Annotated in this window: 64 protein-coding genes, 1 tRNA gene, 2 riboswitches and 1 other annotated feature; of the genes, 43 read left to right on the top strand and 22 right to left on the bottom strand. The window is 40.1% G+C overall.

Going from position 1 to position 56,186, the window contains the following annotated elements; genetic code table 11:
- Positions 1-92 precede the first annotated feature (92 nt).
- The 6 genes from FBF75_RS03840 to FBF75_RS03815 all read left to right on the top strand — a co-directional run bounded on the left by FBF75_RS03840 (position 93) and on the right by FBF75_RS03815 (position 6,691).
- Entirely contained in the window at positions 93-1,073 is a 981-nt protein-coding gene (locus tag FBF75_RS03840) for an ABC transporter ATP-binding protein (protein ID WP_035392443.1), read from the top strand.
- Between the two features lie 23 nt (positions 1,074-1,096).
- On the top strand, positions 1,097-2,092 hold the full coding sequence (locus FBF75_RS03835) for an ABC transporter ATP-binding protein (RefSeq protein ID WP_136944499.1): 996 nt from the start codon (positions 1,097-1,099) through the stop codon (positions 2,090-2,092).
- An 85-nt stretch (positions 2,093-2,177) separates the two neighbouring features.
- Positions 2,178-3,812 carry a peptide-binding protein gene (locus FBF75_RS03830; protein WP_008348494.1) on the top strand — a complete coding sequence of 545 codons (1,635 nt, stop codon included), beginning with the start codon at positions 2,178-2,180 and terminating at the stop codon, positions 3,810-3,812.
- A 77-nt stretch (positions 3,813-3,889) separates the two neighbouring features.
- Positions 3,890-4,840 carry an ABC transporter permease gene (locus tag FBF75_RS03825; RefSeq protein WP_007499031.1) on the top strand — a complete coding sequence of 317 codons (951 nt, stop codon included), beginning with the start codon at positions 3,890-3,892 and terminating at the stop codon, positions 4,838-4,840.
- A gap of 33 nt (positions 4,841-4,873) precedes the next feature.
- Positions 4,874-5,773, top strand: a complete 900-nt coding sequence (gene opp4C / locus FBF75_RS03820; RefSeq protein ID WP_081114822.1) for an oligopeptide ABC transporter permease — start codon at positions 4,874-4,876, stop codon at positions 5,771-5,773.
- A 165-nt stretch (positions 5,774-5,938) separates the two neighbouring features.
- Entirely contained in the window at positions 5,939-6,691 is a 753-nt protein-coding gene (locus FBF75_RS03815) for a YjbA family protein (protein WP_008348490.1), read from the top strand.
- Positions 6,692-6,726: 35 nt separating this feature from the next.
- Here the strand turns inward: FBF75_RS03815 and trpS are convergent, their stop codons facing one another.
- Positions 6,727-7,722, bottom strand: a complete 996-nt coding sequence (trpS, locus tag FBF75_RS03810) for a tryptophan--tRNA ligase (RefSeq protein WP_136944449.1) — start codon at positions 7,720-7,722, stop codon at positions 6,727-6,729.
- A gap of 53 nt (positions 7,723-7,775) precedes the next feature.
- Positions 7,776-7,995, bottom strand: a binding site (T-box leader).
- A 44-nt stretch (positions 7,996-8,039) separates the two neighbouring features.
- The gene (locus tag FBF75_RS03805) at positions 8,040-8,303 is read right to left on the bottom strand and encodes a DUF3899 domain-containing protein (RefSeq protein ID WP_223255625.1); all 264 of its coding nucleotides are present in this window, start codon (positions 8,301-8,303) and stop codon (positions 8,040-8,042) included.
- A gap of 449 nt (positions 8,304-8,752) precedes the next feature.
- On the opposite strand from FBF75_RS03805, the gene FBF75_RS03800 reads away from it, so the two are divergent.
- The 8 genes from FBF75_RS03800 to spxA all read left to right on the top strand — a co-directional run bounded on the left by FBF75_RS03800 (position 8,753) and on the right by spxA (position 16,175).
- Positions 8,753-10,411: a peptide ABC transporter substrate-binding protein gene (locus FBF75_RS03800; RefSeq protein WP_035392439.1), complete on the top strand. Its 1,659-nt coding sequence runs from the start codon at positions 8,753-8,755 to the stop codon at positions 10,409-10,411.
- A gap of 109 nt (positions 10,412-10,520) precedes the next feature.
- Complete coding sequence (gene opp3b / locus FBF75_RS03795; protein WP_035392438.1) at positions 10,521-11,450, top strand: oligopeptide ABC transporter permease; 930 nt, start codon at positions 10,521-10,523, stop codon at positions 11,448-11,450.
- A complete protein-coding gene (gene opp3C, locus FBF75_RS03790; protein WP_035392435.1) occupies positions 11,450-12,478 on the top strand; it encodes an oligopeptide ABC transporter permease in 1,029 nt (342 codons plus the stop codon). The genes opp3b and opp3C overlap by 1 nt, the downstream gene beginning before the upstream one ends.
- An 18-nt stretch (positions 12,479-12,496) precedes the next feature.
- Complete coding sequence (locus FBF75_RS03785; RefSeq protein WP_035392433.1) at positions 12,497-13,558, top strand: ABC transporter ATP-binding protein; 1,062 nt, start codon at positions 12,497-12,499, stop codon at positions 13,556-13,558.
- A complete protein-coding gene (locus FBF75_RS03780; RefSeq protein ID WP_370648313.1) occupies positions 13,527-14,477 on the top strand; it encodes an ABC transporter ATP-binding protein in 951 nt (316 codons plus the stop codon). Before FBF75_RS03785 ends, FBF75_RS03780 begins: the two co-directional genes overlap by 32 nt.
- 105 nt (positions 14,478-14,582) lie before the next feature.
- Entirely contained in the window at positions 14,583-14,870 is a 288-nt protein-coding gene (locus FBF75_RS03775) for a hypothetical protein (protein ID WP_017359673.1), read from the top strand.
- 137 nt (positions 14,871-15,007) lie between these two features.
- Complete coding sequence (locus FBF75_RS03770) at positions 15,008-15,586, top strand: GNAT family N-acetyltransferase (RefSeq protein ID WP_024720065.1); 579 nt, start codon at positions 15,008-15,010, stop codon at positions 15,584-15,586.
- 193 nt (positions 15,587-15,779) lie between these two features.
- Complete coding sequence (gene spxA, locus FBF75_RS03765) at positions 15,780-16,175, top strand: transcriptional regulator SpxA (protein ID WP_136944447.1); 396 nt, start codon at positions 15,780-15,782, stop codon at positions 16,173-16,175.
- A gap of 40 nt (positions 16,176-16,215) precedes the next feature.
- Here the strand turns inward: spxA and FBF75_RS03760 are convergent, their stop codons facing one another.
- Positions 16,216-16,881, bottom strand: a complete 666-nt coding sequence (locus FBF75_RS03760) for a TerC family protein (RefSeq protein WP_007499010.1) — start codon at positions 16,879-16,881, stop codon at positions 16,216-16,218.
- A 264-nt stretch (positions 16,882-17,145) separates the two neighbouring features.
- Between FBF75_RS03760 and mecA the strand changes: the two genes are divergently transcribed.
- The 4 genes from mecA to pepF all read left to right on the top strand — a co-directional run bounded on the left by mecA (position 17,146) and on the right by pepF (position 22,781).
- Entirely contained in the window at positions 17,146-17,811 is a 666-nt protein-coding gene (mecA, locus tag FBF75_RS03755) for an adaptor protein MecA (protein ID WP_008348474.1), read from the top strand.
- Between the two features lie 85 nt (positions 17,812-17,896).
- On the top strand, positions 17,897-19,417 hold the full coding sequence (gene cls / locus FBF75_RS03750; protein WP_136944446.1) for a cardiolipin synthase: 1,521 nt from the start codon (positions 17,897-17,899) through the stop codon (positions 19,415-19,417).
- Positions 19,418-19,579: 162 nt separating this feature from the next.
- Positions 19,580-20,740 carry a competence protein CoiA gene (locus tag FBF75_RS03745; RefSeq protein WP_048003234.1) on the top strand — a complete coding sequence of 387 codons (1,161 nt, stop codon included), beginning with the start codon at positions 19,580-19,582 and terminating at the stop codon, positions 20,738-20,740.
- 214 nt (positions 20,741-20,954) lie between these two features.
- A complete protein-coding gene (gene pepF, locus FBF75_RS03740) occupies positions 20,955-22,781 on the top strand; it encodes an oligoendopeptidase F (RefSeq protein ID WP_285891535.1) in 1,827 nt (608 codons plus the stop codon).
- 287 nt (positions 22,782-23,068) lie between these two features.
- Here the strand turns inward: pepF and FBF75_RS19620 are convergent, their stop codons facing one another.
- The 5 genes from FBF75_RS19620 to FBF75_RS03715 all read right to left on the bottom strand — a co-directional run bounded on the left by FBF75_RS19620 (position 23,069) and on the right by FBF75_RS03715 (position 26,487).
- A complete protein-coding gene (locus tag FBF75_RS19620) occupies positions 23,069-23,242 on the bottom strand; it encodes a hypothetical protein (protein WP_167403911.1) in 174 nt (57 codons plus the stop codon).
- A 295-nt stretch (positions 23,243-23,537) separates the two neighbouring features.
- Positions 23,538-24,449: a ClpXP adapter SpxH family protein gene (locus FBF75_RS03730; RefSeq protein WP_007499002.1), complete on the bottom strand. Its 912-nt coding sequence runs from the start codon at positions 24,447-24,449 to the stop codon at positions 23,538-23,540.
- On the bottom strand, positions 24,446-24,844 hold the full coding sequence (locus FBF75_RS03725) for a globin domain-containing protein (RefSeq protein WP_007499001.1): 399 nt from the start codon (positions 24,842-24,844) through the stop codon (positions 24,446-24,448). The genes FBF75_RS03730 and FBF75_RS03725 overlap by 4 nt, the downstream gene beginning before the upstream one ends.
- A gap of 277 nt (positions 24,845-25,121) precedes the next feature.
- On the bottom strand, positions 25,122-25,886 hold the full coding sequence (locus FBF75_RS03720) for a lytic transglycosylase domain-containing protein (protein WP_008348461.1): 765 nt from the start codon (positions 25,884-25,886) through the stop codon (positions 25,122-25,124).
- Positions 25,887-25,911: 25 nt separating this feature from the next.
- Positions 25,912-26,487: a CYTH domain-containing protein gene (locus FBF75_RS03715; protein WP_050827158.1), complete on the bottom strand. Its 576-nt coding sequence runs from the start codon at positions 26,485-26,487 to the stop codon at positions 25,912-25,914.
- A 217-nt stretch (positions 26,488-26,704) separates the two neighbouring features.
- Here FBF75_RS03715 and FBF75_RS03710 point away from each other — a divergent pair, with 217 nt between their 5' ends.
- The 4 genes from FBF75_RS03710 to FBF75_RS03695 all read left to right on the top strand — a co-directional run bounded on the left by FBF75_RS03710 (position 26,705) and on the right by FBF75_RS03695 (position 29,510).
- On the top strand, positions 26,705-27,070 hold the full coding sequence (locus FBF75_RS03710; RefSeq protein WP_008348459.1) for a UPF0738 family protein: 366 nt from the start codon (positions 26,705-26,707) through the stop codon (positions 27,068-27,070).
- 33 nt (positions 27,071-27,103) lie between these two features.
- On the top strand, positions 27,104-27,733 hold the full coding sequence (gene yjbM / locus FBF75_RS03705) for a GTP diphosphokinase (RefSeq protein ID WP_008348457.1): 630 nt from the start codon (positions 27,104-27,106) through the stop codon (positions 27,731-27,733).
- Between the two features lie 65 nt (positions 27,734-27,798).
- Entirely contained in the window at positions 27,799-28,599 is an 801-nt protein-coding gene (locus FBF75_RS03700) for an NAD kinase (protein ID WP_008355343.1), read from the top strand.
- Positions 28,600-28,616: 17 nt separating this feature from the next.
- Positions 28,617-29,510, top strand: a complete 894-nt coding sequence (locus FBF75_RS03695) for an RluA family pseudouridine synthase (RefSeq protein WP_057079819.1) — start codon at positions 28,617-28,619, stop codon at positions 29,508-29,510.
- A gap of 40 nt (positions 29,511-29,550) precedes the next feature.
- Here FBF75_RS03695 and prpE read toward each other — a convergent pair whose 3' ends face one another.
- The gene (gene prpE / locus FBF75_RS03690) at positions 29,551-30,294 is read right to left on the bottom strand and encodes a bis(5'-nucleosyl)-tetraphosphatase PrpE (RefSeq protein ID WP_017359667.1); all 744 of its coding nucleotides are present in this window, start codon (positions 30,292-30,294) and stop codon (positions 29,551-29,553) included.
- Positions 30,295-30,454: 160 nt separating this feature from the next.
- On the opposite strand from prpE, the gene FBF75_RS03685 reads away from it, so the two are divergent.
- The 10 genes from FBF75_RS03685 to FBF75_RS03640 all read left to right on the top strand — a co-directional run bounded on the left by FBF75_RS03685 (position 30,455) and on the right by FBF75_RS03640 (position 39,363).
- Positions 30,455-32,302, top strand: a complete 1,848-nt coding sequence (locus FBF75_RS03685; RefSeq protein WP_046527497.1) for a monovalent cation:proton antiporter family protein — start codon at positions 30,455-30,457, stop codon at positions 32,300-32,302.
- Positions 32,303-32,355: 53 nt separating this feature from the next.
- Positions 32,356-32,465, top strand: a riboswitch (TPP riboswitch).
- A 78-nt stretch (positions 32,466-32,543) separates the two neighbouring features.
- Entirely contained in the window at positions 32,544-33,254 is a 711-nt protein-coding gene (gene tenA, locus FBF75_RS03680; protein WP_017367022.1) for a thiaminase II, read from the top strand.
- On the top strand, positions 33,229-33,846 hold the full coding sequence (gene tenI, locus FBF75_RS03675; protein WP_035392414.1) for a thiazole tautomerase TenI: 618 nt from the start codon (positions 33,229-33,231) through the stop codon (positions 33,844-33,846). The genes tenA and tenI overlap by 26 nt, the downstream gene beginning before the upstream one ends.
- Positions 33,830-34,942 (top strand): glycine oxidase ThiO, encoded by a 1,113-nt coding sequence (gene thiO / locus FBF75_RS03670; protein WP_136944445.1) that lies wholly within the window; start codon positions 33,830-33,832, stop codon positions 34,940-34,942. Before tenI ends, thiO begins: the two co-directional genes overlap by 17 nt.
- On the top strand, positions 34,939-35,142 hold the full coding sequence (gene thiS / locus FBF75_RS03665; protein ID WP_017367025.1) for a sulfur carrier protein ThiS: 204 nt from the start codon (positions 34,939-34,941) through the stop codon (positions 35,140-35,142). Before thiO ends, thiS begins: the two co-directional genes overlap by 4 nt.
- Before the next feature lie 4 nt (positions 35,143-35,146).
- Positions 35,147-35,914 carry a thiazole synthase gene (locus FBF75_RS03660; protein ID WP_074042098.1) on the top strand — a complete coding sequence of 256 codons (768 nt, stop codon included), beginning with the start codon at positions 35,147-35,149 and terminating at the stop codon, positions 35,912-35,914.
- The gene (locus FBF75_RS03655) at positions 35,911-36,924 is read left to right on the top strand and encodes a thiazole biosynthesis adenylyltransferase ThiF (RefSeq protein ID WP_074042097.1); all 1,014 of its coding nucleotides are present in this window, start codon (positions 35,911-35,913) and stop codon (positions 36,922-36,924) included. Before FBF75_RS03660 ends, FBF75_RS03655 begins: the two co-directional genes overlap by 4 nt.
- Positions 36,925-36,941: 17 nt before the next feature.
- Positions 36,942-37,748 carry a bifunctional hydroxymethylpyrimidine kinase/phosphomethylpyrimidine kinase gene (thiD, locus tag FBF75_RS03650; RefSeq protein ID WP_136944444.1) on the top strand — a complete coding sequence of 269 codons (807 nt, stop codon included), beginning with the start codon at positions 36,942-36,944 and terminating at the stop codon, positions 37,746-37,748.
- Between the two features lie 149 nt (positions 37,749-37,897).
- Positions 37,898-38,674: an enoyl-ACP reductase FabI gene (gene fabI / locus FBF75_RS03645; RefSeq protein ID WP_003211867.1), complete on the top strand. Its 777-nt coding sequence runs from the start codon at positions 37,898-37,900 to the stop codon at positions 38,672-38,674.
- Positions 38,675-38,787: 113 nt separating this feature from the next.
- Positions 38,788-39,363, top strand: a complete 576-nt coding sequence (locus FBF75_RS03640) for a CotO family spore coat protein (RefSeq protein ID WP_079919100.1) — start codon at positions 38,788-38,790, stop codon at positions 39,361-39,363.
- A gap of 37 nt (positions 39,364-39,400) precedes the next feature.
- Here the strand turns inward: FBF75_RS03640 and FBF75_RS03635 are convergent, their stop codons facing one another.
- From FBF75_RS03635 to FBF75_RS03615, 5 genes are all read right to left on the bottom strand, one after another.
- A complete protein-coding gene (locus FBF75_RS03635) occupies positions 39,401-39,844 on the bottom strand; it encodes a CotY/CotZ family spore coat protein (RefSeq protein ID WP_008348434.1) in 444 nt (147 codons plus the stop codon).
- 212 nt (positions 39,845-40,056) lie between these two features.
- Positions 40,057-40,548, bottom strand: coding sequence for a CotY/CotZ family spore coat protein (locus tag FBF75_RS03630; RefSeq protein WP_008348432.1), 492 nt, complete (start codon positions 40,546-40,548; stop codon positions 40,057-40,059).
- A 147-nt stretch (positions 40,549-40,695) separates the two neighbouring features.
- Positions 40,696-41,181 (bottom strand): spore coat protein, encoded by a 486-nt coding sequence (locus tag FBF75_RS03625; protein WP_008348431.1) that lies wholly within the window; start codon positions 41,179-41,181, stop codon positions 40,696-40,698.
- 88 nt (positions 41,182-41,269) lie between these two features.
- On the bottom strand, positions 41,270-41,605 hold the full coding sequence (locus tag FBF75_RS03620; RefSeq protein ID WP_008355377.1) for a hypothetical protein: 336 nt from the start codon (positions 41,603-41,605) through the stop codon (positions 41,270-41,272).
- Positions 41,606-41,649: 44 nt separating this feature from the next.
- Positions 41,650-42,036, bottom strand: a complete 387-nt coding sequence (locus FBF75_RS03615; protein WP_007498962.1) for a spore coat protein — start codon at positions 42,034-42,036, stop codon at positions 41,650-41,652.
- A 177-nt stretch (positions 42,037-42,213) separates the two neighbouring features.
- Between FBF75_RS03615 and FBF75_RS03610 the strand changes: the two genes are divergently transcribed.
- The 5 genes from FBF75_RS03610 (at position 42,214) to spoVIF (ending at position 43,685) form a co-directional block, all read left to right on the top strand.
- The gene (locus FBF75_RS03610) at positions 42,214-42,564 is read left to right on the top strand and encodes a DUF1360 domain-containing protein (protein WP_019743061.1); all 351 of its coding nucleotides are present in this window, start codon (positions 42,214-42,216) and stop codon (positions 42,562-42,564) included.
- Positions 42,565-42,635: 71 nt separating this feature from the next.
- Complete coding sequence (locus FBF75_RS19915) at positions 42,636-42,764, top strand: hypothetical protein (RefSeq protein ID WP_265786067.1); 129 nt, start codon at positions 42,636-42,638, stop codon at positions 42,762-42,764.
- Positions 42,765-42,847: 83 nt separating this feature from the next.
- Complete coding sequence (locus FBF75_RS03605) at positions 42,848-43,069, top strand: hypothetical protein (protein WP_008348420.1); 222 nt, start codon at positions 42,848-42,850, stop codon at positions 43,067-43,069.
- A gap of 84 nt (positions 43,070-43,153) precedes the next feature.
- Positions 43,154-43,291, top strand: coding sequence for a YjcZ family sporulation protein (locus FBF75_RS03600; RefSeq protein ID WP_008348419.1), 138 nt, complete (start codon positions 43,154-43,156; stop codon positions 43,289-43,291).
- A 136-nt stretch (positions 43,292-43,427) separates the two neighbouring features.
- Positions 43,428-43,685 (top strand): sporulation-specific transcription regulator SpoVIF, encoded by a 258-nt coding sequence (gene spoVIF, locus FBF75_RS03595; protein ID WP_008348417.1) that lies wholly within the window; start codon positions 43,428-43,430, stop codon positions 43,683-43,685.
- 16 nt (positions 43,686-43,701) lie between these two features.
- Here spoVIF and FBF75_RS03590 read toward each other — a convergent pair whose 3' ends face one another.
- Positions 43,702-46,011, bottom strand: coding sequence for an ATP-dependent helicase (locus FBF75_RS03590; protein WP_136944443.1), 2,310 nt, complete (start codon positions 46,009-46,011; stop codon positions 43,702-43,704).
- A gap of 126 nt (positions 46,012-46,137) precedes the next feature.
- Here FBF75_RS03590 and FBF75_RS03585 point away from each other — a divergent pair, with 126 nt between their 5' ends.
- A complete protein-coding gene (locus FBF75_RS03585; RefSeq protein WP_008348414.1) occupies positions 46,138-46,395 on the top strand; it encodes a hypothetical protein in 258 nt (85 codons plus the stop codon).
- 83 nt (positions 46,396-46,478) lie between these two features.
- On the opposite strand, the gene FBF75_RS03580 is transcribed toward FBF75_RS03585, so the two are convergent.
- Genes FBF75_RS03580 through FBF75_RS03570 form a run of 3 tightly spaced genes read right to left on the bottom strand, consistent with a single transcriptional unit; the run spans position 46,479 to position 48,228 of the window.
- Complete coding sequence (locus tag FBF75_RS03580; protein ID WP_008348412.1) at positions 46,479-46,913, bottom strand: GNAT family N-acetyltransferase; 435 nt, start codon at positions 46,911-46,913, stop codon at positions 46,479-46,481.
- 6 nt (positions 46,914-46,919) lie between these two features.
- Positions 46,920-47,435, bottom strand: coding sequence for a YjcG family protein (locus FBF75_RS03575; protein ID WP_017359656.1), 516 nt, complete (start codon positions 47,433-47,435; stop codon positions 46,920-46,922).
- Between the two features lie 52 nt (positions 47,436-47,487).
- Complete coding sequence (locus tag FBF75_RS03570) at positions 47,488-48,228, bottom strand: esterase family protein (RefSeq protein ID WP_019743058.1); 741 nt, start codon at positions 48,226-48,228, stop codon at positions 47,488-47,490.
- 220 nt (positions 48,229-48,448) lie between these two features.
- Positions 48,449-48,570: riboswitch (SAM riboswitch) on the top strand.
- A gap of 79 nt (positions 48,571-48,649) precedes the next feature.
- Between FBF75_RS03570 and FBF75_RS03565 the strand changes: the two genes are divergently transcribed.
- The 3 genes from FBF75_RS03565 (at position 48,650) to FBF75_RS03555 (ending at position 51,144) form a co-directional block, all read left to right on the top strand.
- Positions 48,650-49,768, top strand: coding sequence for a methionine biosynthesis PLP-dependent protein (locus tag FBF75_RS03565; RefSeq protein WP_136944442.1), 1,119 nt, complete (start codon positions 48,650-48,652; stop codon positions 49,766-49,768).
- Positions 49,765-50,943, top strand: coding sequence for a cystathionine beta-lyase (gene metC, locus FBF75_RS03560; RefSeq protein WP_056705033.1), 1,179 nt, complete (start codon positions 49,765-49,767; stop codon positions 50,941-50,943). The genes FBF75_RS03565 and metC overlap by 4 nt, the downstream gene beginning before the upstream one ends.
- A gap of 128 nt (positions 50,944-51,071) precedes the next feature.
- Positions 51,072-51,144, top strand: a tRNA-Val gene (locus FBF75_RS03555).
- Between the two features lie 452 nt (positions 51,145-51,596).
- Here the strand turns inward: FBF75_RS03555 and FBF75_RS03550 are convergent.
- Both FBF75_RS03550 and FBF75_RS03545 read right to left on the bottom strand, forming a co-directional pair.
- Positions 51,597-51,920 carry a hypothetical protein gene (locus FBF75_RS03550; RefSeq protein WP_045035237.1) on the bottom strand — a complete coding sequence of 108 codons (324 nt, stop codon included), beginning with the start codon at positions 51,918-51,920 and terminating at the stop codon, positions 51,597-51,599.
- 21 nt (positions 51,921-51,941) lie between these two features.
- Positions 51,942-52,487: a hypothetical protein gene (locus FBF75_RS03545; RefSeq protein ID WP_076821855.1), complete on the bottom strand. Its 546-nt coding sequence runs from the start codon at positions 52,485-52,487 to the stop codon at positions 51,942-51,944.
- 1,004 nt (positions 52,488-53,491) lie between these two features.
- On the opposite strand from FBF75_RS03545, the gene FBF75_RS03540 reads away from it, so the two are divergent.
- Together FBF75_RS03540 and FBF75_RS03535 are read left to right on the top strand one after the other, a co-directional pair.
- A complete protein-coding gene (locus FBF75_RS03540; RefSeq protein WP_039168840.1) occupies positions 53,492-53,713 on the top strand; it encodes a hypothetical protein in 222 nt (73 codons plus the stop codon).
- Between the two features lie 136 nt (positions 53,714-53,849).
- Positions 53,850-54,074, top strand: coding sequence for a hypothetical protein (locus FBF75_RS03535; protein WP_136944441.1), 225 nt, complete (start codon positions 53,850-53,852; stop codon positions 54,072-54,074).
- Between the two features lie 453 nt (positions 54,075-54,527).
- On the opposite strand, the gene FBF75_RS03530 is transcribed toward FBF75_RS03535, so the two are convergent.
- Together FBF75_RS03530 and FBF75_RS03525 are read right to left on the bottom strand one after the other, a co-directional pair.
- On the bottom strand, positions 54,528-55,472 hold the full coding sequence (locus FBF75_RS03530; protein WP_048003226.1) for an acetyl-CoA carboxylase carboxyltransferase subunit alpha: 945 nt from the start codon (positions 55,470-55,472) through the stop codon (positions 54,528-54,530).
- A 32-nt stretch (positions 55,473-55,504) separates the two neighbouring features.
- On the bottom strand, positions 55,505-55,951 hold the full coding sequence (locus FBF75_RS03525) for a MarR family winged helix-turn-helix transcriptional regulator (protein ID WP_008348375.1): 447 nt from the start codon (positions 55,949-55,951) through the stop codon (positions 55,505-55,507).
- Between the last annotated feature and the right edge of the window lie 235 nt (positions 55,952-56,186).

Genomic DNA, 56,186 nt, shown 5'->3' with positions numbered 1-56,186 from the left:
ATACAAATATAAATTTTGATAATTCTTTTTATTCTAAAAAGACGGAATTTTTCGATTCGGTTCATTTGATCTATGGAGAAAGGGGCGAATGCATGAGCACACTGCTTGAAGTGCAAAACTTAAAAACCTATTTTTTTCGAAAAAAGGAACCAATACCTGCTGTTGATGGCGTTGATTTTAGTATCAAAAAAGGGGAAACAGTCGCATTAGTCGGTGAGTCTGGGTCTGGTAAAAGTATTACGTCTTTATCCATCATGGGTCTGATTAATGGGACTGGTGGGAAGATTATGGATGGTTCCATTAAGCTTGATGGAAAAGACCTTGTTACATATAGTGAAAAGGAATTGTGCAATATTCGTGGTAATGATGTATCCATGATCTTTCAGGAACCCATGACCTCACTTAATCCCGTCTTAACCATCGGGGAACAAATAACAGAAATCCTCATTTACCACAAAAAACTTTCAAAAAAAGAAGCGACCAAAAAAGCGATTGACTTGCTAAAGCTTGTAGGCTTTTCCAGGCCAGAACAAATCATCAAAGATTACCCGCACCGTTTATCCGGCGGTATGCGTCAACGAGTCATGATCGCCATTGCGCTAAGCTGTGATCCGAAGCTCCTCATTGCGGATGAGCCGACTACTGCGCTCGATGTGACCATACAAGCCCAGGTGCTGACCTTAATGAAAGATTTATGTTCGACCTTTGGTACATCTATACTTCTCATTACGCATGATTTAGGTGTTGTGTCGGAAGTAGCAGACCGTGTCATTGTCATGTACTGCGGACAGGTTGTTGAAAATGGAACCGTTGAAGAGTTGTTTGATCAGCCGCTTCACCCATACACAGAAGGACTGCTTGAATCCATTCCAGTCATTGACGGAGACATTCAGCCATTAACGGCGATAAAAGGAAATGTCCCTGCGCCAGATCAGCTTCCCGCAGGATGCCGTTTTGCGCCAAGATGCCCGAAAGTAATGGAACGCTGCATAGGTGAATTGCCCAAACTGACAACCTTTGAAAATGGTAGAAGCGTCAGGTGTTTCTTATATGAGGAGGCAAGCCAAACATGACACTTGCTGAAAACCAACCATACATGACAGATCGATCTGAGAAAGAAACCATCCTGGAATTAAAAAATATACGAAAACACTTTCCGATTAAAGCTGGGGTGCTGCAAAAGAAAGTAGGAGCAGTCAAAGCGGTTGACGGCATCGACTTAAACATTTATAAAGGCGAAACGTTAGGCATCGTTGGAGAGTCTGGATGCGGTAAATCCACATTAGGACGGACGATGATTCGTTTATATGAACCAACAGAAGGACAAATTCTATTTAAAGGGCAAGATATCTCTCATGTATCTGAATCAAAACTAAGACAATCAACAAGGAAAAACATCCAAATGGTTTTTCAAGATCCCTTTGCATCACTCAACCCTAGAAAAACACTTCGAAGTATCATCAAAGAACCCTACAAAACACATCACTTATATTCCTTAAAAGAAAGAAATGAAAAAGTAGAACAGCTTTTATCCAAAGTCGGCCTTCACCCAAGTTTTGCGAATCGATACCCGCACGAATTTTCCGGTGGACAAAGGCAGCGGATCGGTATCGCTCGTGCACTTGCCATGAATCCTGAAATGATCATAGCAGATGAGCCTGTTTCAGCGCTTGACGTCTCCATTCAGGCGCAGGTCATCAATTTGATGGAAGAGCTTCAAGAAGAGTTTGACCTCACGTATCTATTCATCTCTCACGATCTCAGTGTGGTCCGCCACATTAGTGATCGAGTGGGCGTCATGTATCTTGGCAAAATGATGGAACTGGCGGATAAGCATAGCCTGTACGATGATCCGCTTCATCCGTATACACAGGCGCTTTTATCTTCCGTTCCAGTCACCCGTAAAAAAGGTCAGGTGAAAAGGGAACGGATTATGCTGCAAGGTGATTTACCAAGCCCTGCAAACCCGCCTAAAGGCTGTGTGTTTCATACAAGATGCCCGCATGCGAAAGAAGTCTGTAAAGAAAAAGCACCACAATTTCAAGAATTAAAAACGAACCACTTTGTGGCCTGCCACCTCTACGACGCTTGATCACGTTTGTATGATCTCATCTTTGAGAGGGGTGATAAAACGGGCTTCTGTCATCATTTTTTAAAAAAGATAGGGGGAATTGTCTATGAAAGATAGAAAGAGAAAGTCCATTTTGGTCAGTTTGCTGCTGATCTTTACATTGATCCTTGCTGCTTGTTCTGGTGGAAATAAAACGTCTGGAGACAGTGAAAAGAAATCCACAGGTAAACCTGTACAAGGCGGCGATCTTGTCATTGGTTCGATTGCAGAGCCTACATTATTTAACTCACTTTACTCAACAGACGTAGCAAGTTCTGATATTGAAGAAAGAATCTATAGCTTTTTACTACAAACAGATGGAAAGCTAAACCCACAGCTGGCGTTGGCAGAAGATATTAAAGAATCCGATGACGGCAAACAGTTTGATGTGACCATTAGAAAAGGCGTGAAGTTTCATGATGGAGAAGAACTGACTGCTGATGATGTTGTGTTTACATACAGCATTCCGATCAATAAGGATTACAATGGTGAGCGTGGATCAGGCTTTGAAGTATTAGAGTCTGTCAAAAAAACAGGGGACTATTCGGTCGAATTTAAGCTGAATAAAAAAGATCCATATTTTTATAATGTCACGCTAGGAAGCTATGGCATTTTACCAAAGCATATTTTAGGTGATGTCCCTATAAAGGATCTTGGCGAAAATGAATTTAACCGAAAAAATCCAATCGGCTCCGGCCCATTTAAATTTGCCGAGTGGAAAGAAGGAGACTATGTCAAACTTGAAGCATTTGATGACTATTGGGATGGACGGCCATACCTTGATACAGTCACCATTAAAACGATTCCTGATCAAAATGCAGCCATGGCCCAGCTATCCGCAGGTGATATTGATTTCTTTGCAGTGCCTGGAGCAGAACTGCAAACAGCTGAAAAAGTCAGCAACATCAAAATCGAATCTGATCTAGGGCTAAATTATTCATATATTGGCTGGAATCAGAAAAACGAACTGTTCAAAAGTAAAAAAGTCCGTCAAGCGCTTACCCATGCCATTGATCGTCAAACGATTGTCGATCAAGTGTTAGATGGAGACGGGAAAGTAGCCAACATCCCAGAAAGCCCGCTGTCATGGAACTACCCTAAAAATGAAAATGTCCCAGTATTTGAATTTGATCAAGAAAAAGCGAAAAAGATGCTGAAGGAAGAAGGCTGGGAGGATACAGATGGAGATGGTTATCTTGATAAGGACGGTAAGAAGTTCTCCTTCGTCTTGAAGACGAACCAAGGAAACAAAGTCCGTGAAGATATTGCTGTCGTTGTCCAGCAGCAGCTCAAAGAAATTGGCATTGAAGCAAAACCGCAAATTGTGGAGTTCAGTGCATTAATCGAACAAACAACCCCGCCCAAATGGGATTATGATGCGTTATTACTCGGCTGGAGCTTAGCGACATTCCCTGACCAATACAGCATTTTCCATTCAAGTCAGTCTGAAAAAGGCTTAAATAACATTTGGTATAAAAATGAAGAAGTCGATAAACTGCTAGTTGATGCCAAAAACTTGAGTGATCGAAAAGAGTATTCAAAGGCATATGAAAAAATTTATGAGCTGATTGCAGAAGACCAGCCGTATACGTTCCTTTATTATGCCAACTCACATCGCGCGATGCCATCTAATCTACAAGGCTACTCTTACCACCCGAAAGATGAATATTACAAAATCGAAAAATGGTGGATTGAACAGTAGTCTGCAAGTGAAGAAGGGGAGGTGTCTCCCCTTTTTTCATCATAGTATGGCCATCCGATGAAAAAGGAGTTGTGCACATGGTTACATATATCATTAGAAGGACACTGCTTTCCATCCCGATTTTGTTTGGTATTACGATTTTGTCCTTTGCGATTATGAAAGCAGCACCAGGCGATCCGATGTCACTCATGATGGACCCGACCATTAGTGCCGCAGACCGGGAAGCCTTTATTGATAAGTACGGCTTGAACGATCCTGAATATGTGCAATATATGAAATGGCTCGGTAATATGCTTCAAGGTGACTTTGGCACATCCATCGTAAAAAAAGGAACGCCCGTGGCTGATTTGATTTTTGCCCGGCTGCCAAATACCCTCATCCTCATGATCTTTTCTACATTAGTTGCCCTGATCATTGCCATCCCATTTGGTGTTCTTTCAGCAAAACGTCCGTATACAAAACTTGACTATGGTATTACGGTTACATCATTTATCGGACTGGCTATTCCGAATTTCTGGTTTGGTTTGATCCTTATAATGGTGTTATCAGTGAATTTAGGATGGTTTCCGACCGGGGGTGTCTCTACCTTAAATGCAGATTTTAATCTATTTGACCGGCTTCATCATATTATTTTACCTGCCTTTGTTTTAGCAACGGCTGATATGGCCGGCCTTACACGTTATACAAGGTCAAGTATGCTCGATGTGATGCGGCAGGATTACATTCGTACGGCGCGAGCGAAAGGTTTTAGAGAGAACAAAGTCATCTTCAAACATGGATTGAGAAACGGTCTGATGCCTGTTATTACGATCTTTGGACTCATGATTCCATCCTTTATTGGCGGCGCGGTCGTGGTGGAACAAATCTTCACATGGCCAGGGCTTGGGAAGCTGTTTATCGATTCTGCTTTTTCAAGAGATTATCCCGTCATTATGGCGATGACTGTTATCTCTGCTGTGCTCGTGGTCGTTGGAAACTTAATAGCGGATATTCTCTATGCGATCGTTGATCCGCGTATTGAATATTAGAAGGGAGCTGAAGCACAATTGGCACAACCTAATATGGGAACACCTTCTGTTGATCTCAAATTAAAAGAAGGCCTTCCGCCAAAACCAGAGACGATGCTTCGTTTATTTTGCGAGAAATTTTTCAAAAATAAATTGGCGGTTGCCGGCTCCGCTATTTTATTGGTCATTATCTTTTCTGCTATTTTCGCCCCGGTGATCGCACCTTACGCACCGGAACAGCAAGACTTATTGAAACGGCTACAGCCTCCAAGTGCAGAGCATTTTATGGGAACCGACAAGTTTGGCCGAGATATTTTTTCAAGGGTGCTATACGGAGCGAGGGTGTCTCTATTAGTTGGCTTTGTCTCAGTAGTCGGAGCCATCACCATTGGTACCGTCATTGGGGCGGTAGCGGGATACTTTAAAGGCTTTGTCGATTCTGTGCTCATGAGAATGGTGGATGTGGTATTGTCTATTCCAGATATTTTTCTCTTGATCACGCTAGTGACAATTTTTAAACCGGGTATTGATAAATTGATTTTAATCTTTGCGCTGACTGGCTGGACAACAACCGCCAGGCTGATCCGCAGTGAATTCTTGTCACTTCGCACAAGAGAATTCGTACTCGCAGCAAGAACGATCGGAACGAAAAACCATGTCATCATCTTTTCGCATATTTTACCGAACTGTATCGGCCCTATTATTGTGTCTGCTACATTAAAAGTCGGTTCTGTTATTTTAGCTGAGTCGACACTTAGCTATCTAGGGTTCGGCATCCAGCCTCCAACGGCGAGCTGGGGAAACATGCTTCAAGATGCACAAAATTTCTCCATTATGGTGCAAGCATGGTGGTATCCACTGTTCCCAGGTTTACTGATTCTACTTACCGTTTTATGCTTTAACTTCTTAGGTGATGGACTGAGAGATGCCCTTGATCCTAAAAAGCTAAAATAAGGTTCTTCTTATAGAAAATCGTGAAAGGACTCTGCGAGACGTTCTCCTTTTCCCAGGAAATAAAGCCGTCCTTCCGTCAGGGAGAAGTTTTAATAAAGTTGGAATAATTTCTCTATCCCTTGCCCATACTGTGGACAACAGTTTTTAAAAAGTGAGGGATTGGTTATGTTATTTCTTCATGACGTATGGGTGAATTGGTTTGAAGGGGAAGAGAATGGCTATAATGTGTGCCATTTTCATGAGTGGCGCAAGGAGGACAGCGTGGAGCTGTTAGATCAAGTGCCTTTACTCAAGGTGCAGAGTCCTTTGTTTGATTACATAGAGAATGATCTATCAGAGCTGCCGAAGACGCTGCTAGAGTCTGTATTTGAGAAATCATATATTCGAAAAAATCATGAACGCCGTAAATTAGAGTATTGCTTTGTGGTCACGGACGGGATTAGAATCATTGCTGTGGATACGATTGGTTATTCCATCCCTGTGAGAAAGAGCCGATTGATTCCAAGACAGGAGCAATTGGTGTATGAAATGGTGAAAGATGTGAAGGCAGAGGAGTATGAATTCACAACAGACAGCCTTGAATCGACGAAAGAATATCACATCCTATCATTACCACCGCAGCATATCAGCGGATTAACGAGAAAAGAAAGACAGCTGAAGCAGCTGATGTTTATGGCGCTAGATCAACTAAAGGGGCTTCAAAACCGGGCAGAAATTGCCTATTGGTATACAGAATGGAATCCGCGCATGTACAACCAGATCAAACGAATGTCTTTCGAGGAAATTTGGAACATGCTTTATAACGAAACCATTGATGGATGGTCAGAAAACCATTTAGCCTTTTGTGAAAAAATGATTAAAGGACAGCCATTTTTTGAAAAACTTTGGGAAATGGAAAACGAATCAAAAGTGAATTAGAAAAAGCTTGCAGCTGAATATGCTGCAAGCTTGTTTTATTTGCGTTTCCGGCCAAGACCCATTGCATTCTCCATTTTTTTCAGCATTTTGTTTGCCGCACGGTTTGCCTTTTCAGCACCCTCATCTAAAATGCGATCAAGCTCATCTGACTCAATGAGTTCATAATAGCGATCTTGAATTGGTTTTAACGCATCCACGACCACGTTCGCAAGATCTCCCTTAAATTCACCATAACCTTTACCTTCGTATTTTTGTTCAAGCTCTGCAATCGATACGTTCCCTAATACAGAATAAATCGTCAGCAAGTTGGCAATTCCAGGTTTGTTTTCTTTGTCATATTTGACGATGCCCTCTGAATCAGTCACAGCACTTTTGATTTTCTTTTCAAGCTGTTTTGGCTCATCTAATAAGGTAATGAAAGATTTTTGGTTCGGATCAGATTTGCTCATCTTTTTCGTTGGGTCTGTTAAAGACATAATCCGAGCGCCTTCTTTTGGAATTTTGACTTCAGGTACAGTAAAGATGTCGTTATACTTTCGGTTAAAGCGTTCAGCAAGCGTTCTCGTTAATTCAAGATGCTGCTTTTGATCTTCTCCTACAGGAACTAAGTCCGTACCGTATAACAAAATATCGCCAGCCATTAATGGCGGATACGTTAATAGTCCTGAAACGACTGCTTCCTTACCAGCAGATTTGTCCTTAAATTGAGTCATTCTTTCTAATTCCCCAATATAAGCGATACATTGCAGCATCCATCCTGCCTGGGCGTGGGCAGGTACCTCTGATTGGATAAACAATGTTGCCTTCTCAGGATCAAGTCCCACTGCCAAATAAAGAGCGGCTAAGCTTCTAATATTTTGTCGAAGGGCTAAACGATCCTGACTCACCGTAATGGCATGCTGATCGACCACACAAAAGTAGCCGTTGTAATCATGCTGAAGATCGACAAATTGCTTCATCGCTCCAATGTAGTTCCCCAATGTCACAGAACCGCTAGGCTGAATGCCTGAGAAAATCGTCTTTTTTGTCATACTAAAACCTCTTTTCTTCAATATAAAAAGGCCCACCCATCACTTTTCAACAGAAAAGGGACGAATGAACCGTGGTACCACCCTTGTTATTTCAAATCAGAAATCACTCAAGACGTTGATATCGGAGACTGCTCCGTCTAAGCCTACTCACTCTATCAAGTGTTCGGTTAGCTGCTCCAAAGCCCATTCCATACATGCCATTATCTGCTTGCACCAACCGCAGACTCTCTGTAAATGGTGAATATATGTACTCTTCTTTTTCATCGCAAAAATGTAATTTCATTCATTATAAATAAGCAAAAATCAAAAGTCAAAACCTACATATAATAAATCAAGAGCAATATTAACATTTCAATGAGTAAACTCAAACCTAATGTTCTTAAGGTTGAAAAGTTACTTTGAAAAGATGATGATAAATGTTTGTTTAAACTGTCATCAACATGGTCCTTTTGCTTATTTAAAGAATCAAACACCTTTCGGAAGCTGTAAGATATTTGATCAAAAAATCCACTTTTTAAAGTGATGAACGATAACCACACTAGCAAAGTGCCAGAAGCTAAATAAAATGTGATGTTAATCATGCTTAAGAAAGATATGTGCCCATAAAAGAGGAAGCTTAAAATGAAAACAAGGCCATTAGAACTAAGTAAAAGAGTAAAAAATCTAATAACAATCACTCCTGCGCATTAAAACTTTACTGTACTAAAATAGCAATAAAAACATTTAATTCAAGACTTTCACTATATAAGAAAAACGAAACAAGGAACGAAGCTGTTGTTTTAATCAATTTCTTGATATCAGTTTACAATGAATCATGAAGATTGCCAATTGTATAGACAGGATTACCTCTGATTAGGTATTTAAGATCACAAAATCTCAGAAAAATAACCAAATTATTTCAATTTTTTAATAAAAATATTAAAAAACAGTGGAAATATGAAAATTTTCTTAAAAAAATGAATGCACAATTACTTATTTGCTAGTATAATAGTTCCTGTAGTTCATTTATGAAGGGGAGGTCAACAACTAGATGAAAAAGTCTAAATTTTCACTGCTTTTAGTTTTTTTATTGGTGCTGACTATTTTTGTATCTGCATGTTCAGGTAAACAAAGTAGCGACAAGGGCACTGCATCCAAAGATTCAAAACAAGAGGCTACAATTTTAGAATCACAGGAAATGCCTGCAATGGATACAATCCAAGCGAGTGATACAATCAGTTTTACGACTATGAATAACGTGTTTGAAGGTTTGTATCGTTTCAACGATAAAGAAGAATTAGTGCCTGGTATGGCTGATGGGGAACCAGTTGCTAACAAAGATAAAACAGTTTACAACATCAAAATTAAAGATGCAAAATGGTCTAATGGTGACCCAGTTAAAGCTCAAGACTTCGTATATGCATGGCAACGTGCTTTAGATCCAGAACAAAAGTCTGAGTATGGCCCATATATGATGGTTGGTAAAATTAAGAATGCTGATAAAGTATACAACAAAAAAGCAAAGCCTGAGGAACTAGGAATTAAAGCTGTAAGCGATAAAGAACTGCAAATTACACTTGAAAAACCAATTCCTTACTTCCAATCTCTGCTTTCATTCCCAACATTCTACCCAGTGAATGAAAAGTTCGTTAAAGAACAAGGTGACAAATATGCGAAGACTGCAAAGAACCTTGTATACAACGGACCATTTGAACTTTCTTCTTGGGATGGCCCACAAGCAACTACTTGGGAATACAAAAAGAATGAAGAATATTGGGACAAAAAGAACGTCTCTATGACAAAACTTACTTTTAAAGTATCTAAAGATCCACAAGCAGCTGTTAACGCATTTGAAGCGGGAGAAGCTGATATTACACCTAAATTATCAACACCTGCCATCATCTCTCAATACGAAGGTGATAAGCGGATGAAAAGATTACTAGAACCTACTGTGTTCTGGTTGAAAATGAACCAAGGAAATAAATCTTTAAAGAATGAAAACGTTCGTCGCGCAATTGCAACGGCAATTGATAAAGAAGCGTTTGTAAATGATGTGTTGCAGAATGGTTCAGTTGCTGCATACTATCAAATTCCAAAAGATTTCGTACATGATGAAAGCGGAAAAGACTTCCGTGATGGAATGCCTAAATACTTAGAAACTAATAAAGATGAAGCGAAAAAGCTTTTTGAAAAAGGGTTGAAAGAATTAGGAACGTCTAAAGTAACGCTTAATTACTTAGGTGATGATTCTGAGACAGCTAAAACAATCGGTGCTTTCATTAAAGATCAGCTCGAGAAAACTTTACCTGGCTTAGATATCAATATTCAAAGTGTTCCTTTCGCTACTCGTATTGATCGTGATAAGAAAGAGGATTACGATCTTCAGATGGCTGGATGGGGTCCAGATTACCTTGATCCGATCACGTTCTCTGACTTGTTCATCACAGGTGGCGGAAACAACCACATGGGTTACTCAGATAAAAAATATGATCAGTTGTTAAAAGATGCATCTGGCAAATTAGCTGCAAAACCTGAAGAACGCTGGAAAGCTTTACAAGAAGCTGAAAAAGTATTATTACAAGATGACGCAGCACTTTCACCAATTTATCAGAGAGCAACTAACTATCTGATTAATAACAAAGTAAAAGGATTTGTCATTCACAAAGTTGGACCTGAATTCAGCTACAAATGGATGAAAATTGAAGGATAATTAACAATCTTATAGAAAAGAGAGTGTATTCTCTGAATATACTCTCTTTTTCACTGAGAGAAATATGTCGAAATATACAGAAAAGTCAGTTTTATCAGGAGGTGCAAGTATGCTGAAATACTTAATTAGACGGGTTGCCTACATGGTTGTTACCCTCTTCATCATTGTTTCAATCACTTTTTTCTTAATGAAACTTATTCCGGGTTCTCCTTTTGTTAATGCGCAAAAGTTGTCAGAAGCTCAACAAGCTGTACTTAATGCAAAATATGGACTAGATCAGCCAATTCCTGTTCAATATTTTCATTACATGATTAATACATTCACTGGGGATTTAGGTGTTTCATTCCAATTCAACAATACCTCCGTAACAGAACTTCTTTCATATCGAGTAGGACCATCTGCTGTCCTAGGCCTTCAAGCGATTATTTTAGGAACGATTGTTGGTATCTTTTTGGGAGTAGTTGGAGCTTTAAGACAGAACACATGGGTGGATTACTCTGCTACTTTCTTGGCAGTTATCGGTAAATCAATTCCGAGTTTTGTATTCGCTGGATTACTTCAGTACTATATTGCGGTGAAATTGGGGTTATTACCAACTCAATTTTGGAATGGGTTTGAATATACAATTTTACCTACTATAGCGTTAGCAATGTTCCCTATCTCCATTTGTGCTCGTTTTATGAGAACAGAAATGGTTGAAGTACTTGAGACAGATTACATTTTGCTTGCAAAAGCAAAAGGAGCAGGCTATTTTGAGATCGCATTTAAACATGCAATGAGAAATGCTTTAATACCTGTTGTCACAGTACTTGGTCCATTGACTGTTAGTTTAATGACGGGATCACTAGTAATAGAAAAAATCTTCTCAATTCCTGGAATTGGTGAGCAGTTTGTTAAAGCCATTACAGTAAACGACTACCCAGTCATCATGGGTACAACTATCTTATTTGCCGTTCTTTTTGTAGTGGTTGTATTTATTGTCGATATTCTATATGGAATTATCGATCCTAGAATTCGTGTAGCGGGAGGTAACAAATAATGAAACAGCAAGAAGAAAATATTGATAAAAGTCTGTTTGAACCCGCTGGTGTTGATACATTATCTGCTGAAAAAATTGAAAAACCAAGTCTAAATTATTGGCAAGACGCATGGCTTAGAATTAAAAAGAATAAAGCCGCTGTTGTTAGTATGGTGATTTTATTTTTAATTGTATTCATGGCGCTCGTCGGACCATTAATTAGTGGCAAAGACTTTAGTACTCAAACAACGTCTGAAGCGAACTTACCGCCTCGAATCCAAGGATTAGAGCATGTTAGTTTCTTACCTTTTACTGGTGAAAGAACACTAAAAAATGGTGATGTGGTTAATCCATATGAACAAAAAGGGATTGAACATTACTACTGGTTCGGTACCGATAATCTTGGGAGAGATCTATTTACACGTGTGTGGAAAGGAACTCAAATCTCACTGCTTATTGCTGTTGTTGCAGCTGTGATCGATTTAATTATTGGTGTTGCCTACGGCGCTATTTCTGGTTATTTCGGTGGGAAAATTGATAATGCGATGCAGCGTATTTTGGAAGTTCTAATGGGGATTCCAAACTTAATCGTTGTCATATTAATGATTCTCGTCTTAAAACCAGGGATTATTCCAATTATTATTGCACTAAGTATTACCGGGTGGATCAGTATGGCTAGGGTCGTGCGTGCTCAAGTCATGAAGCTGAAAGAACAGGAATATGTACTAGCCGCTAGAACTTTGGGATTAAGTAACTTTAAAATTATCTTTAAGCACATGTTGCCAAACTTAACAGGTGTGATGATTATTAATACAATGTTCACTATTCCTAGTGCGATCTTCTTTGAAGCTTTCTTAAGCTTTATTGGATTAGGTCTGCAAGAGCCGCAAGCTTCACTAGGGACATTAATTGAAGATGGGTTTAAATCAATGATCGCTTTCCCATATCAGATGGTTTATCCAGCAATTATCATTAGTGTTATCATGATCGTCTTTAACCTTGTTGCCGACGGTGTGAGAGATGCACTTGATCCAAAAATGAAAGATTAGTACGGGGCGGTGATGTTGATGAATAAACAAGAAACGATTTTAAAAGTAAATGACTTAAATATTTCATTCCACACATTTGCTGGCGAAGTTAAGGCAATTCGAGGTGTGAATTTTGAATTGAAAAAAGGTGAGACGCTTGCCATTGTTGGAGAATCAGGCTCTGGTAAATCGGTAACTTCTAAATCAATTATGGGTCTGCTTCCTAAATCTAACTCCGAAGTGAAAAAAGGAGAGATTTTGTTTCAAGGTAAAAACCTAACAAAACTTTCTGACAAACAGATGCAGAAAATAAGAGGGAAAGATATTGCCATGGTCTTTCAAGATCCAATGACATCTTTGAATCCGACTATGACAATTGGCAAGCAAATTATAGAACCCATCTTAAAACATCAAAATGCAAGTAAAGAAGAAGCTAAAAAAAGAGCACTTGAGCTTTTGAGTCTTGTAGGTATTCCGAAACCGGAACAGAGGTTCAAGCAATACCCTCATCAATTTTCTGGTGGGATGCGACAAAGGGTTGTCGTTGCAATAGCTCTTGCTTGTAATCCGAAAATTTTAATTGCAGATGAGCCAACTACTGCTTTAGATGTAACCATTCAAGCCCAAATCTTAGAACTGATGAAAGATCTTCAAAAGAAGATTGAAACATCTATCATCTTTATCACACATGATTTAGGGGTCGTTGCGAATGTAGCAGATCGTGTAGCGGTTATGTATGGTGGTCAAATTGTTGAAATTGGCACCGTAGATGAGATTTTCTATAACCCAAAACATCCATATACTTGGGGATTACTGAGCTCTATGCCAAGTCTTGATGCAAAAGAGGAGAAATTGTTTGCCATTCCAGGTACGCCGCCTGATTTGTTGAATCCTCCAAAAGGAGACCCGTTTGCGGCTAGAAATCAATTTGCAATGAAAATTGATTTTGAACAGCAGCCGCCTTTATATCAAGTATCAGAAACTCATTTTGCAGCTACATGGCTTTTACATCCTAACGCACCAAAAGTAGAACCTCCTGAATCAATTAAGCAAAGAATGCGACAATTTAATGCGCAAAAAGGGGGGGATCACATTGAGTGAAAAAGATGTTATTTTACAAGTGAAAAATCTTAAGCAATATTTTAATGTAGGTAAACCTAATGAAGTAAAAGCTGTTGATGATGTCAGCTTTGACATTTATAGAGGTGAAACATTGGGCCTTGTAGGTGAATCTGGTTGCGGGAAATCCACTACTGGGAGAACCATCATTCGTCTATACAATGCAACAGGTGGCGAAGTTATTTTTAACGGGCAGAATGTGCATGATAAAAAATCAACAACAGATCTTAAACAATTTAACCGAAAAATGCAAATGATCTTTCAGGATCCATATGCCTCCCTCAATCCAAGAATGAAAGTTGTGGATATTATTGCTGAGGGTATCGATATTCATGGTCTTGCAAAATCAGCACAAGCACGTAAAGACCGTGTGTATCAATTGCTTGAAACGGTTGGTTTGAATAAAGAGCACGCAAATAGATACCCACATGAATTTTCAGGCGGTCAAAGGCAGCGTATTGGGATTGCTCGTGCGTTAGCTGTTGAGCCGGATTTCATCATTGCCGATGAGCCAATCTCTGCACTAGATGTGTCGATCCAAGCGCAGGTCGTCAACTTAATGAAAGAACTGCAAGAAGAAAAGGGCTTAACGTATTTATTCATTGCCCATGACCTTTCCATGGTGAAATATATCAGCGATCGTATCGGCGTGATGTATTTTGGGAAATTGGTTGAGCTGGCACCAGCGAATGAATTATATGAAAACCCGCTTCATCCATATACAAAATCATTACTATCTGCGATTCCGCTTCCAGATCCTGATTATGAGCGTAACCGCAAACGGATTAAATACGATCCATCTGTTCATAAAGGAACAAATACGGAATTTCGTGAAGTGAAGCCAGGTCACTTTGTCAGCTGTACTGAGGAAGAATTCAAAGAGATCAAAGCAAAACAATAAGAACAGAGAAGAAGCACTGCGATATCAGTGCTTCTTTTTTTATTTTACAAAAAAACAAGTTGATGGTAATTTTTATGTAAAATGAGTAAGCTAGGAGGAAATCAAATGTTGTTATGGAAGACGTTTCGCTATTCATGTCTTCACTTTTTTATCGTCACGATGCTTTTTTCAATATCTTTTTTATCTAAACCAAACGGAGGAAAGTGGATGATCGCATTTTTAGTGCTCATTTGCATCATTTCGTTTTCGGTTGAATTTGCTCTGTATCGGCGCACGAATAAACAGAAGGAAGAAGTCCGGCGTATGAAGAACCTTTATTTCATCATGTTTCAGATTGCCATGACACTTCTTTTGTTTGCTTGCTTTCAAATGCTCATGAATCGTTCGATATAAAACTTTTTTGCTTTCTCTTGAAAAAAAGTGAAACCACTAATGGCATTGATGCGTCTTACTAGTACAGGCGTTTAAATAGCAGGAAATCGGGAATAGATAAGGAAGTGGTTCTTAACTACATCATAAGGAGCGGATCCATGAATTGGTATGAAAAGCTCAGTGAATACTTCCCGATAGAAGAAATGAAGTCAAAAGAGCATATGGAAGCTTTATTAAAGGAAAGAAGTGATATTTATCATAAAGAAGAAGGGCCTCATCATGTGATGATGTACGCTGAATTTGATTCTTTCATCTTTATTGATTATTTATTTGTTTCCAAGGATGCAAGAGGTGAAGGCCTCGGCTCAAAGCTCATTCATAAGCTGAAGGAAAAAAGAAAACCGATCTTGCTTGAGGTCGAGCCTGTAGATGAAGATGATGCAGATACTGCAAAACGCCTAAAGTTTTATCAGAGAGAGCACTTCAAGCATGCTGAATCAATTGGTTATAAACGCAGGTCACTTGCAACGAATGAAGTGAACCGCATGGAAATTCTTTATTGGTCGCCTCGTACAGATAATGAGGAAGAAATGATGGAGGCCATGAGAAAGACGTACGAAAGAATCCATACGTATAAAGACGAAGAATGGTATGGACAATCGTATGAGGATGTTGATGATGTGCTGAAGCTCGTTGAAAATAGAAAACAAAAAAATATTTTCGATCATCTCGACTAAATGAGAATGTTCAGACTTCAAACATCAGCACAAAAAGAATGAAATTGTCTAGTTTTTGTCACAAAAATTGCAAGAAAATCTGTTCACACTTACTTTTTTATAGTATAATCACTATAAAGATTACTTATTTAGAACAATTTTAATTTAAGAATACAGATCAATATTCATTCTACAAATTGAGGAGTGAAGATTTATGGTAACATTATACACATCACCAAGCTGTACATCATGTAGAAAAGCAAGAGCGTGGTTAGAAGAGCACAATATTCCATACCAAGAGAGAAATATCTTTTCTGAGCCTCTTTCAATCGATGAAATCAAAGAGATTCTTCGTATGACGGAAGATGGTACAGATGAAATTATCTCAACACGTTCTAAAGTATTCCAAAAACTAAATGTAAATGTTGAGACATTGCCGCTTCAACAATTGTATAAACTAATCAATGAGCACCCTGGTCTTCTAAGACGTCCAATTATTTTGGACGAAAAAAGACTGCAAGTTGGGTACAACGAAGATGAAATTAGACGTTTCCTTCCTAGAACGGTTCGTACATTCCAACTTCGAGAAGCTCAGCGACTTGCTAACTAATAGACAACACGAAAAGCTGCCGATCATTTGGCAGCTTTTTTTATTTATTTTCAGCCGTTTGTTCGTAAAAGAGACTGGCTAAAATAACGGTTGCGACGGTTAAAAAAGGAAGCAACAATTCAAGTGTAGTATGCTGCGCCATAAATTCATTCAGTTTTACATCACGGACAATCATTTCTCCGCCAGTAAAAGCTAAAAGGGCACTCCCTCCGTATAAAAGAATCGGAAACTTGGTTAGTGCTGCATGAATCAGCTTACTCCCCCAAATAATAATCGGGACTGAAATCATTAAGCCAAAGGCAGTGAGCACCATGTTCCCCTTAGCCGCCCCTGCAACAGCAATCACATTATCAAGTGACATAAAAAGATCTGCAATCACGATGGTCTGAACAGCACGCCAAAGGGAGCCGCTGCTTTTAATCCGAATGGATTCTTTCTTTTGTTCAATTAACAAATTGTATCCTATATAAAGGAGAAAGAGACCGCCGATAAATTGCAAATATGGGATGGTCAATAAATAAACGGCAGCACCAGTCATGGTAATTCTCATCAGCACTGCCAAAAGTGTGCCGATCCATATGGCTTTGTTTCGTTTTTCATTTGATAAGCTTCGACTGGCCATCGCAATGATTAATGCATTATCTCCGCCTAATATGAGGTCTATGCCAATAATCATCAGTAAGGATACGATCCACTCTGTTTCCATCCAGTTCACCTCATTTCACTAAAATAGCTCGTACAACCAATATATGAGGACAATTCAAATATATGTTTCTGCAAGTTTTCTCTGCAAAAAATGCGTTTTTATTTCTTTTATTCATGTTTTATCATAAAATAGACAGTACACAGCAATACCTCATTTCTTTAAATGGTTAACATGTAGACGGAACGGGTAAAGTGTAGTAAAGTACTATTAATTGGGAGCTTGTATGTCCCTTCAACATCTTATATAGAAGGGAAGGTTGGCAAAATGGAAATCGAAAGAATAAATGAACATACAGTCAAATTTTATATTTCCTACGGTGATATTGAAGATCGCGGTTTTGACCGTGAAGAGATTTGGTATAATCGTGAGCGCAGTGAAGAGCTGTTCTGGGAAGTGATGGACGAAGTGCACGAAGAAGAAGAATTTGCAGTAGAGGGACCACTTTGGATTCAAGTACAGGCACTTGATAAAGGTCTTGAAATTGTCGTGACAAAAGCCCAACTTTCTAAAGATGGACAAAAGCTCGAATTGCCGATTCCAGAAGATAAAAAAGATCAAACAGATGAAGAAAGTTTAGATGCTCTGCTTGATGATTTTCATAAAGAAGAGCAAGATCAAGAAGATCATAATGAGAAGGACAAAAAACTTCAACTTCAGTTCGTATTGAAAATGGATGACTTTGAAGATTTGATTGCACTTTCTCAATTAAATATGCAGGATTTTACGACAAGTTTATATTCGTTTGAAAACCGTTATTATCTATATGTTGACTTCCACGAGGATTTGTCAGATGAGCAGGTGGAGAATAAGCTTAGTATTCTGCTTGAATATGCTCATGAATCAGTGGTCAGCATCTACAGACTGCAAGAATACGGTCAGCTGATTGTCAAAGAGAATGCGCTTGAAACGATTCAACAGCACTTCTCGTAACAACCAAAAGTCGATTTCTATAGAGGAATCGACTTTTTTATCTGAATGAAAAAGTAAATAAAGTGATCGGCAAGGAGAAAATGAAATGAGAAATGTAGTCAAAGTTCTATTTTTTCTTATCATTACGATAGGTGCTTATTTGATTATCCAAATTTTTGCCGGTGATCTAGCGGTAAGTGTATTAAGTTCCGTCAGTGTTCTATTCACTTTATCGATTATCTTCATCGGGTTTGTCATTTTCTTAGAAAACAGAAACCCCTCTCAAACGATTACGTGGCTTGTGCTGCTTGGGAGCTTTCCGCTTTTCGGGTTTTTGTTTTATATTTTCTTTGGACGCAATATTAAAAAGCGCAGACTTTTTGAAAAGAAAGCGGTACTAGACGAACAGCTTGTCCAGGAAGATGAACGTATCCACAGAGAAGCGATTGAAAAAATGACTCATATGGGTGACCATCAGCAGCTCTTATTTAAACTGGCCCACAGACTTGGACATACCCCTATTACGTATCGCACATCCTCTAAAGTTCTGACCAATGGAGAAGAAACGTTCTCTCATATTTTTGAAGAAATCAAAAAAGCAACACATCACATTCACCTAGAATATTATATTCTCCGTCATGATGATCTGGGACAAGAATTAAAGGACATTTTAATCGAGAAAGCAAAAAGTGGTGTGATTGTCCGCTTTTTATATGATGATGTAGGCAGCCTAAAAATCTCCCGTCAATATATTGCTGACTTAGAAAAGGCTGGCGTGCAGATCGTTCCGTTTTTACCAGTGAGACTGCCCTTATTAAATAATAAAATCAACTTCCGAAATCACCGAAAAATCGTGGTGATTGATGGAGAAGTAGGATTTGTCGGCGGGCTAAACATTGGGGACGAATATATGGGGAGAAGCAGACAATATGGATTTTGGCGTGATACGCACCTGATGATTAAAGGTGAGGCCGTTCGTGATTTGCAGCAGATTTTTATGCAGGATTGGTATTACATGACCAACGAAAGGTGCTCGGGTGTGGATTATTTTAAAGATTTCAGTCATATGGAGAGTAGAGCAGAAGGCGTACAAATGATTGCTGGTGGTCCTGATAAACAGTGGGAAGTCATTAAAAATCTCTTTTTCTCCATGATTATCTCCGCCAAAAAATCAATTTGGATTGCTTCACCTTATTTTGTACCTGATGATGATATTTTGTCCGCACTGAAAATTGCTGCTTTGAGCGGAGTCGATGTACGAATCATTGCACCGAAAAATCCAGATAAACGCATCGTATTTCATGCGTCCCGTTCATACTTCCCCGAACTTTTAGAAGCAGGTGCGAAGGTATATGAATATGATCAAGGCTTTATGCATAGTAAGTTTATCATTGTGGATAGTGAGCTAGCATCAATTGGTACAGCAAATATGGATATGAGAAGTTTTCATCTGAACTTTGAAGTGAATGCTTTCCTCTACAAAACAAAAAGCACAGAGAAGCTGGTCAACGACTTCTTAGGTGACTTAGAGCAGTCACATGAAATTGTTCCAGAAGAATTTGCGAAGAGGCCTTTAAGGGTGAGGCTGTTTGAATCAACAGCAAGATTATTATCACCTCTTTTATAAAAATTGTATTTTCCCCCTTTTCTAAAAGGGGGATTTTTTATTTTACTAAGGGAAAGTAGGTTGAAATCGTGTTTTGATACGATAAAAATTCATTTTCGATATTCGCTTCCTGATGAGAGAAAAAGCTATAATACGGTCATCAAAGAGCAAGGGGCGAAATATATGAATGCAGCAATCATGGAGAATGGCAAGCTGATTCGCATCACACAACATCTGACTAAAAGGCGGCTAGAGCATGTAAGAGCTACGTGCAAATTTTACTGTCCTGAATGTAGGCAGGAGGTTCTATTAAAGCTAGGTGAGCATCGTGTCCATCATTTTGCACATAAACAGCTCTCGGCATGTCCATTAGCGTCCACCGGTGAAACAGCTTATCATCAGGCAGGGAAGATTGCTCTTAAGGATTGGCTCACACAGCTTGGATATGAGCCGTTACTAGAGAAGTATGTTTCAAACATTCAGCAGCGCCCTGATGTGACCGTTGCTATAGAAAATAAAAGCTATGCCATCGAATTTCAATGTGCAAATATTTCGTGGAAAGAGCTACATAAACGAACGGAAGGTCTCCGTGCTGCGGGGCTCTATCCTATATGGATCATAGGGGCGAATCGTTTAAAACGAATGGCTGGCCAGCTCTTTTCATTCTCCTCCATTCATTGGGGAATTTTAAGGCAGTCAAAGAATAGGAGACTCATTTTTTATTGTCCGATCCAAAATAGATTCATCCACCTGGATCAACTTCTCGTGTTTCAGCCAACGAAAATATGTGCCTCAATGACCGTTAGACCGCCTTCAGCTTATCGCCAACTACCAGCACTCTTATCTGTTTCCTCGAGCAATCATCAATTGTATAAAGAGTGGCTCAAGTGTATTCGGCAATTTAGGGAGCGGCCACCCCAAATTTTAGCAAATGAAAGCAAGCGTTTAAGAACCATATTTTATGAGCATCATCAAACAGCATGGCCATTTCTACCGACAGAACTATTTATCCCCCTGACAGAAGCATATATCTTTTCAAGCCCTGTTTATGTGTGGCAAGGATGTCTTTATGATTGGATGGTTCGAACGGGAAAAGAACAAGTGACCATTCATCTTCTTTTAAAAGAAATTGAGCGATGTGTCCAGAATAAAGAAGTGAAGCTCCGATATACCAATGTCACAATAGAAGAAATCAAAGAGGTGATCATTTCATATGTACGGGCGCTTGTGAAACTAGGGTTTTTATACATGACGAAAGAGGGTAATTATCAAGTAACGTCGAATCAAAAGCCTATACGAACAGCAGATGAAGCGATAAAACGAGATGCTTTCTTATTTCATTAGCATGTTTCATGCCCACTTTGATCATGATAAGAAAAAGGTGGTGCTGCTATTGAATAGAAAGAAACGCTTTTTTCTCATTTTTTTAGTTTGTTTGGTATTTATTTCTGCATATGATTTGACAAACATAGTTCAAAACAAAGAAGATAAATACAACACCAATTTCTTTCACTTTCCGAAAGGTTGGTTCAACACAACTCATGCAAGGGGGATTCATATGACTTCACAAAATAACAACAATCATTTACCAGACAGAAGCGAAGTAAAAGAAGAAAACAAATGGCGCCTTGAAGATATTTTTGAAAGTGTCGATTCTTGGAATAAGGAATTCGAAGCTGTAAAAAAAGAAATTCCGAAGCTCGCCCAATTTAAAGGCAAGCTGGCCCATTCTGCTGATGTCTTGTATGAAGCCCTAACATTTCAGGATCAACTTTCTGAAAAGCTTGGCAAGCTTTATACATATGCGCATATGAAATATGATGAAGATACAACAAATTCATCATTTCAGGCTTTAAATGATAAAGCATCCAATTTATTTACACAGCTGTCTAGTACATCTGCCTATATTGTTCCGGAGATTTTATCTATTCAAGAAGATAAGCTGCAGCAATTTATTTTGGAAAAAGAAGAATTAAAACTTTATTCTCACGCTCTCGAAGAAATTAACAAAGAGCGTCCGCATATTTTAAGTGAGGAGCAAGAAGCTTTATTAGCTGAAGCCTCTGAACCTTTATCAACATCATCCACTACGTTTAGTATGTTTAATAATGCAGATATTTCGTTCCCTTCTGTTAAGGATGAAAATGGAGAAGAAAAGAAAATTACTCATGGCAACTTCATTACTTTTTTAAACAGTGATGATCGTGAAGTGAGAAAGAATGCTTTTAAAGCCGTTTATAAAACGTATGATCAATATAAGAATACTTTGGCGTCTACACTCAGCGGCTCGATTAAAAAGGATAATTTTTATGCGAAAGTACGTCAATACAAATCGGCAAGAGAAGCAGCGCTATCACGCAACAGTATTCCTGAAGAAGTGTATGACAATCTAATTGATACAGTTCATCAATATTTACCCTTATTACACCGCTACATTGAATTGCGTAAAAAGGTATTAAAGCTTGATGAAGTGCACAATTATGACTTGTATACACCATTAGTAAAAGATGCTGGCATGAAGCTGACCTATGACCAAGCAAAGGATTATATGCTGAAAGGGTTAGCGCCATTAGGAGAAGAATATGTTTCGGTATTAAAAGAGGGACTCGAAAATCGCTGGGTAGACGTTTATGAGAATAAAGGGAAACGAAGCGGCGCGTATTCTTCTGGAAGCTATGGTACGAATCCTTATATCTTAATGAACTGGCAAAATAATATTGATAATTTATTTACGCTGGCTCATGAATTTGGTCACTCTGTTCATAGCTACTATACAAGAAAGCATCAGCCATATCCGTACGGAAACTACAGCATTTTTGTAGCGGAAGTAGCTTCTACAACAAACGAAGCATTACTAGGTGAATACTTACTCAATCATTTAGAGGACAAAAAGCAGCGCTTGTATGTGCTCAATCACTTGTTAGAAGGATTTAGAGGGACGGTATTCAGACAAACGATGTTTGCAGAGTTCGAGCACCTGATTCATGTGAAAGCGCAAGAAGGGGAGGCATTAACGCCAGAGTTTATGACGAACCTGTATTACGACCTGAATAAGAAGTATTTTGGCGACGGTATGGTTGTGGATAAGGAAATCGGATTAGAATGGACCCGAATTCCGCATTTCTATTACAACTATTATGTGTATCAATATGCGACAGGCTATAGTGCGGCTCAGGCATTAAGTAAACAAATTTTAGAAGAAGGGAAACCTGCAGTGGAGCGCTATACAGACTTCCTTAAAGCAGGAAGCTCTGACTATCCAATTAACGTGCTGAAAAAAGCTGGTGTAGATATGGCATCAAAAGAACCAATTGAGGCAGCATGTCAATTGTTTGAAGAAAAATTAAAGGAAATGGAAGAGCTCATCTCAAAGACTGGTGAGTAACGAGAAGACTTCTGTCAGATGTGTGAGTGGAAACTCACCTTTTGGCAGGAGTTTTTTCTTGAAATAAAAAGACCAGATTGTTGACAAGGGGCTAAAATGAACTTGATTTTAGCCCTTTGACTTCTTTTTAGCGTGATAGAAAACCTTTGCAGGCTAGGAAGGCCGAGTTACTTGCGCGGAGCGAATTTGACATTCGTGAGCACTAGCACGCAGGACTGACACCGAATGCGAGGGTTTGCCTACACGCTAGACCTCGTCTATATGAACGAGGTTTGTACATTCAATGATTACGCTTTAAAACCTTTGAAGGTTTTTCGGTAATTCATTCGATAGAGTGTAAAGAGAATGGAAGCGAATAGGAGTGGAGATGTCAGGTAAAGAGGCAGCATCTTCATTAAGCCTAATATATTTAAACAGAAACATAAGCCAATGGCAACAAGTCCAATGGTTGTGCTGCGCATGCAGATCCCCCCATTTTTTTGTTACTTTCACTATATGAAAGTGACAGTCCTCTTATGTTTTGTGACAAAAATATGAACATATAGTATATCGGTTGTCATAAGTCGACAAAATTTGATATACTACAGATGTGAAATTAATCACATACAAACATTACCCCTTTGTTTGACCGTGAAAAATTTCTCCCATCCCCTTTGTTGTCGTTAAGACATAGTGAAACCGCGCTTATCCCGGCGCGGTTTCTTCGTACTTACAAATAGAACAAGTGTTCTTTTGGGGGTAAAAAAAAAACATGGGTCAGCACCCATGTTCATTCTCACAGCGGTAGACATCAAGATCTGAATGATTGTCTCCTTCTGTATAACGCCAAAACATTTCCTGATGTACTTGTACACGTTCTACCTTTTTAGCAAATGCGAGTTTTTTCATCTCGCGTTCAACTTCTTCAAGGGTCAGGTCATATACAACGGCAATTTCTTTTGCTGATGCAAATTGAAAGTAAGCGATAAACCATTCAATTGGCGGTCGTTCTGAAGGTGTTGGTTTTTCGCCAATCATTTCAAAGAGAATTTCCTCGTAAATATCATAAGAATATGCACCTGAAATCTTTAATCCTTCTTCACCATTTATCGTATTAAAAAAGGCGAAAGTGGGAAGCTCAGATACATCCATTTCAGCTGCGATTTTCATATCACATTGGAGCGCTTTGACAGCACTTTGAGAATGGATATCTCGCTGGAACTCTTCAATGTCCAGTCCAGCCGTTTTTGCATTTTCTAGCAAGACTTGTTCACTGGTGACGTCCTGCTGATGGCAAAAAAGCGATTCTTGAATGAGTCGTAAAAATTTCATTCCGCATTTTCTGCCCTGAAGTTCAGCTGCTTTTAATGCAAGAGAGGCGAGATAAGGTGATGTCACAATTTGTTCAGACAGCATTTGTTCTTTTTTGGTCTGAGTTTTCGTGGCAAATTTCCCCCACGCTTCGGTTAGTAAATGTTTTTTTCGTTTCCGGTTCAAAGCATTAATACTAGAACTTGTAACCGTTCGTAAAGTGAAGAAACGGCCATATTTCATTTTCAACTTTTTAATTGATGGCTCTAATAACCAGCAGTCCGGGCTGAGAGGATCAATGAATACATAGATTTCAATCGGCTTTTGAGGATGTCCGTGACAATGTGAGAAATATTGCTCATGCGGATTGCAGCTCAAGATCGTCCGTCCTTTTCAGGTATTTGGTTGACCATGTGACGAGCCGTCAAAGACAGTCGCTCAAATAAAAAGTCACGAATATCGCCGGTTAGTCCTACTTGATCCATTGCATCCTCCATGCATTCAAGCCATGCGTCCGCTCGCTCCTCAGTAATCGGAAAAGGGAGATGTCTCGCCCGTAGCATTGGGTGACCATGCTCCTCAGTATAAAGCGGCGGTCCGCCTAAATATTGAGTTAAGAACTGTTTTTGTTTTCTTGCTGTTTCTTTTAAGTCATCCGGGAAAATAGGATGAAGCAAAGGATGACACTTTACATTTTCATAAAAAGTATCAACAAGTTGCGATAGAAGTTCCTCTCCAACCGCTTCGTAAGGTGCGTTAAACGATTGTACCATGTTGACTACTCCTTTAACTCGTAGCTAATAGGATGGCTCACCCTATTGCGAATTTCATGTATTTCAAAAGTGATATTCAGTTTGTTCTATTTTGTTGTTTCTATTATTGTATACTTATTTTAACAACCTCTACTCAATTCCACAAACAAACCGCTTTGGTCCTTTGGGAAAAGTGAGGGAGACAGGTTCCGTGTTCAATTGACCATATCATAACACATTCAGTCAAAAAAGGGTGAAAAGCGACATACAAAAAACCGAAGAGGTTATTCTCTTCGGTTTAGGCGAAATATTGAGCTGTGATTTTCTTTACATAATTTTGTGTTTCTTTAAATGGAGGAATACCTCCGTACTTATCTACATTCCCTGAGCCTGCGTTATAAGCGGCTAAGGCGAGTGAGACATTTCCATTATATTTTTGAAGCATTTGTTTTAAATACTTCGTTCCGCCTTCAATGTTTTGGGCTGCATCAAAGGCATTGTTCACGCCAAGTGATTTAGCAGTAGACGGCATTAGCTGCATCAGTCCAAGTGCACCTGCATGGCTGACAGCATTCGTGCGATAACCGGATTCTTGCTTGATCACTGCATGGATCAGCTTTTCTGGAACTCCGTGCTTTTGAGCCATTTGTGAGACGATTTGATTAATCTCTTTTGATGAAGAGCCTGAAACAGCTTTTTGAAGGGGCGGTGTGTAGCTGTTATTTAAGACGTTTCCAATACCATTTGCGGTATTCAATTGGCTGTCATTTGCATAAAGAGACTGAGATTGAAGCTGTTCACTGCCCGCTATCGCAGATAAATATGGATTCATGCGTGCATATTGCGTGTTCGGAGACGTTGATGGGTCCGATCCCATGAAAGCAGAAATGGAAAGCGGGAGACGAGATAATTCTGATCCGCCTAAAAAATCTTGCAACAGCGACTGGAATGAAGTCTCAGCGCTTGATTCTTGTCCAGCTGTGAGTTGTGTTTGTCCATTATCAGATTGTAACGTTTTGAGTGCTTGAAGCTGCATAAAGGATTGAAGTTGATTGACGTTCATCATGTTCCTCCTTCAAGGAATTCATCTATTCTTTTGTTTTCATTTTTTCTTCATAAAAACGTACGACTTTGTTTTTCGTGTGTCTTGGTGGGATCTGAAATTGCTGAAGCAATGCTGTGAAAGCAGCTTGTCCAATGTCTAAATCACTCACTTCAAATTCAAGTTCATAGTCCTCTACTGTTAAATATCGGCTGTGATCCAAAACAATTAAGCCTTCTTTGATCATTTTTTCTGCTCTTGACGTTTCCAGTGAACCAAAATACACGATTTGATCCTTTTGAATGTGAAGGTGTACTAACCTGTCTGCCACTTCACCTTCTGGCAGTTGGAAATGTTCAAGACTAGCGGGAGGATCGATCGTTTGGTGGGTTTCCAAAAGGCCGATCTCATGCGGTTCCTTTAATGTGAGGACCCACTGCCCACCTTTTTCTCTCATTCGTAATGCAGCGAATTTGGATTTTATATCAAATTGAGGTGTATCAAAATAATAGTTGGTTTGAGTGAGGAAGTCCTCGTCCTTTAATTGAAAATATTCTTTTAGCTGTTCAAATTCTTCTTTCATTAATAATTGTTTTAGTTCTATCTCAATTTCCTGTGCCATTTTGACATCAACCTTTCATTTAGAGGAAATATGATTATTGTACATGAAAAGCTTCTTTTTTTCTTATTTATTCCTTAAAAAGAGACGTATATAGATGCTAAATGAGGCAAAATGAACAACGAAATGGAGAAATCAAATTTTCTCAAAAAGTTCGGTTTATCAATATTGAACTTGATATGATAAAATAAAGCTGTACTTTGTTGTAAAGGAGATCATGATGCAAAACAGAATTGAAATCACAGAAGCAACTTTAAAAGAAGACAGGCTGATCTTGACGGTCCAGTCAGATGAGCAAATTCAAAAAGCAAAAGCATCAGGACAAATGCTTGTTGATTCTGATCACTTTGCGTTCGTTTACATACTTGAGACTGAGGAGTCTTTTACGTATCTTATTTTAGGAGAACATACATGGGCTCCATTAAAAGAAGCAATGAATCGTGAAATCCCTGTCTATTTGGCGGCGGAAGAGCAAACGCTAGAACTCATTCAACTTCATCAGGAATTAAACTATTTAATCGACAATATTAAAGACAATGCCAATTACGGAGATATGGAAGAGAAAGTGAAGAGCACATTCCTCTGAAATAATTAGGTATTTGGAATTGGGGGAAGTTTCATGGACAAAAAACAATGGGATCAATTCCTCGCACCATATAAGCAAGCAGTCGAAGAATTAAAAGTGAAACTAAAAGGCATCCGAAAACTGTATGAATTTGAGGATGACCATTCACCAGTAGAATTTGTCACTGGCCGAGTGAAACCCGTTGCCAGCATATTGGAAAAGGCAAAGCGTAAAAACATCCCGATGCATGAGATTGAAACGATGCAGGATATTGCAGGGCTTCGCATTATGTGCCAATTTGTAGAAGATATACAAGTCGTCAAGAAAATGCTTCAGTCACGAAAAGATTTCGTGGTTGTAGATAAACGCGACTATATTGCAGAACATAAAGAAAGCGGATACCGCTCGTACCACCTTGTTGTGTTATATCCGCTGCAAACGATCAATGGAGAGAAGCAGCTCCTCGTCGAAATCCAAATCCGTACATTAGCCATGAACTTTTGGGCGACCATCGAGCATTCTCTGAATTATAAATATAGCGGGAATATCCCGGAGAAGGTCAAGCAGCGCCTTCAAAGAGCTTCTGAGGCAGCATCTCTTCTTGATGATGAGATGTCTGAAATCAGAGGGGAAATTCAAGAAGCACAAGTGGCATTTTCCCGGAAAAAGAAAAACGATAGCTGAGCCTAAGCTTGATCAAATATGATGCTGCTCTCTCGTCGCAGCAAGGTGGAAAAGGAGAAGAATTCATGAAATTTGCAGTTTCTTCGAAAGGGAATTCTGTATCTGACACACTTAAAAATAAAATACAGACCTACTTATTGGATTTTGGAATGGAATTAAATGAAGAGGAACCCGATCTCGTCATTACAGTTGGCGGAGACGGAACCCTTTTATACGCTTTTCACCGGTATAGTAACCGTCTAAACGAAACCGCTTTTGTCGGCGTACATACAGGCCATCTTGGTTTTTATGCGGACTGGGTCCCGAGTGAAATTGAAAAGCTTGTGTTAGCCATTGCCAAAACGCCTTATCATATTGTGGAATATCCGATTCTTGAAGTCATCGTCAGGTACAACGATGGCGGCCGGGAAGAAAAATATTTAGCAATGAATGAATGTACAATTAAAAGTATGGAAGGTACACTTGTGGCAGATGTTGAGATTAGGGGTCAGCTTTTTGAAACATTCAGAGGAGATGGTCTTTGTTTGTCTACACCATCTGGTAGTACAGCCTATAATAAGGCACTTGGCGGGGCTATTATTCACCCATCCATTAGGGCGATCCAGCTGGCAGAAATGGCTTCAATCAACAACAGAGTGTTTAGAACGGTCGGTTCGCCGCTCATTTTGCCGGACCACCATACGTGTGTGATCAAACCGATTAATGACGTGGATTTTCAGGTGACGATAGATCATTTGTCGCTGCTGCATAAAGATGTGAAATCCATTCAATGCCGAGTGGCAGACGAGAATGTCCGGTTTGCCCGATTTAGACCATTTCCGTTTTGGAAAAGGGTGCAAGATTCCTTTATCGGCAAAGGAGAATAAGAAAGAGGTTGTTCTCGCTGGAATACTTTAAGATAAACAAAACCATATCAGCCAAAGAAGAAGGCAGGCTGCTGAAGGACTACTTAATCGATCTTGGCATTTCAAAACGAATGCTGACAGATATTAAATTTGACGGCGGTGACCTTCTGATTAATGGAGAGCATGTGACCGTGAGATATGAGCTGCGCGAGGGAGACAGGCTCACCATTTTATTTCCCGAGGAAAAAGTGAGTGAAGGGCTAAAACCTGCGGCCATTCCGCTTGATATTTTATTTGAGGACGAGCACGTGCTTGTGCTGAATAAAAAGCCATATATCCCATCGATTCCTTCTCGAGAGCACCCTGAGCATAGTATTGCAAATGGGTTGCTTCACCATTATGCTAAGCAGTCCGTTCGACTGACTGTCCACTTGGTGAACCGTCTTGATCGTGATACTTCTGGTGTCATGTTAGTCGCTAAACATCGCTTTGCACACAGCCTTTTATCAAAGGCGCAGAAAAAAGGGGAAGTCAAGCGAACGTATAGAGCCATGACACATGGCATGATCACGCAAAAGGAAGGAACAATTAGAGCAAAAATTGCTCGAAAAGGGGACAGCATTATTGAACGAATGGTGGATGAATCTGGTCAGGAAGCCGTAACACATTATACGGTGCTGGCGGTACATACTCATTTAGATATGTCTGATGTGTCCCTCACCCTTGAAACGGGAAGAACACATCAAATTCGTGTTCACATGCAATTCCTTGGTCATCCGCTTGTTGGAGATACGCTATATGGTGGAACAAGCGAGAGAATAGGCAGGCAGGCACTTCATAGTGAAACCCTTGTTTTTCCGCATCCGATAACTGGGGAGTCCATGACCTTTTCGGCTCCTTTGCCGGATGATATGACATTATTGCTTCAGTAAACAAGTAAACCCGGTCACCTGTCAAGGTGGACCGGGTTTTTTATTGCGTGAAATGCTGAAATCTTGAATCATCATATGGCATAGATGAAGGAACAGATACTGTCTCAAGCTCTGGATATCTAAGGGCAGAGAGCTTGTGGCCAAAGACGCAGCCTGTATCAATGTTAACCGTTCTACCGATAAATCTTGGTTCTTTTACGGGTGTATGCCCGTACACAATCCATGGTTTTCCGTGATATTCCTTTGCCCAGTCCTTCCTGACAGGTCGACCGTCTGGCCATGTTTCTCCGGTGACTGCTCCAAATAATAGATAAGACCTCATCTGTTTGTTCGGTTTTTTGCCAATATCCTTTTCCTTCATTGCTGCGTGTGCAATGATCAGTTCATTCGGAATCAGTACATCATAAAGCGGTGCCTTTTCAAATAAATGTTTAAATTCACGTGATAAAATGGTTTGTTCATCATGCGGCAGGTTTTTGATTTCGTTCACCGTTGTTTCAATACCGTGCAGTAATTTTACGGGATTTCCTTTCAAATAGCGATACAGCTTAAAACAATGGTTGCCAGGCACATAGCGGATGGCACCCTTAGAATAGGCGTGTATGACAAATTGCATCACGGCAACTGATCGAGGGCCGCGGTCTGTTAAATCACCAACAAGGGCCAGTGTTCTCTTATCAGGGTGGACAGGTAGTCCGTGTTTGAGTTCGTATCCTAGTTTGTGTATGAGGGTAAGCAGCTCTTCGTAGCAGCCGTGGATATCGCCGATGATATCGAATTTCATAAAGGTTCCTCCTGATTTTTTCATCCATTTATCGGATATAAAAAAGTTTGAATTTTAGAAAATATAACGAATGGCTTTCATTTCATTTGGGCAATTGTTAGAATCAATGCTTTAACGTAAAACTTAAAAATTAAACATGAATGTTAGGAGGCTTTAGCCAATGGAGCATACATCTGTTTCATCACTCGTTGTCGTTATTATTGTAGCCTTTTTCACCCCCATTTTATTGCACCGATTTAAGCTGACCATCCCGGTCGTTGTCGCTGAAATCATCATGGGGCTCATCATTGGAAAAAGCGGTCTTCAACTAGTTGTTGAACACGACGCATGGCTAGATACGTTATCCATGCTAGGTTTTATTTTTCTTATGTTTTTAAGTGGACTTGAAATAGATTTTTCTTCTTTTGAATCAAAGAAGAAAGCGCGAGAACTGCCAAATGGTTTAAAAGAACCGAATACATTTAAAACAGCGACCATTATTTTTGTTGGCGTATTTTGTATGTCCTTTATCCTGTCTTATGCGTTTGTTCTTGCAGGGTTTATTCAAAATGCCTTTTTAATGACGCTTATTATTTCCACCATCTCATTGGGTGTGGTAGTTCCTACCTTAAAAGAGGAAAAGTTGATGCAAACGAATATTGGTCAAATCATTTTGCTTGTAGCCGTTATTGCTGATTTGGTGACAATGATTTTACTTGCTGTGTTTTCCTCCATTTATGGCGATGGAACAGGGAACATGTGGTTGCTCTTATTATTATTTGCGGCAGGTATTCTTCTTTATTTATTTGGCCGGGTATTTAAGACAAAGTCCATTTTTCAGTCCATGTCAAAAGGAACGGTGCAAATTGGGACAAGAGCCATCTTTACTCTCATTATAGTCTTAGTTGCCTTATCTGAATCACTCGGTGCTGAAAATATTCTGGGGGCTTTTTTAGCAGGTGTGCTTGTGTCTCTTCTTTCGCCTAATAAAGAACTCGTACAACAGCTGGACTCATTTGGCTATGGATTTTTAATTCCGATCTTTTTTGTGATGGTCGGTGTGGACCTGAATATATGGTCACTCTTTAAAGATCCAACCATCATGATCATGATTCCGCTGCTGTTTATTGCATTATTGCTTAGTAAACTCGTTCCGATTCTTTATTTAAAAAAATGGTATGACATGAAAAAAGTCATCGGTTCGGGTTTTTTATTAACCTCGACGTTATCCCTTGTCATTGCTGCTGCAACGATTGGTGAGCGGCTTGGCGTCATTGATCATAAAATGTCAGGAGCCCTTATTCTAGTCGCTGTGCTCACGAGTATTTTAACGCCTGTTTGGTTTAAGGCGTTATTTAAACAAGAACGTGAAACCAATCATAAAAAGCGTGTGACGTTTATTGGAGCGAATCAGCTGACGTTACCTGTGACGCTTGATTTGCATCAGGATGAATATGACATCCGTATTTTACACGTCTTTCAGGAAAATAAAGAAGCCTTGCTTGCTGACTCCATCTTTGAAGTTGAAGCGATTGAACAATATGACGATGATACGCTAAGGCAGGCTGGCATTGGGCAAGAGGATGTGCTCGTTGTGGCTACAGGCAGTGAAACGAAAAATAAGGAAATTGCTTTATTTGCAAAAGAAGAAGGGTCTAAACAAGTCATTGCAAGTGTTAACAAAGCGGAAGCCGAGCTGACATTAAAGGAAGCAGGGATCGATACCTTTTCTAACTTCTTATCATCTAAAACGGTGCTGAGGGCATTGATTGAAGCACCTGATGCGATTCGCTTGTTAACAAATGAGGATTCTTCTTTGTATCAAATTCAAATGAACAATCATCGGTATCATAATGTCATGCTGAGGGAATTTCCTTTTACCGGCGATTTGGTGTTTGTCCGTATTTTTAGAGGAATTGACAGCTTAGTACCGCATGGGGATACGACGCTTAGAAGCGGTGACCGCGTGCTTGTGTCTGGCTCCCGGGAGTATGTTGCAGGACTTAGAGCCCAATTAGAGTTGCAATGAACCCTTGACCGATGAACAAATCCTGATTAAGATAGAGGTACAACAATATATGTTTGATCCACTAGGGGAGTCCTTTAAAAGGGCTGAGATAAAAGTGTAGACTTTTAGACCCTCATTACCTGAACAGGTTCATACCTGCGTAGGGAAGTGGTGCGGTGTTTGACTATGCTTTTTACAAATTCCAAACCACTTTCCACGCGGAAAGTGGTTTTTTTATATGGAAAAACAGGAGGAGAGGAACATGACATTTTCGAACGAATGTAAAGAAGCAGCAGCTAGATGGTGGAATGGGAGCTTTACACACCCTTTTGTAAAAGGGATTGGTGATGGCACACTTTCACTCGATCGTTTCACTTATTATGTGATGCAGGATTCGTACTATTTAACTCATTTTGCAAAAGTACAGTCATATGGAGCCGCCATTAGTGAGGACTTACATACGACAGGCAGAATGGCATATCATGCGCAGGGTACGTATGAAGCAGAGCTATCACTGCATAGAAAGTTCACAGAACTGCTCCAGATCTCTGATGAAGCGCTGGCAAACTTTAAACCTTCTCCAACTGCTTATGCATATACCTCGCATATGTACCGATCTGTGAAAAGCGGTCGTTTTGAAGAAATTTTAGCCGCATTATTGCCGTGCTACTGGCTTTATTATGAGGTAGGAGAAAAACTGAAACAAACAACACCTGACCATCCGATTTATCAAGAATGGATTTTGACATATGGTGGGGATTGGTTTAAAGAGCTTGTTTTTGAACAGGTGAACCGTTTTGATGAACTTGCAGAAAAAGCGCCAGAACATGTGCGGGCTAATATGAAAGAAAATTTCGTGATTTCAAGCTATTACGAATACCATTTCTGGGAGATGGCGTATGAAAAAGAAATGTGGCAGACAGCATGCTTAGATGGGGTTGGTGCAAATGGAACTCCATGCAGTGACAAATGATACGCTTCCTGTCAGGGAGCTCATCAAGCAAATAAAAGACATTGCGTCTGAAGTAGACTTTATTCATATTCGTGAACGATCGAAGGCAGCAGGTGAGCTGGTTCACCTCGTGAAACAACTACTAGCAGAAGGTGTTCCGAAAGAAAAGCTGATTATAAATGACCGAGTTGACGTTGCGCTGCTGACCAATATTCACCGGGTTCATCTTCCAGGACACAGCTTTTCGCCAAAGGAATTAAGACAAAAATTTCCTCACCTCCATGCGGGGGTATCGGTTCATTCGATAGAAGAAGCCAAAGCAGCAGAGAAGAACGGGGCAGAGTATGTCATGTTTGGGCATGTGTATGATACCGCATGCAAACCCGGACTTCAGGCGAGAGGCATAAAGATTGTGGAAGACATGACTTCTTCGCTGTCCATTCCAGTCGTTGTCATTGGTGGAATCACACCAGAACGATTGCCAGAATTGATGCATGTTGATTTAAAGGGAATAGCCGTCATGTCGGGGATTTTTGCTCATCCTCAGCCGCGCAAAATGGCGCAAATATTTTCTAAAAAGCGAAAGGAGAATCCTTATGAACAAGCATTATGATGTTGCAATCATTGGTGGTGGAATCATAGGGATGTCGATCGCTTATCACCTTGCAAAAGCAGGAAAGCAGATTGTCTTATTTGAGGCAAATGAGATCGGGAAGCAAACGACGAGTGCGGCTGCTGGCATGCTGGGTGCACATGCTGAAGGAGAAGGTGATGAGGATATTTTCTTTCAAGTAGGCAGACAAAGTCAGGTTTTATATGAAAAATTAACGGTCGACCTTCAGCGTGAATCGGGCATTGATATTCGGATATCAGTGGGCGGGATTATGAAGGTGGCTTTTACAGAACAAGAAAAGCGAGCGCTTTGCCGGATGCAGCATTTGCCCACATTTGAATGGCTTGAAGCAAGCAGCGTAAAAGAACGTATGCCTCAAATAGCAGATGACATCGTAGGAGCAGGCTTGATAGCAGATGATGTACATGTCGAGCCATATGCGGTATGCAGGGCTTTTTGGCAGGCGGCTGTTCGGCATGGAGCGGATGTGAAGGAGTTTACCCCCGTTATCGATGTGAAGAGGGGAAAAGAAACTTTGACAGTCAGTACAGCTAAAGGCATCTTCACATGTGATCATCTGACTGTAGCAAGTGGTGTATGGTCAGGCCGTTTTTTAGAAGAACTGGGGTTATCACATTCTCTCTATCCTGTAAAAGGAGAATGCGTGTCTGTTTGGAATAACGGTCCAGCGCTTGCACACACCATCTATCATGATCATTGTTATATCGTTCAAAGGGATAGCGGTAAGCTAGTGATTGGTGCAACGATGAAACCGAATGACTGGCAGGCCGTTCCGACACTTGGCGGTATTGAAGCAGTTATTCACAAAGCATCTCAGCTCATGCCTTCTATTCGAGAGATGCCGATTGATCAATGTTGGGCAGGTCTTCGGCCAGCGACAAGCGACCGGCACCCCTATATCGGAAAACATCCGGAAGACGAGCGTATTCTTTTTGCAACGGGACATTACCGAAATGGCATTTTACTTGCGCCAATTACGGGGGAAATCATTCGCGGCTTGATAGTAGGCGAGTCTGTTCACAAGGAATGGCTTCATGCGTTTCGTATTGGGCGAAAGGAGGCATTGTTCGTATGAAAATTCAATTGAATGGAAGAATGGTTGATTTCGATAAGGAAAATGGCACGATTTTTGATCTGCTGTCAGCCTATCAACTTGAAAACCGAGTGGTGATCGTTGAAAAAAATCAAGAAATTATAGATAAAGAAGCCTTTCAACAGGTAAAAATTCAACCAAATGACACGATTGAAATCGTTCACTTTGTAGGAGGAGGATGACACCATGCTGCGCATTGGCGGAAAAACATTTACATCAAGACTATTACTAGGGACAGGAAAGTATCCATCATTTGAAGTTCAAAAAGAGGCGGTCAACGTATCAGAAGCTGAAATTTTGACCTTTGCTGTGCGAAGAATGGACATATTTGAACCATCACAGCCCAATTTTTTAGAGCAGCTCGATTTATCAGCCTATACATTGCTGCCAAATACTGCCGGGGCAAGTACAGCGGAAGAAGCGGTGCGGATTGCCCGTTTAGCGAAAGCTTCTGGACTGTGTGACATGATCAAAGTAGAAGTCATTGGCTGCTCAAGGTCTCTTCTGCCAGATCCAGTCGAAACGTTAAAAGCATCTGAAATGCTATTAGAAGAAGGTTTTATCGTGTTGCCATATACGTCAGATGATGTGGTGCTAGCAAGGAAATTAGAAGAACTTGGTGTTCATGCCATTATGCCAGGTGCTTCTCCAATCGGTTCAGGTCAAGGGCTTTTAAACCCTCTGAATCTATCGTTTATTATCGAACAGGCAAATGTGCCAGTTATTATTGATGCGGGTGTAGGTTCTCCGAAGGATGCTGCTTATGCGATGGAATTGGGCGCTGATGCTGTATTACTGAATACAGCCGTGTCTGGCGCAAAGGACCCTGTGAAAATGGCTAAAGCGATGAAGCTGGCGATTGAATCTGGAAGACTCGGTTTCGAGGCAGGCCGTATTCCACTCAAAAACTATGGAACAGCCAGCAGTCCGCAGGAAGGAATGCCAGCATTTTGAGCACACGTTATTCACGCCAAGAGCTTTTTAGGCCGATTGGAACAGAAGGACAAAAACGGCTACATGCCTCAAAGGCCGTCATTATTGGGGCTGGGGCACTTGGAACATCGAGTGCTGAAATGCTTGTCCGTGCCGGCGTAGGATCTGTCACCATTTTGGATAGAGATTATATTGAATGGAGCAACCTGCAGCGTCAGCAGCTATACACAGAACAAGATGTTCTTGATCGGTTGCCAAAGGCTGTGGCTGCTGAGAAAAGACTCAAGCAGGTGAACAGTGACGTTCATGTGAGAGGAATCGTCATTGACGTGAACGCTCAAAATATTGATGAGTACGTCAGCGGGGCATCCATCATCGTGGATGCAGCGGATAATTTTGAGGTGAGAATGATTGCGAACGATGCGGCCGTCAAACATCAAATTCCGTTCCTTTATGGAGCCTGTGTAGCAAGCTATGGTATTCAATTCACAGTGATTCCTGGTGAAACACCATGTTTACACTGCCTGCTTGAGCATTTACCGCCACAAGGCATGACATGTGATACAGCAGGAATTATTAGTCCAGTAGTGCAGCAGGTTGCGGCCTATCAAGTGGCGGATGCACTGAAGCTTTTAACAGGACACCACATCACGCCGGTATTAAGATCGTTTGATTTATGGACAAACGAGCGATCTGATATTCGATCCGTTACGTCTTTAAAAAAGAAACAATGTCCAAGCTGCGGTCTTAAGACATATCCATTTCTCTCATATGATCAAAGAGCAAAAGCAGATGTATTATGTGGACGAAATACTGTACAAATTCGCAGTGCACTAGGGGCACCCCCGGCGCTTCATGAAGTAGCACGTCAGCTAAAGAAAGCAGGAATGGATGTGCTGGAAAATCCTTATTTGCTTTCGTGTCAGAAGGATGAGTACAAGCTTGTTTTATTCAAAGATGGCAGAGCGCTTGTACATGGGACAAATGATATTGCGAAAGCGAGAACGATTTATCATCAATGGATTGGCTAATGAGAGGGTGAGATGACATGACGATTAAAAAAGCATTATCCATCGCAGGTACTGATTCTGGTGGTGGAGCAGGTATTCAAGCAGACTTGAAAACCTTTCAGGAGCTTGGTGTGTACGGAATGTCCGCCATTACGGCCATTACAGCGCAAAACACACTTGGTGTTCACGGTATTTATCCACTGTCTATCGAGGCGCTCGAAAGTCAAATTGATGCAGTAGCAGAAGACTTGTTGCCAGATGCCGCTAAAACAGGAATGCTGTGGAGTGCCGACATGATCAGTGTTGTTGCTGAAAAGACGAAGCAATATGACTTGAAACTAATTGTCGATCCAGTCATGATTGCCAAAGGCGGCGCTTCTTTATTAAATGAAGATGCGGTCTCTGCTATGAAAACACAGTTACTACCTGTCAGTTATGCAGTCACACCGAATCTCCCTGAGGCAGAAGTGCTGACAGGCATGCGCATTCAGACAAAAGACGATCGCCATAGAGCAGCAGAACGACTTTATGAGCTTGGCACGTCCTATGTTGTGATTAAAGGAGGTCATAGTCCTTCAGGCGGCCTCATTACAGACCTTTTGTACGATGGAAAAAGCTTTTTTGAACTCAGTAATGAACATATTGATACACCACATACACACGGAACAGGCTGTACATTTGCAGCGGCATTAACGGCAGAAATAGCAAAAGGTCGTTCCATGAAGGAAGCCTTTGAAACGGCAGAAACCTTTGTCCATGAGGCGATCAAATTTCCTCTGAATATTGGCGCTGGGCACGGACCGACTAACCACTTTGCTTATCAGCAAAACAGAGTCAAAGCATAAAAAGAAGACTGTCTTCACTTGTGAGGACGGTCTTTTTTCTGAAATAAAAACTTTCTTTCAGCGGAAATTGTCAATATCTCATGATATGTGATAAGATTATGATCAGGTACTAATACTATGTCTTGAAAAAATAGGAGGCTTTAATACATATGAACTTTTCTTTAGAAGGCCGTAATATTGTGGTGATGGGTGTTGCCAATAAACGAAGCATCGCTTGGGGGATCGCTCGTTCACTTCACGAAGCAGGAGCTCGTTTGATTTTTACTTATGTTGGAGATCGTCTGGCAGAATCAGTGAAAGAGCTAGCAAGCACGCTAGAGCGTGATGATTCCATTATTCTTCCTTGTGATGTGACAAGTGATGAAGAAATCGAAAAATGTTTTGCAACGATTAAAGAAAAAGTACAAGTCATCCATGGTGTTGCACATGCGATTGCATTTGCGAACAAAGAAGAGCTTGTCGGTGAATATTTGAACACGAACCGTGAAGGTTTCCTTTTAGCGCACAACATTAGTGCCTATTCACTAACAGCTGTAGCAAAAGCAGCACGTCCGCTCATGACAGAAGGCGGAAGCATTGTCACACTTACTTACCTAGGCGGAGAGCGCGTTGTCTCTAACTACAATGTCATGGGTGTAGCAAAAGCAGCCCTTGAAGCAAGTGTGAAATACTTAGCAGCTGATCTTGGAGCGGAAGGCATCCGTGTGAACAGCATTTCTGCTGGGCCAATTCGTACGTTATCTGCAAAAGGAATCAGCGGCTTTAATACGATCCTGAAGGATATTGAAGAGCGTGCACCGCTTCGCCGTACAACGACTCCTGAAGAAGTTGGCGATACAGCACTATTCTTATTCAGTGATTTATCCCGCGGCATGACAGGTGAGAATCTTCATGTTGATTCTGGCTTCCATATCATTGCCCGCTAAACGAATAATTGATTTGCAGCATACCAATCACTGGTATGCTGTTTTTTATTTTTCTTCTGATTTGGGGTGTCCTCTCATATATATAAGGAATGAATCATTCGGGAGGGATCAGTATGTCAAATAAAGGTGATGAGAATCAAAAGCCGCTTATGTATATTGTTCAGCCGAGCTATGATGAATCAGCGCCGGCCATGCAAAATATTGTGAGAAAGCGAAAGAAGTCAGAAAAACCTTCAGAAACCAAAAAAAGCGCCAAAGAGGATGCCATTGAAGAGAGCGTGCAAGAACCTATATCACAGGAAGTAAAGCAGAAAAAAGAAGAGCCGCCTGCGCTACAGCAAGAGCAGGAGATCAATCAAGAAAAAGATGATTCACAAAATCGAGAGCCAGTACAAGAACAAGAAAAACAACCAGAAGGCGTATTTCATGAAACAAAAGAAGAACCAAGAAGAAAACGAGTGAAGAAGCCGTTAAGCCAAATGAATATCGAGGAGAAAGTCGATTTTCTTACAAGTCTGCCGCATAATATGCCGAGAGCGCTTTGCCTCATTGAAGCCGATGGAAAAACATACAGAGGAATCATCATGGAGAGAAAAGACAATATGGTGGTCATCCGCACGGCAGGCGGCGGTAATCCAGTGGAATTAGCAATTGGTGATATTTCTTCTATTCATCCACTTGGTTTTTAATGAACATAAAAAAAGTCCCATAACGGGACTTTTTTTGTTAGCAGCTACGGTTGATGAGTCTTGGATTTAAGCACTCGATTGCGCAGAAGCAGTCAAGGTCTACTTCAATGCAATATTTTGATTTTTCTAAACGGAACACATCACATACGGAATCTTTATCTGTAAAATCTAAAATATGACGATCTTTGTCAAATGCAATAAGCAAGCTGAGTGTTGCGCAGTGATCAGAGATGTGTTCGACTCTGAAAAATGCAGTGCTGAAGCAAGGGCCAGCATCTACTTCTCCGACGTTTCCGAATGCGACGAATGGTTTTGATTTTGAGGTAAATAGAACAAACGGGACAGTGTCACCTAATGAATGTGATGGAGAAAGGAGATTGCTGTAACAGCTGGTCGGGCAATCCTCTTCGACGGCATTTTGTAAGTCGTTTATGTTTTCAACAGCCTCTGCTACACAGTTCCATGAATGTTTGCGGCTCATATTCAACCCTCCTATACAAGGAAATTTGTTTGAGTGTTTGAGCACTGTCATCATCATCTATAAGCTTTATTACGTGTCTCGCCGGTTGATGCATCTAATGTCAATCAATGCGGAAGCGGCCGCCTTTTGCTGACTGCTCCGCATGATTGGTTGTCATTCGTGAGGAAGGGGATGCTTTGACTTATGACAAGATAGATGAGCGGGCGATTGGTTTAGCCGTGGTGATGATGCTTTTTATCTTTTGTTGGCATGACTCTGTCGACTAGTTCTGGATTTAAACATTGGATCGCGCAGAAACAGTTCAAATCAACTTCGATACAAAAGTCCGCTTTTTCTAAACCAAAGAAGTCAGGATCGCAAGGGTGACAAACGCTTAGCGTATGTCCGTGTACATCAACAGGTCTTAATACAGATAATGTGGCACAGCAGTCATGCAATTTTTCAACCCGGAAGAAAATGGATTCGAAGCATTGGCAATCGTCAACAAATCCTCCAATGTTTCCGAAAGTAGAGAACAATCCGCCCTTTTTATCAAAAAGTAAAAACGGAATCGTATCTTTTCCAGAAACTGTCGGGCTTAATAAATTACTGTAGCAGCTCGTAGGACATTTATCTTCTACAGCTTCCTGCTCTGCTAAAATCTTATCAACCGCATCGCATACACAGTTTTCATCATGTCGGCCATGGTGTTTTCCGCAGCTCATGGATTTCAGCTCCTTTAACAAGGTATTTGACTTTAGTCCTTAACAACATATGTATGCGCCCTCTAGTTGGTGTGGGTAAATGACTATTTATCTTTGTTGTATTTTTAGAAAAAGGAAAAGCAGAGCTTTTCGCTCTGCTTTTGTACATTAGAGGATACCAATTGCAACGATCGTCGCAACAAGTGTCTGTGTAAGCGTTTGGATGGCAATAGAGATGTCCGCATCGATTGTAGAGACTGTAACGTTTCTAGAGTTTTCGATAACAAGTTTCTGGCGATTTGTTTGTTTGTGGCTAGCTGCTTGTAAGAGATCTTGCGTGACGCGGTCAGCTAGGTCACCATCAGCGATTGAGATGTTTGTAATGGTGATGATCGCTGTTTGAACAGCTGCTTGGATAGATGCTGCAACCTGTGCATCAACAGAAGAAACGTTAATGTCACAAGAATCTCTAACGATAATGACTTCCTCAGATGTCTGCTTTGTGACACTCACTTGATCAAAGTCTTGTAAAACATCTTCATCATCATAATAGTGGCCGTCACAAACTGCTTTTCTTTCGTAGTTATGATGGTAATCGCCGTGGTGTGTACAGTTACGATCTAGAGCGACCCAAGAGTATGGTTTAGAATCCATTTCTTTTCCTCCTTCCGTTTACTTTATTAAATGCTGGAATGATTGGTTTTGTCTCGGGCATTTATCCTAGCAGGCAACCCATTTTTATTTAATCGTTATTTTGCTGCGCTTGACGGCGCTGCTGGATACGATCTCGAAGTGAATTTCGTTTAGGGCGCACTTGTGGTTCAGGCTCGACCTCTTCTGCATGTTTTGCTGCCTCTGCCTGACGCTTTTTCTCCTGCTGCTGCTGTACGAAATCATCTGCTTTCTTTTGTAAATCCTGAACCAGCTTCAAAATCATCCTTCTTTGATCTTCTGAAAGGTTTGCTTTCTGATCATCTGTGACATTATTTTTGTTTAAAATATCACTCACAAGAAGGCTTGTTAATGGATCAACATCAGTGTTGATTTGAAACTCCTTTTTTTCGTTCTCTTCAGCCACGATTATTTCACCTCTTTCATACATGATGTTAGAAAAAGAAAGGGTCAAAGAATGCCGGCTTCAACTAAAAGTACATTCAGTGTTTGAGTGAGAATTTGGACGGAGTTCATAATGGATGCATCAGATAATGTAATCGTGACGTTATAACAATTGATGATTTGAATCACTGTTTTCTTTTGAACTGTCACTTGTTGTGCAGCTAAAAGCTGTTCTGTGATGTCTGCAGCCAATTCATCATCTGGTACAAGAATTTGAATTAAAAGAGTAATGATTGTCGTTACGGTCGCTTGAAGGGAGAGTGCGGCTGTTACATCTGTTTTATGAATCGTGACATTTTCGGAATCCTTGATCTCGATGAAATCATCATAATTGCTGATTAATTCGTTTAACAGTTGTGTGTATAATAAATCAGCACTTTCTTCAATAGACAATACTTTCACTCCTTTCTTATCTATACATTATTTAATGCAGCAGAGGCTCAAGGTGGAATCGGAAAGCATGAAAAAGTACAACCCAATTTTATTTACACCCGATTCATCATGGCGGTCTTTCTTTTTGCATATATAAAGAAAGGACGGAAAAAGAAGAATGAAGGAGGTGGAGGTTCCATGAGCGGCGCTTTGTCATTTGCTATATTTGCCCTCGCATCCTTTAGGCTGACGAGATTGATCGTGTTTGATACGATTACAGCCCCCTTTCGCCGTCTATTTCATGAAGAGCAAGAAGAGGTAAACGAACAAGGTGAAGTCGAGACCTATATCGTCATTAAGGGGAAGGGACTGCGATCTTGGATAGGAGAGCTGTTAAGCTGTTATTGGTGTACGGGTATGTGGTGCACTGCTGCTTTACTTGCGATATACATATTTTTTCCTGTCATCAGCATGTGGCTTAATTTACTATTAGCGATTGCCGCCGCAGCAGGCTTGATTGAAGCAGTCGTGTCAAAGCTTGTGAAATAAACAGGCATTCTGATCAGACACGCTTAAAGAAAATGCATATACTAACATGGAATAGGAAAGGAAGGGTTGCGATGAAACAAACTGAAACACCGTCACATATGCTTCAAGGGTATCCAGCGCAGTCAAATCAACAATCTGTATATACGAAGAAAATCAAGAAGACTGGCTGCGGCTGCGGGAAGAAAAAGAAACCTCAATAGGGAAAAACAAAAGCCGGATTTATCCGGTTTTTTGTTGCCCTTTTTTTGGGTGATGCATATGTAAGAGAGAAGGGGTGACCAGAATGGATGCATTCGAACAATTAATCGGTTCCTTGTTCACTAAACCCCATGATGGGAAAGAGCAAGCGCACGAAAAAGCTGAAATGGATCTAGCGAATAAAGCGAAGGATCTTGAAGAGCACTTAAAAGCATTTGGCGAGAAAATGGATACTTTTGCGAAAGAAACAGAAGCATTCATGATCCGTCATGGAGAGGCAGATTACGTCTTTAAACAGCAGAAATAAAAATTCCGCACTTTTTTATGTGATCGTCCAAACCATTTCATGTATTTTTCATATTTTGTAAGGGAGAAGAGGAGGTGCTTAAATATGAGTTGTTACGGTTACGGTGGCGGTTATTGCGGAGGTTATGGTGGCGGCTACGGCGGCGGTTATGGTTCAACTTTTGTTCTTGTCGTCGTGCTTTTCATCCTTCTAATCATCGTTGGTGCTTCTTTCTTTAACTAAACAGTAAGAAGGTGAGGGAAGCAATAGGGAAGCCTTTTGCTTTCCTTTCTCTTTGCTAACAAGGCAGCAGGATAGGCACATATCTCGCCTATTTTCATATAGTAAGGTGATTACTCCACAAAGAGGAGGCAAAGGAATGGATAATAAGTTCTTTAAAAGTGTGGAAAATAAAACAGGTGTAAATATGAATGATGTCTTTAAGCTTGCAGGTTCTTTGCAAAACGCGAACTTTAAAGATGAGAATACCGTTCGAGGTGTCATTAAAAAAGTGGCGCAGCTTGCAAACAAACGTGTACCTAAAGAAATGGAAGACAAAATCGTTCAATCGATTACAAGTGGAAAAGAAAAGCTTGATTTTAATACAATCGCTAAAATGATGAACAACAAAAAATAAACAACAGGCTCTCCATTTAAAGGGGGGCCTGTTGTTTTTGTGTGAATAATTCACGATTTTTCTTTAAAAGAGGGTACAAAAAGCGGGAGCGGTGAGCCGTTTTTCCTCTTCTATATGATGGAACGGATAGATAAAGGGATTGTTCTGCTCTCGTCATGGCAACGTATAATAAGCGCCGCTCCTCTTCGATGGCTTCTTCATCACCGCTTCTCAGCTCATCAAGTGCAAAGTCATGAGGGAGCGCCCCATCAACCACGCTCGTGATGTACACTGTTTGGAATTCTAGTCCCTTCGCACGGTGGATCGTCATGAGCTGAACGCCTGGTTCATCTGATTTTTCCTTTTCAGCAGATTTCATATGTTCGGCATGAGCGAGGAAGGCTTCAATTGTTTCAAAACGTTTCGCCGCTGTTTTCACATCTCGTACATCATCTGTTCCTTTTTCAAGCACATTCGTATCATTCACACGTTTTTTTAAATAATCACCAAGTCCCATCCTTTGTTCAATCAACGCTACAGCTTCAGATGGCTTTAACGATTTTAACGTTCGAAACAGGGGAACGATCGATTGCAGTTTTTTGCGCTGAAACGGCTGAATGTCTGTTAGCTTTCCAAGTGCCTCTACCATAGAACAATCTTCCGTAATGGTCAGTGCCTTCAGGGTATTCAGTGTTTGCTGCTTTAAAAAGAAAACGGGCAGCAGCAGCTTCATTGCGGCGACATCATCTGCATCCTGACTTAGCGAAAGAAAAGCGAGCAGCACCCGAACAATTCTTCTGCTATAAAAGGCTTTTACGCCAGCATCGGTTTGATACGGAATCGCCGATTGATGAAGACGTTCATAAATCGCACGGCCTCCTGTATTCGTTCTAAACAGCACGCAAAAGTCATTCGGTTTTGCACCGTTTTTAATTTTCTCCTGAATATCTGCTACGATCATGGTCGCTTCCTCTTCCTCGTCATATGGATAAAAAAGAGTCGGCGGAATTTTCTCCACGCGAACGGCTTTTAACGTTTTCTCGTAACGATGCTGGTTCTTCTTAATAATGGCGTCTGCACTTGCGACAATCGTATGATGAGAGCGGTAATTTGCATGTAAATGGACGATCTCGGCCGAAGGATAGTCCTGTTTGAAGTCAAGAATAAAAGCAGGATTGCTTCCTCTAAATGCATAGATGGCTTGATCATCATCGCCTACACAAAATAGCTGCTCGGATTCTCCAGCTAAAAGCTGGATTAATTGATATTGTACGGGATTAATATCTTGAAATTCATCTACTAAAATATACTTGAATCGTTCTTGATATTGTTTGAGCAATTCAGGCTGCTTAGTCAGCATGTGTAAGCAGGCAATCGCCATGTCATCAAAGTCAAATTGTTGATTTTCACGCTTTTGCTGTTCGTATGACTGATAGATTGTCCACATTTGCTTTTCTTTTTCATCTTTCAGCTCAGGAAGTTCGTCTGGCAAAAAAGCATTTTTCCAATAGCCGATTGATTGCAGCACTTGATCGGTTGGATAGTCTTTTTCATCAAGTCCTTCATGCATGATTGCTTTTCGAATATACTGCTCTTTTTGCCAGTCGAATTTAATCAAATGCTGTCCGTTCCATTTGCCCCGATCATCGTGAAGCAGCATTTTATAAAATAGACTGTGGAATGTGCCTGTCACAACTTGGCTCGCCTGTGATGGATGAAGCTGATACTGCATACGCAATCTTTCTTTCATTTCACTGCTTGCTTTTGTGGTGAAGGTCACGAGCAGGATATGGTGAGCAGGGATTTGATGGTGCGACATCAGATAAGCAGCTCTTGCTGTCAGTACCCTTGTTTTACCGCTGCCGGCGCCAGCCAGCACAAGCATCGGACCGTCTTTGTGTGTGACAGCTTGAAGCTGCGGTGCGCTAAAGGTGATGTGTGGAAAGAGGTCAATGGTATGCACTTCTTCATTCTTTTCTAAATGAAAGGTTTCGCCAAATTGAATGGACCGTGGTTCCTGCCAGTCATCCGATTCTTCTGTTTGTGAGATGATCTGTTTGCCGGTTGGAAAGCGAAAGCCGCCAAGTTCTTTGTAGGATGCATGTACCTCTCGTTCAGCCGGTTTCTTTTCCTCTTGTTGTTCTCTTTTTTCGCAAATCTCTTGCTGAGATATTTGCTTATGGATAAAGGCAGGTTCTTCATGTATATTTAATCTAAAAAAGACGGGTTGTCCGCAATATGGGCAAGATAAATGCCCTTTTTTCCCCTCATCATGGAGGAATTGATAGTGTTCTCTCGAATATGTATGTAGTGAGATCGTTCGATCATGTCGTCGTGCGCATTTCAAAGCTAGTCCTCCAATAGTCAATCAATGTTAAAAAGAAACACATCTAATCATATCAAATGAGGCGTGTTTCAAACAGTCATAATTAGGGAATAGTAGAGTAGAAGAGAAGCAAAGGAGGCGTTCTTGATGGGATATATAGCCCCGATTCAGCCGGATCTGTATTTTCAATATATCAATCGTCCTGCTCCTCAGGATAAAGAAGACTATGCGAAAGTGACGAAGGTCACCCGCACCTTTCATGACAAGGTATACAGAGAGCTGGAGAAAAAAGAGGACTTAGTGACAGAAGCGGAAACGAAAGTACAGCAAAAAAAGCGGGAACGCTTTGTACGAGATATGTTTATGGAAGAAGGCAAGGGCGTTCATATCAATACTTACGTCTAAATGACTGCGCTTTCTTCCTGAGCGAACGAGATGGAATCAATAAAAAGCCAGAGCATCCATGATGCCCTGGCTTTTTATTTTCGTTAAACGGATAGTGTTTTTGTCATTTTGACATGTGTAATCCCTGCTTCTTCAAACGGTTCTGAAACGGCTTTGTAGCCTTTTTTTTCGTAGAAGGGAAGAGCTTGGACTTGTGCATGCATGACAGCTTCTTTCGCCCCGTTTGCCATCGCTTCAGACTCAAGTGCTTCTAAAAGCTGGTGGCCAAGACCGAAAGAGCGCGCCTCTTTTAATACACAAATTCGTTCAAGCTTTGCCTTATGACCTTCAATTATGCGCAGTCTAGCAGCAGCTTGTGGTTTGTTGTCATCATTATAAATGACAAAGTGAATGGCTTCGTCCTCAAGTTCATCAATTTCGATCTCTAACGGGACTTCTTGTTCTTTTACGAAAACTTCTTTTCGAACATAATAAGCATCTTCTCGTTGTGTTTGTTCTTTTACGATGACTGTATTCAAATGTCTTTAACCCTCTTCTCCTAAGATAAATGTTTCATAAACGGTCCAAGAACCGTTCTCTAATTGATATAAAAGATGGAAGCGGTCAACCGTTTCCTCGTGGTCAATTTTTCTCAGCTTCAATGTGCCTAGAACGTCTGAATGCTCATCGTCTGATAACTTTTGAGCCACTGTCACATGCGGAACAAACGCATATTCAGGTGTACCAGCAAGCGGATCAGTGTACAACTTCTCATTGAGAGCCATTAATTCTTCGTTCGGTTCTACTTTCATATAAATCACGTTGTTTACAGGAGCGAATGAACTGAATTTTTTAATACGTAACGTAATAGGAGAAGCATTTTTTGCGTACTCTCGCAAGGTGGAGACGACCTCAGCTGCTTCTAGATCCGTTAATTCAAAAGGTGTTCTTAATGTTAAATGAGGTGGTATGAGTGCATAGTTCGGATCATAACGTTTCCGATAAGAGTTCGCAATGTCTTGCAATTTTTTTGATGGAAATAAAACAACTCCGTATTTCATCATGTTCCCTCCTGATTAAGAAAGTATTTATTATTTTTTATTATAACAAAATTCAGTTGATTAACGAATATGGGAGCATTCTTTTTAACGAAGGTGAAATGAGCGGTTGCCAAAACGTCCATTTATGATCGCCTTCGAATGTCTCAAATAAATAATCCGCACCGGACTTCTCCAAAAGGACCTTTAATTCTTCGTTCGGCTGAATAAAGTCTAGCACTTGCCCATCTGTCGTTTTCACAGCTGTTTCTTCTAACCCGATTTGATGGATAATGGCATAATGAGCAAGGGATGATGACTGTTTGACTGCTTGCAGAACCGACTCATCCACGTAAGGAGACTGCAAAATCAGTCCGCCAAATAACGAAGGATAATCAATGGCTGTCATAAGTGAGATCGTAGCACCTAATGAATCACCAATAAATGTACGACCTGATCCAACTTGATACGTTGGATAGTGTTCATCAATATACGGAACGAGTTCATTTGCCAAAAAGCGTTTATACGCCTCGAACTTTGGTCCGTCTGGATGATACGTATTTCGCCTTTCAGTCACATTTTCATATGGGACACCAATGATAATCGAGCGTTCCATTTCTTTGTTTTGCATTAATTCTTCCGCTTGTCTGCCTATTTTACCTAAGCGGAAATAATCATGACCATCTTGTGCAATGATGACATGATATGTATAAAGGGGGGAGTAATTGACTGGCAAATAAATCAAAATGGTCATATCTGCCCCAAGTTCTTTTGACTGTAAGGTTTCTTCTTGAATGATGCCTGTTTTCTTCACCATAATCCATTCCTCCAGCTAACCAAATTCATCATAAGTGAAACGTTTCCATTCATTGTAACATGAAAAACAGCGTTGTTCCTATATGCTAACATGCAATCAAATTGGCTGACATCCAATCTGCTGCAAAATACAGAAAATTTTAATTAATCGTTACATTTCCCCTTGAAAAATGAGGTTTAATGCGTTACAGTATTAAGAATTAGAACAGACAGACAACACATTCTTATCGTGAGAGGTGGAGGGACTGGCCCTTTGAAACCTCAGCAACCGGTATGCATCACTTCATGTGATGTACCAAGGTGCTAAATCCAGCAAGCAGCTTTTTTGCTTGGAAGATAAGAGGAAGCGATTAAACCCCTTCTTCTTATGAAGAAGGGGTTTTTCTGTTTTGAAATTAGATTTTTACTTAGGATGGTGTCAAATGACAGAACATGTGGAAACGAAGTTAGCGCAAATTGGAAACCGCAGCGAAGAGGTGACTGGTACTGTCAGTCCTCCCGTTTATTTTTCAACAGCTTACAGACATAGAGGTATTGGGGAATCAACAGGATTTGATTATATTCGGACGAAAAACCCAACAAGGCAGCTTGTAGAAGATGCGATTGCTTCACTCGAAGAAGGAACGGCCGGTTTTGCCTTCAGTTCGGGAATGGCTGCCATCCAAACGATCATGGCGTTGTTTGAGAGCGGGGATGAACTCATTGTTTCATCAGATTTATATGGCGGTACATACCGTCTATTTGAAAACGAATGGAAAAAGTACGGACTGCGCTTTGTTTATGATGATTTTTCAGATGAAGACTGTTTACGCTCTAAAATGACGCCAAATACAAAAGCCGTTTTTATTGAAACGCCAACAAATCCACTCATGCAGGAAGCGGATATTCAAAAGGTTGCGAAAATCGCTAAAGAGTATGGTGCATTGGTCATTGTGGATAACACCTTTTATACGCCCGTCTTGCAAAAACCGATTACACTCGGAGCGGACATTGTCATTCATAGTGCCACCAAATATTTAGGCGGACATAACGATGTTCTTGCCGGACTTGTCGTCACAAAAGGGGAGAAGCTATCTGAAGACATGTTCCAGCATCAAAATGCCATCGGAGCGGTTTTATCTCCATTTGACTCATGGCTTTTAATGAGAGGAATGAAAACATTGGCGCTGAGAATGCGCCAGCACGAGGCAAATGCGAAAGAAGTAGCTGACTTTCTAAAGCAGCAGCCGGAAATTCAAGATGTCCTTTACCCAGGAAAGGGAGGCATGCTGTCATTCCGAGTAGCCAAAGAGGACTGGGTCAATCCATTTTTAAAGAAGCTGAAAACGATTTGTTTTGCTGAAAGCCTTGGCGGAGTCGAAAGCTTCATTACGTATCCTGCAACGCAAACGCACATGGATATTCCAGAAGAGATTCGCATCGCAAACGGTGTGTGTAATAAGCTTCTCCGTTTCTCTGTTGGGATTGAGCATGTGGAGGACCTAAAAGCAGACCTGAAACAGGCACTATCAAATGTGAAAGAGGAGGTAAACACCAAATGACCACACACGATTGGACACTAGAAACACAACTCGTTCATAATGCGTTTAAAACAGACCGTTCAACAGGTGCAGTCAGTGTGCCGATTCAACATGCATCGACGTTTCATCAAAGCAGCTTCGATGACTTTGGTCAATATGACTACTCCCGATCAGGCACCCCTACACGTCAGGCATTGGAGGATACCATTGCAGCGCTAGAAGGAGGAACGAGAGGGCTTGCTTTTGCGTCAGGTATGGCAGCCATTTCAACCGCTTTTCTTCTATTGTCAAAAGGAGATCACGTCCTTGTCACAAGAGATGTGTACGGCGGGACTTTCCGAATGATCACCCAAGTTCTTTCAAGATTTGGGATTGAGCATACCTTTGTGGACATGACCAATTTGAATGAAGTGAAACAAGGCATTCAATCAAATACAAAAGTCATTTACATGGAAACACCGTCAAACCCTACACTCGGTATTACGGATATTGAAGGTGTCGTACAGATTGCGAAAGAACATGACTGTCTGACTTTCTTAGATAATACGTTTTTAACGCCTGCGCTTCAGCGTCCGCTGGATCTTGGTGTTGACGTTGTGCTGCACAGCGCAACGAAATTTTTAAGCGGCCACAGTGATGTACTGTCAGGCTTAGCCGTGGTGAAAGATGAGAAGCTAGGAGACGAACTTTATTCGCTGCAAAACTCCTTCGGGGCAGTACTTGGCGTACAGGATTGCTGGCTTGTGCTTAGAGGATTAAAGACCCTTCAAGTCAGATTAGAAAAAGCCAGTCAAACCGCATTAGAACTGGCTACATTCCTAAAAGAACATCCTGCGGTCAAAAAAGTATATTACCCAGGATTAGATGATCACCCAGGGGCAGACATTCAGCGGAAGCAGGCGAGCGGTGCAGGTGCTGTTCTTTCATTTGAACTAGAAAACCAAGCGGCTGTCAAAGAATTGGTCGATGGCGTCACATTACCTGTATTCGCCGTCAGCCTCGGAGCAGTTGAATCCATTCTTTCCTATCCGGCCAAAATGTCCCATGCCGCTATGCCAAAAGAAGAAAGAGAAAAAAGAGGCATCACGGATGGTTTACTTCGATTAAGTGTGGGCGTAGAAAACGGAGAAGACCTCAAAAGGGACTTCAAACAAGCACTAGATCAACTAAAGCCTGTACTTGTGAACCAATCATAAAAGTCAGTGAAAAGCCGGTATGGATACCGGCTTTGTGCCTTTTTTGAACAAAACCATTGACGACTGATCATGATGGTTATATAATAGAGACTGTCAGTAACAGAAAGCCCAGAACTGATACATAACCCGATTCCGTAGCTCAGCTGGGAGAGCGCTACCTTGACAGGGTAGAGGTCGCTGGTTCGAGCCCAGTCGGAATCATATAAAAAGATGTTGATGCAGAGCCATTCTCGAGATAATCGAGAGTGGCTTTTGTATCTACTACAGCTAATGCTCCTTGAGCTGGGACTTTACCAACTGATCCACCAGTCTTAAATCGAGCGATCTTTTTTCCAGTAGTATTACCCTTAACAACAACATCTCACGATCTCAGCTTCGTCTAACTTTTGCTTACCTTCTAAAATAATCATTTGAATCGCCTATAATAATCTATACTTTATAATGTATTCGTTGAAATTTTTACCTTCCTCATTAACAAGATTAATTAATTTGTCTTTTTGGCCAATATCATCAATAACTACTTTGTAATCTTCAATCTGTTCCAATTTCTTTTTTCTTTCATTCACTATAAACACCTTTATGTTCAAGTATTTCTAAAGAGAGGTGCCTATATGTAATTGATGGCAATAAAAAAGACCTTCAAACGAAGGCCTCTAATTGAATTTCTTTTTTAATCCATCCATCATATCCGCAGCATAAAAAGATTGTAAAAGTTCATCTACATTGATTTTTTTATCCTTCTTGCTTAGAAATTGATCAATGATCTTTTCATATTCTTCTCTAGTGTTTCCTTCAATATCTGAAAGGTTTAATTCTTCACCGAAGTGTCTAATGAACGCTGTCCTTGTTATATCATATGCCTTTTTGTTTTCTTCTTCACAGGTGCAAAATGCTCCTGAGAGAGTAATGAGGAATTGAACGTCTTCATCGTCTAAACCATTGGCTTTTTGGAACTGAATGAATTGATTTTGTGACATATATAGTCACCATCCTTTTATCTAAAGTATGAGTAAATCAGCAGTAAGAACGATGTATTCAACAATAAGTCCGATTGTATCAGCTACACCTGAGTCTATATGTTTTTTAAGCTCTGCAGAAACAACCTTTCGAGCCCTACCAGCTGCATTTTTTGGAGTATCAATAATTTTTTCTAATTCTTTAATGATCTTGTTTGCATTTTTGACAGTACCATTTACAGCTTCCTTTCCAAAACGTTGCTGTAAAACCCATTTTGCCCAGTCGTTATTCACTAAGCCTTTAATTACATTGATTGCTGCTTTAATAGCCGCACCCTTAGGGCCATTTGTAGTAGCAAGTGGATCATTGTTAGCATTCTCAATAGCTTTAAATGCTTGAAGCAAGGCTTCTTGTTTTTCTAATGGTACATCTCTTAAAGCAAGTTGTTTTTGTAGCTCAGTAGGATTGAAAGTTACTGCCAAATTTTCTTTCTGTTCGATCTTTTCTGCTGCATATGTAGCTGTTGTGGGAATGAAAACTGCTGCTGATATGAGAACTAGCAACATCTTAACAAAAAACTTTTTCATTGGAATACTTCCTTTCTAATCATTTTTCAATAGTGAGGATATCACAGAAAGGAATTAATTTTACATAAATTAGAATAAATGAGCTTTAAATCACATGCTGTTTGTCTTTGTTTAATTCGATGTGTTACTAATTTCTTACATCTTGAAAAGGGCATATTTACGCTTGAAAAAACCATCTACACATCAATGTAAGTGGCTATTTGTCTATCTAATTTTTTATTTATTTGATTGAATTCATTCTTTACATCATCAATGAATTCAATAATATTGTATTCAATTTCTTTTTAGATGTAAGGTTAATAGATGAGTTACTATTTGTAACAATCATGAGCACATTAGGGCTATTCCTACTGCTCATGATCGTCATTTCTAGCTTATTAGAAAAGTGTTGGCGCACTATCTAATCTGATGGGTTGGTATGCTCTGTGATACCAGCCCATTCTAACTTAATTTAGTTTGTATTCAATAGGTCGTGCATTTTACGAGGCAAGTAAAGTTTACCTCACCTAACTAAATAGAATCAGTCTATACTCCTGGATCAATGTGTTGTCTTTAGTGATGCCATTTTTAAGGATAAGACTGTCGTGGAATGCGCTAACACACGTTAAACTTAAAAGGGTAGTGACTCAGCCGATGCGATAAATGAGGATAGGATACCACTGTGCTTCACTATTTGCACATGTATCTGAAAGGCGAAAGCTGCCATTAAGTGCTGTACGAAGGATGGGTGTATCGTTTCTGACGATGCAGGACAAGCCACAAGTATCAAAACTCAAACTTGAGGGTTGAGAAACTGTTCGGGACACTTGACACAGTAGTGCAGTATTACAAAGGGAGTAGTTTTAACCTACAGTGGGGATTTCATAAATACCTACCGTCATTTAAAATGACATCAGCTTATGTCAAAACGCATATTTGCGTTCAGTCGTTTAAAACTATGATATTCTTTCCATTCAATCTAAATCCCCTGTATAATTAAGGAAAATTAATAAGGAGGATTAAAAGTGAAGGTTCTTAGATTTGAATATGAGAATAATAGATTTGAATTACACACAATGTTTATGGACGATATTTCAAGCATGAAAGATAATGATATTCAAAGAGATATGTTGTTTAAGAGTAAAAATATAGTTAAAGCTGCTTTGGGCTTTGAAGGATATTTGAAAGTAGAAAGCTTTTCAACTTATGAAGAAACCAATTCTGTATATTGCTCATATACGTTTTGAAAGGATAACAAGATAAGAATCGATTAGAACGTGAGTTAGATGAAGCTAAGAATATGGATCACGATGAATTAATTGAGGATTTATTATAAACCCATGTTATCATAGAAGAAATTGGATATTGGGGGATTGTCAGCAAATGCTCAAATCAAAGTTAGTTGTTTGGACTTTTATCATTGTGACTGGATTCTATATGCTCATAAGTATATGGAACATTGCTGTATTTCCAGATAAGACATGGACAGATTACGCAGGACAGGTTTCGATTGTAGTTTTTGGAAGTATGGTGAATGGTTTAATCGCTGCATTCTTTATGTACGCAGCAGCTATGTTAGTGAAATATATTAATGGTGATAAAGCTTAAAACAGGTGTATAAAAAGGGTAACATTTTTTTCGGTTTTTAAAAAATACGAAGGAACACCAGAGGATACAGATGGGTAAGGAAAGCTTATGTATCAAGGTTTATAAGTGAATAGAGGATATCGGTGATAATCACAGGATTCTACATATCTACCTTGACAGGGTAGAGGTCGCTGGTTTGAGCCCAGTCGGAATCATCGTTGAAACCCTTGCCTAGCAAGGGTTTTTGATTGTCGGTAACAAATGTTTGTTCTGTTTCTTTTGATTGGGGACGAATTGGGAACGAACTTTATCCATTAAATTGTTTCTCAGTATTTTTAGAATCAAAAAATCCCTTTTCCATACAGATCACACACTTTTAATAGTAACAGCATATCCAGTTTAAGAGGTTACTTACAAAATATTTAGAACTTTTTAGTAAGAATCCTCAGAAATGTAATACGGTTTTAAGTATTTTCATTTATAATTCTCTATTTGTCTATACTTTTCATATCGCTGTTGTATAAGCTCTTCCGAGGATAATCGTATCAATTTTTTAAGAGATGATTCGATTGCAGATTCAATCAATTTTGCCTGTGATTTGATATCATTTTGTGCTCCACCTTTCATTTCAGGAATGATTTCATCAATAATTCCTAAATGCTTTAAATCTTTTGCTGAAATTTTCATGTGTTTAGCAGCTTCTGGAGCATACTTAGCATCCTTCCATAGGATAGATGCTGCTCCTTCTGGTGAAATGACCGAGTACCATGAATACTCTAACATATGGATATGGTTACCGACACTAATGCCAAGAGCTCCACCACTTGATGCCTCTCCAATTACAATACAAACAATTGGCACTTTAAGTGTTGCCATTTCCAATAGATTTCGAGCTATTGCTTCAGAAATTCCACGTTCTTCAGACCCTTTCCCTGGATAGGCGCCAATTGTATCAATAAATGTAATAATAGGGCGATTAAATTTATCAGCTTGTTTCATCAGTCTTAGCGCTTTTCTATATCCTTCTGGATGTGACATTCCAAAATTTCTTTCTATATTTTCCTTTGTACTTCTCCCTCTTTGATGACCAATAACCGTAACGGGCATCCCTTTAAATTTTGCAATACCACCTATCATTGCTTGATCATCACCATATAATCGATCACCATGAAGTTCGAAAAAGTTTGTAAACAATAAAGGTATATAATCCAATGTCGTGGGCCGGTTACGTAGCCTTGCAATTTGAACTCGTTGAAAAGGTGTAAGATTAGAATAAATTTCATCTTGCATTTTATTTAAACGTTTTTCTAATTCTTGAATTTCTGTTGATAAATCTACATTATGTTCTTTCATCATTTTCTTTAATTCATCAAATTTCTCTTTTAGTTCAATCATAGGACGTTCAAAATCCAAACTCATTTTATCCTCCAAAGGGTATGATTTACCTCACTCTAATCAAAAGACTTAGAAATAGAATCAATAAATAATTCAAAACCATCCACAACTATTTTTTGTTCTGATTCTGATAAATTATTGAGGATACGTTGATAAAATGTAAGGGATTGTTCTCTTAAGCGATTAACAGTAATGTGACCTTTTTCTGTGAGGTGCAGAAAAAGTTCTCTTCTGTTTTTTTCATTTACTTCACGATAAACAAGTCCCTTTTTTACTAACTTATCTACCAATCTACTTACAGTTGAAGTCTCTAATCTAAGTTTATTGGATAGTTGCCAAACAGTTAATTTTTCCATCTCTATTTCCTCTAACGCCATCATTTGAGAAGTTGGTAGAGGTTTTTCAAATGGTCCATTGGGCAAATTTTGAGATTCAAAAACCCCAGTTATTATAATCATTTTCTTAATATCTGATCTTAGTTTTAAGGCATCTTCTCTTTTCAAAAAGGTCACCCTCCTAAAATTCATGTATGATACATCAATTGTATTATACATGAATATGTTTTTTTCACAAGTTTAACGTCAGCCCATATGACAACATGGACAAGAGATTTCTTCTTGTTAAAATGGTTTAAGTGGATTGATCATAGTCGATCCACCTGATTGATAGATGCATCAGGATCTTACCCTAAGTAATTACTGTTTACTGTTCTTTCAACAAAAATATGAAAAATGAAGA

The organism is Bacillus sp. S2(2019) (assembly GCF_005144805.1).
Lineage (GTDB): Bacteria > Bacillota > Bacilli > Bacillales > Bacillaceae > Bacillus > Bacillus altitudinis.
The sequence above is the reverse complement of the archived record's forward strand: the minus strand, read 5'-3'. Positions and strand labels throughout refer to the sequence as shown.

What these genes read in the sequence shown, in the direction of transcription:
- FBF75_RS03710 (WP_008348459.1), top strand. Translation starts at nt 26,705, where the DNA reads ATGCAAAACAGAATTGAAATCACAGAAGCAACTTTAAAAGAAGACAGG.
- FBF75_RS03825 (WP_007499031.1), top strand. Translation starts at nt 3,890, where the DNA reads ATGGTTACATATATCATTAGAAGGACACTGCTTTCCATCCCGATTTTG.
- FBF75_RS03640 (WP_079919100.1), top strand. Translation starts at nt 38,788, where the DNA reads ATGTCAAATAAAGGTGATGAGAATCAAAAGCCGCTTATGTATATTGTT.
- FBF75_RS03760 (WP_007499010.1), bottom strand. Translation starts at nt 16,881, where the DNA reads ATGGAAACAGAGTGGATCGTATCCTTACTGATGATTATTGGCATAGAC.
- metC (WP_056705033.1), top strand. Translation starts at nt 49,765, where the DNA reads ATGACCACACACGATTGGACACTAGAAACACAACTCGTTCATAATGCG.
- FBF75_RS03725 (WP_007499001.1), bottom strand. Translation starts at nt 24,844, where the DNA reads ATGGTACAATCGTTTAACGCACCTTACGAAGCGGTTGGAGAGGAACTT.
- FBF75_RS03550 (WP_045035237.1), bottom strand. Translation starts at nt 51,920, where the DNA reads ATGTCACAAAATCAATTCATTCAGTTCCAAAAAGCCAATGGTTTAGAC.
- FBF75_RS03715 (WP_050827158.1), bottom strand. Translation starts at nt 26,487, where the DNA reads ATGGCACAGGAAATTGAGATAGAACTAAAACAATTATTAATGAAAGAA.
- thiD (WP_136944444.1), top strand. Translation starts at nt 36,942, where the DNA reads ATGACGATTAAAAAAGCATTATCCATCGCAGGTACTGATTCTGGTGGT.
- trpS (WP_136944449.1), bottom strand. Translation starts at nt 7,722, where the DNA reads ATGACAAAAAAGACGATTTTCTCAGGCATTCAGCCTAGCGGTTCTGTG.
- thiS (WP_017367025.1), top strand. Translation starts at nt 34,939, where the DNA reads ATGAAAATTCAATTGAATGGAAGAATGGTTGATTTCGATAAGGAAAAT.
- FBF75_RS03800 (WP_035392439.1), top strand. Translation starts at nt 8,753, where the DNA reads ATGAAAAAGTCTAAATTTTCACTGCTTTTAGTTTTTTTATTGGTGCTG.
- FBF75_RS03775 (WP_017359673.1), top strand. Translation starts at nt 14,583, where the DNA reads ATGTTGTTATGGAAGACGTTTCGCTATTCATGTCTTCACTTTTTTATC.
- cls (WP_136944446.1), top strand. Translation starts at nt 17,897, where the DNA reads ATGAGAAATGTAGTCAAAGTTCTATTTTTTCTTATCATTACGATAGGT.
- FBF75_RS03685 (WP_046527497.1), top strand. Translation starts at nt 30,455, where the DNA reads ATGGAGCATACATCTGTTTCATCACTCGTTGTCGTTATTATTGTAGCC.
- FBF75_RS03745 (WP_048003234.1), top strand. Translation starts at nt 19,580, where the DNA reads ATGAATGCAGCAATCATGGAGAATGGCAAGCTGATTCGCATCACACAA.
- thiO (WP_136944445.1), top strand. Translation starts at nt 33,830, where the DNA reads ATGAACAAGCATTATGATGTTGCAATCATTGGTGGTGGAATCATAGGG.
- fabI (WP_003211867.1), top strand. Translation starts at nt 37,898, where the DNA reads ATGAACTTTTCTTTAGAAGGCCGTAATATTGTGGTGATGGGTGTTGCC.
- opp3C (WP_035392435.1), top strand. Translation starts at nt 11,450, where the DNA reads ATGAAACAGCAAGAAGAAAATATTGATAAAAGTCTGTTTGAACCCGCT.
- FBF75_RS03575 (WP_017359656.1), bottom strand. Translation starts at nt 47,435, where the DNA reads ATGAAATACGGAGTTGTTTTATTTCCATCAAAAAAATTGCAAGACATT.
- tenA (WP_017367022.1), top strand. Translation starts at nt 32,544, where the DNA reads ATGACATTTTCGAACGAATGTAAAGAAGCAGCAGCTAGATGGTGGAAT.
- FBF75_RS03770 (WP_024720065.1), top strand. Translation starts at nt 15,008, where the DNA reads ATGAATTGGTATGAAAAGCTCAGTGAATACTTCCCGATAGAAGAAATG.
- pepF (WP_285891535.1), top strand. Translation starts at nt 20,955, where the DNA reads ATGACTTCACAAAATAACAACAATCATTTACCAGACAGAAGCGAAGTA.
- FBF75_RS03565 (WP_136944442.1), top strand. Translation starts at nt 48,650, where the DNA reads ATGACAGAACATGTGGAAACGAAGTTAGCGCAAATTGGAAACCGCAGC.
- yjbM (WP_008348457.1), top strand. Translation starts at nt 27,104, where the DNA reads ATGGACAAAAAACAATGGGATCAATTCCTCGCACCATATAAGCAAGCA.
- FBF75_RS03660 (WP_074042098.1), top strand. Translation starts at nt 35,147, where the DNA reads ATGCTGCGCATTGGCGGAAAAACATTTACATCAAGACTATTACTAGGG.
- opp3b (WP_035392438.1), top strand. Translation starts at nt 10,521, where the DNA reads ATGCTGAAATACTTAATTAGACGGGTTGCCTACATGGTTGTTACCCTC.
- FBF75_RS03780 (WP_370648313.1), top strand. Translation starts at nt 13,527, where the DNA reads ATGCGCAAAAAGGGGGGGATCACATTGAGTGAAAAAGATGTTATTTTA.
- FBF75_RS03805 (WP_223255625.1), bottom strand. Translation starts at nt 8,303, where the DNA reads ATGATTAACATCACATTTTATTTAGCTTCTGGCACTTTGCTAGTGTGG.
- FBF75_RS03635 (WP_008348434.1), bottom strand. Translation starts at nt 39,844, where the DNA reads ATGAGCCGCAAACATTCATGGAACTGTGTAGCAGAGGCTGTTGAAAAC.
- tenI (WP_035392414.1), top strand. Translation starts at nt 33,229, where the DNA reads ATGGAACTCCATGCAGTGACAAATGATACGCTTCCTGTCAGGGAGCTC.
- FBF75_RS03700 (WP_008355343.1), top strand. Translation starts at nt 27,799, where the DNA reads ATGAAATTTGCAGTTTCTTCGAAAGGGAATTCTGTATCTGACACACTT.
- FBF75_RS03585 (WP_008348414.1), top strand. Translation starts at nt 46,138, where the DNA reads ATGGGATATATAGCCCCGATTCAGCCGGATCTGTATTTTCAATATATC.
- FBF75_RS03530 (WP_048003226.1), bottom strand. Translation starts at nt 55,472, where the DNA reads ATGAGTTTGGATTTTGAACGTCCTATGATTGAACTAAAAGAGAAATTT.
- FBF75_RS03815 (WP_008348490.1), top strand. Translation starts at nt 5,939, where the DNA reads ATGTTATTTCTTCATGACGTATGGGTGAATTGGTTTGAAGGGGAAGAG.
- prpE (WP_017359667.1), bottom strand. Translation starts at nt 30,294, where the DNA reads ATGAAATTCGATATCATCGGCGATATCCACGGCTGCTACGAAGAGCTG.
- opp4C (WP_081114822.1), top strand. Translation starts at nt 4,874, where the DNA reads ATGGGAACACCTTCTGTTGATCTCAAATTAAAAGAAGGCCTTCCGCCA.
- FBF75_RS03610 (WP_019743061.1), top strand. Translation starts at nt 42,214, where the DNA reads ATGAGCGGCGCTTTGTCATTTGCTATATTTGCCCTCGCATCCTTTAGG.
- FBF75_RS03720 (WP_008348461.1), bottom strand. Translation starts at nt 25,886, where the DNA reads ATGAACGTCAATCAACTTCAATCCTTTATGCAGCTTCAAGCACTCAAA.
- FBF75_RS03630 (WP_008348432.1), bottom strand. Translation starts at nt 40,548, where the DNA reads ATGAGCTGCGGAAAACACCATGGCCGACATGATGAAAACTGTGTATGC.
- FBF75_RS03545 (WP_076821855.1), bottom strand. Translation starts at nt 52,487, where the DNA reads ATGAAAAAGTTTTTTGTTAAGATGTTGCTAGTTCTCATATCAGCAGCA.
- FBF75_RS03785 (WP_035392433.1), top strand. Translation starts at nt 12,497, where the DNA reads ATGAATAAACAAGAAACGATTTTAAAAGTAAATGACTTAAATATTTCA.
- spoVIF (WP_008348417.1), top strand. Translation starts at nt 43,428, where the DNA reads ATGGATAATAAGTTCTTTAAAAGTGTGGAAAATAAAACAGGTGTAAAT.
- FBF75_RS03625 (WP_008348431.1), bottom strand. Translation starts at nt 41,181, where the DNA reads ATGGATTCTAAACCATACTCTTGGGTCGCTCTAGATCGTAACTGTACA.
- FBF75_RS03835 (WP_136944499.1), top strand. Translation starts at nt 1,097, where the DNA reads ATGACAGATCGATCTGAGAAAGAAACCATCCTGGAATTAAAAAATATA.
- FBF75_RS19915 (WP_265786067.1), top strand. Translation starts at nt 42,636, where the DNA reads ATGAAACAAACTGAAACACCGTCACATATGCTTCAAGGGTATCCAGCG.
- FBF75_RS03830 (WP_008348494.1), top strand. Translation starts at nt 2,178, where the DNA reads ATGAAAGATAGAAAGAGAAAGTCCATTTTGGTCAGTTTGCTGCTGATC.
- FBF75_RS03600 (WP_008348419.1), top strand. Translation starts at nt 43,154, where the DNA reads ATGAGTTGTTACGGTTACGGTGGCGGTTATTGCGGAGGTTATGGTGGC.
- FBF75_RS03605 (WP_008348420.1), top strand. Translation starts at nt 42,848, where the DNA reads ATGGATGCATTCGAACAATTAATCGGTTCCTTGTTCACTAAACCCCAT.
- mecA (WP_008348474.1), top strand. Translation starts at nt 17,146, where the DNA reads ATGGAAATCGAAAGAATAAATGAACATACAGTCAAATTTTATATTTCC.
- FBF75_RS03535 (WP_136944441.1), top strand. Translation starts at nt 53,850, where the DNA reads ATGCTCAAATCAAAGTTAGTTGTTTGGACTTTTATCATTGTGACTGGA.
- FBF75_RS03570 (WP_019743058.1), bottom strand. Translation starts at nt 48,228, where the DNA reads ATGGTGAAGAAAACAGGCATCATTCAAGAAGAAACCTTACAGTCAAAA.
- FBF75_RS03840 (WP_035392443.1), top strand. Translation starts at nt 93, where the DNA reads ATGAGCACACTGCTTGAAGTGCAAAACTTAAAAACCTATTTTTTTCGA.
- FBF75_RS19620 (WP_167403911.1), bottom strand. Translation starts at nt 23,242, where the DNA reads ATGCGCAGCACAACCATTGGACTTGTTGCCATTGGCTTATGTTTCTGT.
- spxA (WP_136944447.1), top strand. Translation starts at nt 15,780, where the DNA reads ATGGTAACATTATACACATCACCAAGCTGTACATCATGTAGAAAAGCA.